The 54914-nt window shown below is 59.6% G+C and carries 57 protein-coding genes and 1 tRNA gene (1 of these 58 cut by a window edge); 27 read left to right on the forward strand and 31 right to left on the reverse strand.

Features of this window, described 5'->3' with window-relative positions:
• Positions 1-56: 56 nt before the first annotated feature.
• Positions 57-1280, reverse strand: coding sequence for an argininosuccinate synthase (locus tag ACK9YZ_RS19560; RefSeq protein ID WP_416064878.1), 1224 nt, complete (start codon positions 1278-1280; stop codon positions 57-59).
• 188 nt (positions 1281-1468) lie between these two features.
• On the opposite strand from ACK9YZ_RS19560, the gene ACK9YZ_RS19565 reads away from it, so the two are divergent.
• Both ACK9YZ_RS19565 and ACK9YZ_RS19570 read left to right on the forward strand, forming a co-directional pair.
• Positions 1469-2320, forward strand: coding sequence for an SDR family NAD(P)-dependent oxidoreductase (locus tag ACK9YZ_RS19565; protein ID WP_416064879.1), 852 nt, complete (start codon positions 1469-1471; stop codon positions 2318-2320).
• Between the two features lie 86 nt (positions 2321-2406).
• Positions 2407-3048, forward strand: coding sequence for a LysE family translocator (locus ACK9YZ_RS19570; RefSeq protein WP_416064880.1), 642 nt, complete (start codon positions 2407-2409; stop codon positions 3046-3048).
• Between the two features lie 24 nt (positions 3049-3072).
• On the opposite strand, the gene ACK9YZ_RS19575 is transcribed toward ACK9YZ_RS19570, so the two are convergent.
• The 5 genes from ACK9YZ_RS19575 to ACK9YZ_RS19595 all read right to left on the reverse strand — a co-directional run bounded on the left by ACK9YZ_RS19575 (position 3073) and on the right by ACK9YZ_RS19595 (position 8003).
• Positions 3073-3867, reverse strand: a complete 795-nt coding sequence (locus ACK9YZ_RS19575) for an ABC transporter ATP-binding protein (protein WP_216756204.1) — start codon at positions 3865-3867, stop codon at positions 3073-3075.
• Entirely contained in the window at positions 3864-4742 is an 879-nt protein-coding gene (locus tag ACK9YZ_RS19580) for an ABC transporter permease (RefSeq protein ID WP_416064881.1), read from the reverse strand. The genes ACK9YZ_RS19575 and ACK9YZ_RS19580 overlap by 4 nt, the downstream gene beginning before the upstream one ends.
• 224 nt (positions 4743-4966) lie before the next feature.
• Positions 4967-5920, reverse strand: coding sequence for an ABC transporter substrate-binding protein (locus ACK9YZ_RS19585; protein ID WP_416064882.1), 954 nt, complete (start codon positions 5918-5920; stop codon positions 4967-4969).
• A 93-nt stretch (positions 5921-6013) separates the two neighbouring features.
• Positions 6014-7249, reverse strand: a complete 1236-nt coding sequence (rlmN, locus tag ACK9YZ_RS19590) for a 23S rRNA (adenine(2503)-C(2))-methyltransferase RlmN (RefSeq protein WP_416064883.1) — start codon at positions 7247-7249, stop codon at positions 6014-6016.
• A 244-nt stretch (positions 7250-7493) separates the two neighbouring features.
• Complete coding sequence (locus ACK9YZ_RS19595; protein WP_216756208.1) at positions 7494-8003, reverse strand: invasion associated locus B family protein; 510 nt, start codon at positions 8001-8003, stop codon at positions 7494-7496.
• A 337-nt stretch (positions 8004-8340) separates the two neighbouring features.
• On the opposite strand from ACK9YZ_RS19595, the gene ACK9YZ_RS19600 reads away from it, so the two are divergent.
• On the forward strand, positions 8341-8901 hold the full coding sequence (locus ACK9YZ_RS19600; protein ID WP_216756209.1) for a sigma-70 family RNA polymerase sigma factor: 561 nt from the start codon (positions 8341-8343) through the stop codon (positions 8899-8901).
• Here ACK9YZ_RS19600 and ACK9YZ_RS19605 read toward each other — a convergent pair.
• Positions 8898-9290 carry a YkvA family protein gene (locus ACK9YZ_RS19605; protein WP_416064884.1) on the reverse strand — a complete coding sequence of 131 codons (393 nt, stop codon included), beginning with the start codon at positions 9288-9290 and terminating at the stop codon, positions 8898-8900. The two genes, ACK9YZ_RS19600 and ACK9YZ_RS19605, sit on opposite strands and share 4 nt — an antisense overlap.
• A 64-nt stretch (positions 9291-9354) precedes the next feature.
• A complete protein-coding gene (locus ACK9YZ_RS19610; protein ID WP_216756211.1) occupies positions 9355-9660 on the reverse strand; it encodes a 4a-hydroxytetrahydrobiopterin dehydratase in 306 nt (101 codons plus the stop codon).
• Between the two features lie 35 nt (positions 9661-9695).
• On the opposite strand from ACK9YZ_RS19610, the gene ACK9YZ_RS19615 reads away from it, so the two are divergent.
• Complete coding sequence (locus tag ACK9YZ_RS19615) at positions 9696-10196, forward strand: low molecular weight protein-tyrosine-phosphatase (protein WP_416064885.1); 501 nt, start codon at positions 9696-9698, stop codon at positions 10194-10196.
• Here the strand turns inward: ACK9YZ_RS19615 and thpR are convergent.
• Both thpR and ACK9YZ_RS19625 read right to left on the reverse strand, forming a co-directional pair.
• A complete protein-coding gene (gene thpR / locus ACK9YZ_RS19620; RefSeq protein WP_183734404.1) occupies positions 10103-10696 on the reverse strand; it encodes an RNA 2',3'-cyclic phosphodiesterase in 594 nt (197 codons plus the stop codon). The genes ACK9YZ_RS19615 and thpR overlap by 94 nt on opposite strands.
• Positions 10697-10764: 68 nt before the next feature.
• Positions 10765-11409, reverse strand: coding sequence for an arylesterase (locus ACK9YZ_RS19625; protein WP_416064886.1), 645 nt, complete (start codon positions 11407-11409; stop codon positions 10765-10767).
• 72 nt (positions 11410-11481) lie between these two features.
• On the opposite strand from ACK9YZ_RS19625, the gene ACK9YZ_RS19630 reads away from it, so the two are divergent.
• From ACK9YZ_RS19630 to ACK9YZ_RS19645, 4 genes are all read left to right on the forward strand, one after another.
• Positions 11482-12189 carry an ABC transporter ATP-binding protein gene (locus tag ACK9YZ_RS19630; protein WP_416064887.1) on the forward strand — a complete coding sequence of 236 codons (708 nt, stop codon included), beginning with the start codon at positions 11482-11484 and terminating at the stop codon, positions 12187-12189.
• Positions 12186-14729: an ABC transporter permease gene (locus ACK9YZ_RS19635; RefSeq protein WP_416064888.1), complete on the forward strand. Its 2544-nt coding sequence runs from the start codon at positions 12186-12188 to the stop codon at positions 14727-14729. Before ACK9YZ_RS19630 ends, ACK9YZ_RS19635 begins: the two co-directional genes overlap by 4 nt.
• Positions 14730-14907: 178 nt before the next feature.
• A complete protein-coding gene (locus tag ACK9YZ_RS19640) occupies positions 14908-15636 on the forward strand; it encodes a Bax inhibitor-1/YccA family protein (RefSeq protein ID WP_112545650.1) in 729 nt (242 codons plus the stop codon).
• Positions 15637-15746: 110 nt separating this feature from the next.
• A complete protein-coding gene (locus ACK9YZ_RS19645; RefSeq protein WP_416064889.1) occupies positions 15747-16304 on the forward strand; it encodes a GNAT family N-acetyltransferase in 558 nt (185 codons plus the stop codon).
• Positions 16305-16310: 6 nt separating this feature from the next.
• Here the strand turns inward: ACK9YZ_RS19645 and ACK9YZ_RS19650 are convergent, their stop codons facing one another.
• The 3 genes from ACK9YZ_RS19650 to acnA form a co-directional block, all read right to left on the reverse strand.
• Positions 16311-16712, reverse strand: a complete 402-nt coding sequence (locus tag ACK9YZ_RS19650) for a DUF2794 domain-containing protein (RefSeq protein ID WP_216756215.1) — start codon at positions 16710-16712, stop codon at positions 16311-16313.
• Between the two features lie 273 nt (positions 16713-16985).
• A complete protein-coding gene (locus ACK9YZ_RS19655; protein WP_216756216.1) occupies positions 16986-17726 on the reverse strand; it encodes a DUF1223 domain-containing protein in 741 nt (246 codons plus the stop codon).
• Positions 17727-17962: 236 nt separating this feature from the next.
• Entirely contained in the window at positions 17963-20653 is a 2691-nt protein-coding gene (gene acnA / locus ACK9YZ_RS19660; protein ID WP_416064890.1) for an aconitate hydratase AcnA, read from the reverse strand.
• A 261-nt stretch (positions 20654-20914) separates the two neighbouring features.
• On the opposite strand from acnA, the gene ccmA reads away from it, so the two are divergent.
• Genes ccmA through ACK9YZ_RS19685 form a run of 5 tightly spaced genes read left to right on the forward strand, consistent with a single transcriptional unit; the run spans position 20915 to position 23806 of the window.
• Entirely contained in the window at positions 20915-21559 is a 645-nt protein-coding gene (gene ccmA / locus ACK9YZ_RS19665) for a heme ABC exporter ATP-binding protein CcmA (RefSeq protein ID WP_416064891.1), read from the forward strand.
• The gene (ccmB, locus tag ACK9YZ_RS19670) at positions 21556-22215 is read left to right on the forward strand and encodes a heme exporter protein CcmB (protein WP_416064892.1); all 660 of its coding nucleotides are present in this window, start codon (positions 21556-21558) and stop codon (positions 22213-22215) included. The genes ccmA and ccmB overlap by 4 nt, the downstream gene beginning before the upstream one ends.
• Before the next feature lie 48 nt (positions 22216-22263).
• Complete coding sequence (locus tag ACK9YZ_RS19675) at positions 22264-23025, forward strand: heme ABC transporter permease (protein WP_416064893.1); 762 nt, start codon at positions 22264-22266, stop codon at positions 23023-23025.
• A gap of 2 nt (positions 23026-23027) precedes the next feature.
• Entirely contained in the window at positions 23028-23201 is a 174-nt protein-coding gene (gene ccmD / locus ACK9YZ_RS19680) for a heme exporter protein CcmD (protein WP_216756221.1), read from the forward strand.
• The gene (locus ACK9YZ_RS19685; RefSeq protein WP_216756222.1) at positions 23198-23806 is read left to right on the forward strand and encodes a DsbE family thiol:disulfide interchange protein; all 609 of its coding nucleotides are present in this window, start codon (positions 23198-23200) and stop codon (positions 23804-23806) included. The genes ccmD and ACK9YZ_RS19685 overlap by 4 nt, the downstream gene beginning before the upstream one ends.
• On the opposite strand, the gene ACK9YZ_RS19690 is transcribed toward ACK9YZ_RS19685, so the two are convergent.
• The 6 genes from ACK9YZ_RS19690 to ACK9YZ_RS19715 all read right to left on the reverse strand — a co-directional run bounded on the left by ACK9YZ_RS19690 (position 23803) and on the right by ACK9YZ_RS19715 (position 29241).
• Positions 23803-24390 (reverse strand): DUF2585 domain-containing protein, encoded by a 588-nt coding sequence (locus tag ACK9YZ_RS19690; protein ID WP_216756223.1) that lies wholly within the window; start codon positions 24388-24390, stop codon positions 23803-23805. The genes ACK9YZ_RS19685 and ACK9YZ_RS19690 overlap by 4 nt on opposite strands.
• Complete coding sequence (locus ACK9YZ_RS19695; protein ID WP_416064894.1) at positions 24387-25031, reverse strand: septation protein A; 645 nt, start codon at positions 25029-25031, stop codon at positions 24387-24389. The genes ACK9YZ_RS19690 and ACK9YZ_RS19695 overlap by 4 nt, the downstream gene beginning before the upstream one ends.
• Before the next feature lie 59 nt (positions 25032-25090).
• On the reverse strand, positions 25091-26656 hold the full coding sequence (gene ftsY, locus ACK9YZ_RS19700; protein WP_416064895.1) for a signal recognition particle-docking protein FtsY: 1566 nt from the start codon (positions 26654-26656) through the stop codon (positions 25091-25093).
• Positions 26657-26672: 16 nt separating this feature from the next.
• Positions 26673-27947, reverse strand: coding sequence for a tRNA (N(6)-L-threonylcarbamoyladenosine(37)-C(2))-methylthiotransferase MtaB (gene mtaB / locus ACK9YZ_RS19705; RefSeq protein ID WP_416064896.1), 1275 nt, complete (start codon positions 27945-27947; stop codon positions 26673-26675).
• Entirely contained in the window at positions 27944-28846 is a 903-nt protein-coding gene (gene dapF, locus ACK9YZ_RS19710; protein ID WP_416064897.1) for a diaminopimelate epimerase, read from the reverse strand. The genes mtaB and dapF overlap by 4 nt, the downstream gene beginning before the upstream one ends.
• Positions 28847-29016: 170 nt before the next feature.
• Entirely contained in the window at positions 29017-29241 is a 225-nt protein-coding gene (locus ACK9YZ_RS19715; protein ID WP_216756228.1) for a hypothetical protein, read from the reverse strand.
• 485 nt (positions 29242-29726) lie between these two features.
• Between ACK9YZ_RS19715 and ffh the strand changes: the two genes are divergently transcribed.
• The 9 genes from ffh (at position 29727) to leuC (ending at position 37636) form a co-directional block, all read left to right on the forward strand.
• Positions 29727-31310, forward strand: coding sequence for a signal recognition particle protein (gene ffh / locus ACK9YZ_RS19720; protein ID WP_416064898.1), 1584 nt, complete (start codon positions 29727-29729; stop codon positions 31308-31310).
• Between the two features lie 16 nt (positions 31311-31326).
• Positions 31327-31647, forward strand: coding sequence for a chorismate mutase (locus tag ACK9YZ_RS19725; RefSeq protein WP_216756230.1), 321 nt, complete (start codon positions 31327-31329; stop codon positions 31645-31647).
• A gap of 49 nt (positions 31648-31696) precedes the next feature.
• Positions 31697-32065 (forward strand): 30S ribosomal protein S16, encoded by a 369-nt coding sequence (gene rpsP, locus ACK9YZ_RS19730; RefSeq protein WP_416064899.1) that lies wholly within the window; start codon positions 31697-31699, stop codon positions 32063-32065.
• Positions 32066-32191: 126 nt separating this feature from the next.
• Positions 32192-32761 (forward strand): ribosome maturation factor RimM, encoded by a 570-nt coding sequence (gene rimM, locus ACK9YZ_RS19735; protein WP_216756232.1) that lies wholly within the window; start codon positions 32192-32194, stop codon positions 32759-32761.
• 5 nt (positions 32762-32766) lie between these two features.
• Positions 32767-33468 (forward strand): tRNA (guanosine(37)-N1)-methyltransferase TrmD, encoded by a 702-nt coding sequence (gene trmD / locus ACK9YZ_RS19740; RefSeq protein ID WP_416064900.1) that lies wholly within the window; start codon positions 32767-32769, stop codon positions 33466-33468.
• A gap of 198 nt (positions 33469-33666) precedes the next feature.
• Positions 33667-34203 (forward strand): 50S ribosomal protein L19, encoded by a 537-nt coding sequence (gene rplS, locus ACK9YZ_RS19745; RefSeq protein WP_037070794.1) that lies wholly within the window; start codon positions 33667-33669, stop codon positions 34201-34203.
• A gap of 147 nt (positions 34204-34350) precedes the next feature.
• A complete protein-coding gene (locus ACK9YZ_RS19750) occupies positions 34351-35148 on the forward strand; it encodes a transporter substrate-binding domain-containing protein (protein ID WP_416064901.1) in 798 nt (265 codons plus the stop codon).
• 18 nt (positions 35149-35166) lie between these two features.
• The gene (locus tag ACK9YZ_RS19755) at positions 35167-35985 is read left to right on the forward strand and encodes an amino acid ABC transporter permease (RefSeq protein ID WP_416064902.1); all 819 of its coding nucleotides are present in this window, start codon (positions 35167-35169) and stop codon (positions 35983-35985) included.
• Positions 35986-36226: 241 nt separating this feature from the next.
• Positions 36227-37636 (forward strand): 3-isopropylmalate dehydratase large subunit, encoded by a 1410-nt coding sequence (gene leuC / locus ACK9YZ_RS19760; RefSeq protein ID WP_216756236.1) that lies wholly within the window; start codon positions 36227-36229, stop codon positions 37634-37636.
• Between the two features lie 80 nt (positions 37637-37716).
• On the opposite strand, the gene ACK9YZ_RS19765 is transcribed toward leuC, so the two are convergent.
• Complete coding sequence (locus tag ACK9YZ_RS19765; RefSeq protein ID WP_216756237.1) at positions 37717-38547, reverse strand: aldo/keto reductase; 831 nt, start codon at positions 38545-38547, stop codon at positions 37717-37719.
• A gap of 146 nt (positions 38548-38693) precedes the next feature.
• Entirely contained in the window at positions 38694-39242 is a 549-nt protein-coding gene (locus ACK9YZ_RS19770; RefSeq protein ID WP_416064903.1) for a L,D-transpeptidase family protein, read from the reverse strand.
• Between the two features lie 138 nt (positions 39243-39380).
• On the opposite strand from ACK9YZ_RS19770, the gene ACK9YZ_RS19775 reads away from it, so the two are divergent.
• Together ACK9YZ_RS19775 and ACK9YZ_RS19780 are read left to right on the forward strand one after the other, a co-directional pair.
• Entirely contained in the window at positions 39381-40064 is a 684-nt protein-coding gene (locus ACK9YZ_RS19775) for a response regulator transcription factor (protein WP_112564470.1), read from the forward strand.
• Position 40065: 1 nt separating this feature from the next.
• Positions 40066-40521, forward strand: a complete 456-nt coding sequence (locus ACK9YZ_RS19780) for a cyclic nucleotide-binding domain-containing protein (protein WP_416064904.1) — start codon at positions 40066-40068, stop codon at positions 40519-40521.
• Between the two features lie 6 nt (positions 40522-40527).
• On the opposite strand, the gene ACK9YZ_RS19785 is transcribed toward ACK9YZ_RS19780, so the two are convergent.
• The 6 genes from ACK9YZ_RS19785 to tesB form a co-directional block, all read right to left on the reverse strand.
• The gene (locus ACK9YZ_RS19785) at positions 40528-41331 is read right to left on the reverse strand and encodes an exodeoxyribonuclease III (protein WP_216756240.1); all 804 of its coding nucleotides are present in this window, start codon (positions 41329-41331) and stop codon (positions 40528-40530) included.
• Positions 41332-41430: 99 nt separating this feature from the next.
• A complete protein-coding gene (locus tag ACK9YZ_RS19790; RefSeq protein ID WP_216756241.1) occupies positions 41431-42114 on the reverse strand; it encodes an outer membrane lipoprotein carrier protein LolA in 684 nt (227 codons plus the stop codon).
• A gap of 135 nt (positions 42115-42249) precedes the next feature.
• Positions 42250-44925 (reverse strand): DNA translocase FtsK 4TM domain-containing protein, encoded by a 2676-nt coding sequence (locus ACK9YZ_RS19795; protein WP_416064905.1) that lies wholly within the window; start codon positions 44923-44925, stop codon positions 42250-42252.
• 238 nt (positions 44926-45163) lie between these two features.
• Positions 45164-46597 (reverse strand): ammonium transporter, encoded by a 1434-nt coding sequence (locus ACK9YZ_RS19800; RefSeq protein WP_216756243.1) that lies wholly within the window; start codon positions 46595-46597, stop codon positions 45164-45166.
• 30 nt (positions 46598-46627) lie between these two features.
• On the reverse strand, positions 46628-46978 hold the full coding sequence (locus ACK9YZ_RS19805) for a P-II family nitrogen regulator (protein WP_007814595.1): 351 nt from the start codon (positions 46976-46978) through the stop codon (positions 46628-46630).
• Between the two features lie 212 nt (positions 46979-47190).
• On the reverse strand, positions 47191-48075 hold the full coding sequence (gene tesB / locus ACK9YZ_RS19810) for an acyl-CoA thioesterase II (protein ID WP_416064906.1): 885 nt from the start codon (positions 48073-48075) through the stop codon (positions 47191-47193).
• Positions 48076-48160: 85 nt separating this feature from the next.
• On the opposite strand from tesB, the gene ACK9YZ_RS19815 reads away from it, so the two are divergent.
• Positions 48161-49375 carry a ubiquinone biosynthesis hydroxylase gene (locus tag ACK9YZ_RS19815; RefSeq protein WP_216756245.1) on the forward strand — a complete coding sequence of 405 codons (1215 nt, stop codon included), beginning with the start codon at positions 48161-48163 and terminating at the stop codon, positions 49373-49375.
• A 9-nt stretch (positions 49376-49384) separates the two neighbouring features.
• On the opposite strand, the gene ACK9YZ_RS19820 is transcribed toward ACK9YZ_RS19815, so the two are convergent.
• The 4 genes from ACK9YZ_RS19820 to ACK9YZ_RS19835 all read right to left on the reverse strand — a co-directional run bounded on the left by ACK9YZ_RS19820 (position 49385) and on the right by ACK9YZ_RS19835 (position 51896).
• On the reverse strand, positions 49385-49573 hold the full coding sequence (locus tag ACK9YZ_RS19820; RefSeq protein WP_216756246.1) for a Trm112 family protein: 189 nt from the start codon (positions 49571-49573) through the stop codon (positions 49385-49387).
• 8 nt (positions 49574-49581) lie between these two features.
• Entirely contained in the window at positions 49582-50253 is a 672-nt protein-coding gene (locus ACK9YZ_RS19825; protein ID WP_216756247.1) for an LON peptidase substrate-binding domain-containing protein, read from the reverse strand.
• A 102-nt stretch (positions 50254-50355) separates the two neighbouring features.
• Positions 50356-51330: a thioredoxin gene (trxA, locus tag ACK9YZ_RS19830; protein ID WP_416064907.1), complete on the reverse strand. Its 975-nt coding sequence runs from the start codon at positions 51328-51330 to the stop codon at positions 50356-50358.
• Positions 51331-51386: 56 nt separating this feature from the next.
• A complete protein-coding gene (locus ACK9YZ_RS19835; RefSeq protein ID WP_416064908.1) occupies positions 51387-51896 on the reverse strand; it encodes a prolyl-tRNA synthetase associated domain-containing protein in 510 nt (169 codons plus the stop codon).
• A gap of 257 nt (positions 51897-52153) precedes the next feature.
• Here ACK9YZ_RS19835 and ACK9YZ_RS19840 point away from each other — a divergent pair.
• Positions 52154-52228 (forward strand) — tRNA-Gly (locus ACK9YZ_RS19840).
• A 558-nt stretch (positions 52229-52786) separates the two neighbouring features.
• On the forward strand, positions 52787-54914 hold the 5' portion of the coding sequence (locus ACK9YZ_RS19845; protein ID WP_416064909.1) for a phosphoketolase. Its footprint extends 335 nt past the window's final position; 2128 of the gene's 2463 nt are visible here — the first part of the coding sequence; it begins with the start codon at positions 52787-52789; the stop codon falls past the right edge of the window.

Genomic DNA, 54914 nt, shown 5'->3' on the forward strand with positions numbered 1-54914 from the left:
AAGAAAAGGCCCGCGCGACACAGCCGGCGAGCCTTTTAATATCGCTCTGAGACGACTTACTTCTTCAGGTTACGCTTGCCGAGCGTGCGCAGACGCAGCGCGTTGAGCTTGATGAAGCCTGCGGCATCCTTTTGATCGTAAGCGCCCTGGTCGTCTTCGAAAGTAACAAGCTTGTCGGAGTACAACGACTTTTCGCTCTCGCGGCCGATGACCATGACATTGCCCTTGTAGAGCTTCAGCGTCACTTCACCTTCGACGTGCTCCTGGCTCTTGTCGATCAGAGCCTGCAGCATCTCGCGCTCCGGCGAGAACCAGAAGCCATAATAGATGAGCTCGGCATAACGCGGCATCAGCTCATCCTTGAGATGTGCGGCACCGCGGTCGAGCGTGATCGACTCGATGGCGCGATGCGCTGCGAGCAGGATCGTGCCGCCAGGGGTCTCATAGACACCGCGCGACTTCATGCCAACGTAGCGGTTCTCGACGAGGTCGAGGCGACCGATGCCATTGTCGCGGCCGTAATTGTTGAGGGTCGCGAGCAGCGTGGCCGGAGACATCTCGACACCATTGATCGACACGGCGTCGCCCTTGCGGAAACCAACCTTGATGGTGGTCGCCTTGTCGGGCGCCGCTTCCGGTGAGATGGTGCGCATATGCACATATTCAGGAGCCTCCTGCGCCGGATCTTCCAGAACTTTGCCCTCGGAAGAGGAGTGCAGCAGGTTGGCGTCGACCGAGAAGGGAGCCTCGCCCTTCTTGTCCTTGGCTACCGGGATCTGGTGCTTCTCGGCAAATTCCAGCAGATCGGTGCGGCTCTTGAAGGCCCAGTCGCGCCACGGCGCGATGATCTTGATATCGGGGTTCAGCGCATAGGCCGAAAGCTCGAAACGGACCTGGTCGTTGCCCTTGCCGGTCGCGCCGTGCGCGATCGCATCTGCACCGGTCTTCCGGGCGATATCGATGAGGTGCTTGGAGATCAGCGGACGGGCAATCGACGTGCCGAGCAGGTAGACACCTTCATAGACGGCGTTCGCACGGAACATCGGGAAGACGAAATCGCGCACGAATTCCTCGCGCACGTCCTCGATGTAGATCTCCTTGATGCCCAGCATCTCGGCCTTCTTGCGTGCCGGCTCCAGCTCTTCGCCCTGGCCGAGATCGGCCGTGAAGGTGACGACTTCGGCGCCGAGTTCGGTCTGCAGCCACTTCAGGATGATCGAGGTATCGAGACCGCCGGAATAGGCGAGCACGACTTTCTTCACGTCTTTGTATGATGCCATAATGATGAGGTCCGTTGCATAAAGGCCGCGGCACACCCGCAAAGCCCGGTATCGCGGCACTTTTAGCGAGATTGGCGCGCGACGCAAGGGCAACGAGGACAGCAACCGGCCCGATAGGGTTTGACAGCGTAGAACCGGAGCCCATATTCGGCAACGTCCGAACATTGCTCTGAGGAGAGGCCAGTCCCGTGACGAATATTCAAGACATTTTCAAGCAATCCAATGTTGCCGTTGTCACCGGCGGTGCTTCCGGCATCGGCCTTGCCGCTGCAAAACACTTCGCCAGAGCTGGCATGAGCGTCGTCATCGCCGATCTCGGCGGCGAGAAGCTCGCCGACGCCCGTGCCGAACTCGAGGCGATTGCTGGCCAGGAACATGTGATGGCCACTGAGACCGACGTCTCGCAAAAGGAACAGATCGAAGCCCTCGAGCGCGCCGTCATCCAGCGCTTCGGCCGGGTGCATGTGCTGATGAACAATGCTGGCATCGGCCCCCAAACCTCGATCTTCAGCCCACAGGCCGGCTGGGACAATATCCTCGCGGTCAATCTCCTCGGCGTCATCAATGGCACAAGGACCTTCGGCCCAGGCATGGTCGCCCATGGTGAGCCTGGCCTCATCATCAACACAGGCTCCAAACAGGGCATCACCACTCCGCCGGGCAACCCGGCCTACAACGTCTCGAAAGCCGGCGTGAAAGTCTTCACCGAAGCGCTCGAACACGAGTTGCGCAACACCGAACGCTCGCAGATATCAGCACATCTGCTGATTCCAGGCTTCGTCTTTACCGGACTCACAAAGGGTGACCGCAGCGAGAAACCGACCGGAGCCTGGACGCCGGAACAGACGGTTAATTTCATGGTCGAAAGCCTGGAGCGCGGAGATTTCTATATTCTATGCCCCGACAACGACGTCGCACGCCCGGTCGACGAACGTCGTATGGCCTGGGCGATCGGCGACATCATCGAGAACCGTCCGCCGCTGTCGCGCTGGCACAAGGACTACGCCGACAGGTTCAAGGCCTTCGTCGAACAGAAGTAATCGGCGCCATAACAAGGTTTGATTGGTAATTTTCTGAAAGCCGGGTAAGAGATCCCCAGATCTTTTTCCGTCTTTCAGAGAAGACCATGGATTTCCTGCCGAGCTTTCCGACGCTTATTGCATTTGCCGCCGCCACGCTGTTGCTGGCGGCAACTCCCGGCCCTGACATGACGCTGTCGATCAGCCGTGCACTTGCGCAGGGCAAGAAGGCAGCCCTCTTCGTCGTTCTCGGCACCAGCCTCGGCATCGTCGTGCACACGATGCTGGTCGCCTTCGGCATCTCTGCGCTGATTACCGCCTCGCCGACCGCCTTCCTGATCCTCAAGACCGGGGGTGCGGCCTATCTCTTCTGGCTGGCCGTTCAGGCGATCCGCTTCGGCTCGAAGCTGACGGTCGCCAAGATTGAAGGTCCGAAGGGGACGATCCTTTCGAACGTTTCCTCAGGCTTCTGGGTCAATCTGTTGAACCCGAAGGTCATTATCTTCTTCATGACTTTCCTGCCGCAGTTCGTCAGCGCCAACGATCCCGCTGTCACACACAAGCTGCTTTTTCTCGGCTTCTGCTTCATCGTGATTGGCATGCCGGTCAATGCGACCGTCGTCATGGCAGCCGACTGGCTGGCGAGCTGGCTGCAGAAGAACAGGAAGGTGCTGCGCGGCATGGACTATACCTTCGCCGGCGTCTTCTCGGTCTTCGCCGCCAAGATCCTGCTCACCCAGGCCCGCTGATCAACCGATCAGCACGCTGCCGGCTTAGCCGATCAGCAGGGCATCGTCATCGAGCGTCTGGCCGCGCATCTTGCGGAACATGGCGATCAGGTCTTCCACCTGCAGGTTCTTCCTGTTGTCGCCGGCGACATCTAGAACAATCTCGCCGCCATGTAGCATGATCGTACGGTGACCGTAGTCCAGTGCCTGACGCATGGAGTGCGTCACCATCATCGTTGTCAGCTTGCGCTCGGAGACGATCTTCTGTGTGAGGTTCATGACGAACTCGGCCATGCCAGGGTCAAGTGCTGCCGTATGCTCGTCGAGCAACAGTACTTCCGAACCGGCAAGCGTTGCCATGACCAGCGAAACGGCCTGTCGTTGCCCACCGGACAGCAGGTCCATGCGATCCTTCAGCCGGTTTTCCAGTCCGAGATTGAGCTCGGCGATCCGCTCCTTGAAATAGTCGCGCCTGTTACCGCCGAGCGCCGAGCCAAGTCCGCGCTTTTCACCGCGCCGGGCGGCGAGCGCGAGGTTTTCCTCGATCGACAGCGCGCCGCAGCTTCCGGTCAGCGGATCCTGAAACACACGTGCAACCATGCCGGCACGCTTGGCCGTCGACTTGCGCGTCACATCGGTCTTGCCGATTAGTACCGAGCCTTCGCTCGGCATGACATCCCCGGCGAGCACGCCGAGCAGTGTCGATTTGCCAGCGCCGTTGGAGCCGATGACGGTGACGAAAGAGCCTTCCTCGATAGTCAGGCTGACGCCGTTCAACGCCTGCTTCTGCAGCGGCGTACCGCGCCCGAAAACGACCTTGATGTCCTTGACGCTGATCATGATACGGCACCTCGGCGAAGGCGGGGAAGAATGAGGGCGACGGTCACGAGCACGGCCGTCACGAAATTGAGGTCGGAGGCCTGCAGACCGACGACATCGCTCGAAAGCGCAAGCTGTATGGCGATGCGGTAGATGATCGAGCCGAGTACGCATCCAACAAGCGCAATCAGCAGCCCGCGGCGACCGAGCAGCGTCTCACCGATGATGACGGCAGCAAGGCCGACGACGATGGTGCCGACGCCAGATGTCACGTCGGCGAAACCGTTGGTCTGTGCAAAGAGTGCGCCGCCAAGTGCCACCAGTGCATTAGAAATCGCCATGCCCAGATAGATCTGCCTGCTGGTATCGACACCCTGGGCGCGGGCCATGCGGGCATTGGCGCCGGTTGCACGCATCGCAAGCCCGGCATCGCTTTCCAAAAAGCGCCAGACGACGATGACGGCGACAACAACCAGAACGCCGACGAAAAACGGGCGCACGTAAAAATCCCTCAGACCATGACCGAAGAAGGGGCTGATCATCGTATCGGCATTGATAAGCGCGACATTCGGTTTGCCCATCACTCGCAGGTTAACGGAGAAGAGCGCGATCATCGTCAGGATCGAGGCGAGAAGATTCAGGATCTTGAAGCGCACATTGAGGAGCGCCGTCACCATACCTGCTGCAGCACCTGCACTCATCGCAATCAGAGCCGCAAGCCAGGCATTGACGCCAGCAATGATCAACACTGCAGTCACCGCCGCGCCAAGCGGAAACGAACCGTCCACCGTTAGATCCGGAAAATCGAGGACACGGAACGCAAGATAGACGCCGAGAGCGACGAAGGAATAGACCAGGCCGAGCTCGACGGCCCCCCAGAATGCGATTTGGCTCAAGGCTTTCAGCCCCTTTTTGTTTCCGTTCCGCCCGTCGCGAAACCGGAGCCTTTTAGCGCATAACCCCTTAAATCGGAACCGATTTAAGGAAAGGATTACGCGCAGTTTTTACATTGTTACAGCGTCCTTTGCGCGCCGTCTGGCGCGCGGCGCTGTAATGCAACAGCCGCCCCCGTGCAAACGGGAGCGGCTGATTGTCACTAAGACCCTGGAACGACGGTCGTTTATTCAATGACCTTGTTCGCGCGTGAAATAACGCTTTCCGGCAGAGTCACGCCCATCTTGCTTGCGGCGGCCTTGTTAATGACGAGGTCGCTGCCAGCTGCGGTCTTCACCGCGATATCGCCCGGGTTTTCACCCTTCAGCACCCGCACGACGATCTCTCCCGTCTGTTTGCCGACATCATAATAGTTGAAGCCGAGCGCTGCGATCGAGCCGCGAGAAACGGAGTCCGTATCAGCAGTGAAGAGTGGCAGCTTGCTCTCTTCGGCAACGGCAACCGCACCTTCGAGCGCCGAGATAATCGTGTTATCGGTCGGGATGTAGATCGCATCGGCACGGCCGACCAGCGCGCGGGCGGCGCCCTGCACTTCGGCGGACTTCGTGGCAGCCGATTCTACGATGGTGATGCCGGCCTTGTCGGCTTCGGCCTTCAGCGCTGCCAGCAGCGAGACGGAGTTCGCCTCGCCGGAATTGTAGAGGTAACCGATCGTCTTCACGTTCGGCAGGATTTCCTTGATCAGCGCGATATGCTCGCCGACCGGCGACATGTCGGAAAGACCAGTCACGTTACCGCCGGGCTTGTCCATGTTCTTGACGAGTTGCGCGCCGAGCGGATCGGACACGGCGGTGAAGACGACAGGGATATCGCGCGTCGCGGAAACGACGGCCTGGGCGGATGGCGTGGAGATCGGCACGATGACATTGGGCTCATCACCGGCGAACTGGCGGGCGATCTGGGCTGCGGTTGCCGGATTGCCCTGCGCGGATTCGAAGACGAACTTGAGGTTCTCGCCTTCCTTGTAGCCGGCAGCGGCCAGCGCATCGCGCACGCCGTTGCGCGCTGCATCGAGTGCCGGATGTTCGACGATCGCGGTCACGGCAACCGTGACGTCATCGGCCTTCGCCGGCAGCGTCAGGGCCAAGGTTGCGGCAAAAGCCAGAAGAATTGAACGCATGAGTGTCCTCCAGGATGATTTTGAGGGCATTTTTAGGAAAAGTGCCCTCGATAATCAATCGCGGAGAATTGTAATGAAGATCAAACTTGCTGATCAGTCGTCGGCGCCGTGATTGGCGATCATCATCGCCTCGAAGGCAAGACGTTCCGTCTTTCGCATGCGCTCGGATTCCGACTTGAGCTGACCGCAGGCCGCCAGAATGTCACGGCCGCGCGGTGTGCGGATCGGCGAAGCGTAACCGGCCGAATTGATGAAATCGGCAAACTTCTCGATCTGCGCCCAGTCGGAGCACTGGTAGTTGGTGCCCGGCCACGGATTGAAGGGGATGAGGTTGATCTTCGCCGGCACGCCTTTCAGGAGCTGGATCAGTCCCTTGGCGTCTTCCAGGCTGTCATTGACGTCCTTCAGCATCACATATTCGAAGGTGATCCGCCTCGCGTTTGAAAGCCCCGGATAGTTCCGGCAGGCCTCGATAAGTTCCTTCAACGGATACTTCTTGTTGATCGGCACGAGAATATCGCGCAGGTCGTCGCGAACGGCATGCAGCGAGATCGCCAGCATGACGCCGATTTCGTCACCGGTGCGAAGAATTTCGGGTACGACGCCTGACGTGGATAGCGTCACGCGGCGTTTGGACAACGACAGGCCGTTACCATCCGTGGCGATCAACAACGCTTGCTTGACGGCATCGAAGTTATAGAGCGGCTCGCCCATACCCATCATCACGATATTGCTGACTTTGCGGCCTTCGGAAGGCACGACGGCGCCGACAGGCACGTCGCGATCCGGGAAGTCGCCCAGCCGGTCGCGGGCCAGCAGAAGCTGGGACAGGATTTCCTCGGCAGTCAGGTTACGCACCAGGCGCTGCGTGCCGGTGTGACAGAAGGAACAGGTGAGCGTGCAGCCGACCTGGCTAGAAATGCAAAGCGTACCACGGCCTTCTTCGGGAATATAGACGGCCTCGATCTCGACCGGCCGGCCGGCGCCCCGCGGCGGAAAACGCAGCAGCCACTTGCGTGTACCGTCATTGGAAATCTGTTCCTCGACGATCTCAGGCCGGGCGATAGTGAAATGCTGCTTCAGCATCTCGCGCATGTCCTTGGCGACATTCGTCATGTGGTCGAAATCGGAGACGCCGCGCACATAGATCCAGTTCCAGAGCTGCGAGACACGCATCTTGATCTGCTTGTCCGGCACGCCCTTTTCGCGCAGTGCCGCACCCATTTCCTCGCGCGTCAGACCGATCAGCGACGGCTTTGGCGAAAGCTCAACGCCGAGAGGCGCCCGCGTGGCGGGGTTGGCAACGGTCATCGCATCCATGACGGACATAATCTTCTAATCCCGAACTCAACATGGCAACCATCCCGGAAAGCCGGAAGACTTACGGGGCCGCTGACGCGTGATTGCAGAAAATGAATGGCGGAGCGGCGATAAATCGCGACCCTTCCGCAGCTGCGCGCCGCTTTAGCATCATTTTCGCCCCACGTCACTAGACATGGAAGCGTCACTATAGATGGAAACGACAGAGGCCGGCGCAAGGCCGGCCTTCGAAACATTGGCTCGAAACGCGAGCTTACTTACAGCTTTCGATCTGCTTCAGCGCAGCCGAGATGCCGGACAGAGAATAGCTGTAGGAGGTGCCGGTACCCTTGCGCGAGGTAGCGCTGACGGTCATGGAATGACCGGTCTTCATGGCTGCGACGAGCGCCGGCTCCTGAGCCGCATTCTCGACCCATCCGGCCTTGTCCTTGGTGAACATCACGAACGTTTTATTGTCGATCGTAACGTTGATCTTAGAATTTTCCTTCACCGTGTAGCCCATCATAGCCTGCGGCTCATAGGAAATATTCTGGCCAGGGCGCTGCGACACGATGAAGAAGTTATCACCATGATCGACGCTTGCCGGCTGCTTGGCGGTCGGCACCGAAAGCACGTAGCAAACGGTGGCGTTGCCGGACTTGTAGGAATAAGCGCCCCATGCCTGGAACTGCTGGATGCGGGTCGGAGCCGCCTGCTGCGCTGCCGCCACTCCGGTCATAGCAACTGTGAGGGCGAAAGCGGATACGATACTTTTTACAAACATGGAATTCCTGCCGGTTCTTGCGGTTCAAGGCCCGAAGCGATCATTGCGGGCGGCGCATAATCACGATCTGCTTTATTTTGACTTAATTCAGGTTACCAAATGGTCAACAATGGCTGCGAATTGTATCTAACTGTTTCATTTTCGCCCGACTGTTAGTTTGCGAACCGACAGCTGCGCGTAAGGGTTACCCGCTGCCTTGATGGTTGAGCCCATCGGATCGGCTGAATTTAAGACACAAAGATTCAGGCAAGAGTTTGACCTTTCTAAAATCCGTTGTAGGTCGTTAAGGTGAGGAAATTCAGATCGAAATCTTGGCTGCGGGGAGTTCGTGAGAGGGATGGATGCCGAGGAAAGACAGCGTTTCGCTGCCCTCGCAAAGGCCGTTGCCGATGAGCGCGACGAGTCGGCATTCTCCGTACTCTTCGACCATTTCGCGCCGCGCCTGAAATCGTGGCTAATGCGCCAGAAAATGACGTCAGGCGAGGCTGAGGAACTGGTGCAGGAGATTATGATCGTTGTCTGGCACAAGGCCGATCTCTACGATCCTACTCGCTCCTCGTTCTCTACCTGGCTTTTCCGCATCGCCCGCAATCGGCGCATCGATCTCCACCGCCGCGCGCTGGCGCGCGTTTTCGACGTGGAGGATCCGACGCTTCAGCCCCCGGAAGAAATGCGCGCCGACGAAATCGTCGCCAATGATGATCGTGATGCCCAGGTACGCGATGCCGTCGGCCAACTCCCGCAGGAACAGCGAGCGCTGTTGCAGGCCGCCTTCTTCCTTGGCCAGTCGCATACCGAAATAGCCGAAGCGACCGGCCTACCGCTTGGCACGGTCAAATCGCGCATCAGGCTTGCCTTCGGCAAGCTCCGGAACCTGCTGGAACGGGAAGAGACCTAGATCGTCTTCATGCCGTCTTCGGAATGGTCGGCAAGAACACGATCGGCCGCCTCATAGTGGCTTGGCCGGATATTGCCCCTGACCATGGCAAATGCCGCCGACAGAACGGCAATATCATCCGAAAAGCCGATAACGGCAAAGATATCCGGGATGACGTCGACAGGCATGACGAAATAGGCAAGGGCCGCCAGAAGCACGCCGCGCACTCTGGTGGGCGTCTGCGGATCGAGCGCGCAATAAAAGCCGGCGACTACATCGCGTGAAAACGGAATCTGCCGCACCGCACGACGAAAGGTCGGCCAGAATTTCCGCCGCACCGTCTTCTCGCGCCGGTTCTGCGTGTCCTCGTCGCCCGGCAACAGGATCTCTCCGTATTTGACCTCGTCCATCCCGATATCCCTTTTCCTCGCTCCGATCATATGGTGATGGCCCAAGCTGAATCAATCGGCCGATTCAATTGGGGCGTCTTGCCGCCGCCTTCTCCATGGCCTTTGCCAGCTTGAAGTCCAGCTCCGTCAACCCACCGGCATCATGGGTGTTGAGCTTCACCTCCACACGGGAATAGACGTTGAACCATTCCGGATGATGGTTGAGCTTCTCGGCGGCAAGCGCCGATTCCGCCATGAAACCGAAAGCCTCCACAAAGCTCGCGAATTTGAATGTCTTCGAAATCGAACTTGCAGAATCGTCGAGCACCCAGCCCTTGAGTTCGCCGAGCGATTGGTTGATTGCCGATCTTTCCAGCTTTTCCATTTTCATGCCATGCTCCTTTCATCCTTCCGTCGGATCCTCAGATGAAACGTATCAGTCTCCTCTTTGTTTGCATTGGCAATATCTGCCGCTCTCCACTCGCCGAGGGAATATTTGATCACGTTGTGGGCGAGGCAGGCCTTGGCGATGCACTCCGCATCGATTCCGCCGGCCTCGGCGGCTGGCATCAGGGGGGACTGCCCGACCCTCGCTCGATCGCCACGGCCAGCGCGCATGGCATCGACATTACCGGGCAGCGCGCCCGACAGATCTTGCCCGAGGATTTTGACGATTTCGATTTGATCCTCGCCATGGACCGCTCGAATGTCGTGGAACTGCGCCGCCATTCGCCACACGCAGACAACATTCGTCTCTTCGGCGATTTCGCGCTTGGCACCGGCGAAGATATTCCGGACCCCTATTATGGCGGCCCGGAAGATTTTGAACTCGTCTATGCGAGGCTCTTGGCCGGCTGCAACACGCTGGTCGAAAGGCTCGGCGCCATCAGCGGCTCGTGGAGCGGGAAGACTTCCTCGGTCAGGTAAGGCCCCCCGCCGACCGATTCGCGCGACGACAGAAGCACGAAACGCGGCACGGTGAAGGTCGAGGTCTGGAAGTTGCCGCGACCCGCGAGGTAGTGGACCACGTCATCGACACGGGAATATTTCAGCCGGGCAAGCGTGACATGCGGCGTGAATTTTCGCGGATCCGGCGGCAGGCCGATGCGTTGGCAGATCCGCTCGATCTCGCCTTGAAGGGCGTACATTTCCGGCGAAGGAGAAACGCCAGCCCAGATCGAATGCGGTTTCTTGGAGCCGAAAGAGCCGATGCCATCCAGCCGAAGCTGGAATTCCGGCCGGTCGATCCGGTCAAGGCGCTCGACGATTTCATCTGCGGTGCGGCCATCGACATCGCCGATGAAGCGAAGTGTGATGTGGTAATTCTCCACATCGATCCATCGTGCTCCGGGAAGACCACCACGCAACAATGACAGGCTCATCGCCGCATTGCGCGGAATTTCGAGGGCGGTAAATAGTCTCGGCATAACGAGCACTCCCCGAATCTTTTGCAGGTGCTCACACGGAATCACGCATTACAAACCTGTGCAAGCCCCTATTTCTTCACAGAAGAAATCGTGTTGACGAATTTTGTGACAGCCGGCTCCATCTTCTCCACCATCACGTTCACGCCCTTGGCATTGGGATGCATGCCATCATCGAGCTTCAGGCCCGCATCCAGCACCACACCGTCGAGGAAGAATGGATAGAGCTCAACCCCATGTTTTTCCGCAAGTTTCTGGTAGATCGGGTTGAAGCGTTCGGCATAGTCCGCACCCATGTTCGGCGGCGCCATCATGCCGGCAAGGAGCACGGCAATGCCACGCTCTTTTAACCGGCTTATCATCTGGTCGAGATTTTTTTCACTCTGTTCGGGCGGGATACCGCGAAGCGCATCATTGGCGCCAAGTTCGAGGATCACCCCGTCGGTTCCGTCAGGAACGGACCAGTCGATTCGCGCAAGCCCACCTGTGGTCGTGTCACCCGAGACGCCGGCATTGGTGATCGAAACGTCAATCCCTCTGGCCCTTAGAGCCGTCTGCAGCTTCTCTGGAAAGCCGTCGCCTGGCGGCAACTGGTAACCTGCCATCAGGCTATCGCCGAAACCGACCAGATTGATCGTACGCGCTTCGGCAACTGTCGAGAAAACCAGCGAGAAGATGATGACAGCGAAGTGAAGGGCGGCAACTTTAAATCTCATAATGCTTTCCCTAGATTGGCTAGGTGCCGTTATGCGGCCATTCGGTTAGGGAATTATATAGGGCGATTTCTGTTGGCCAAAACCATCATCGATCTGAAACACGCCGATTTGACGCTCGGCAATGCCGCTGCCTCCGTGCATGTGCTGAAGGGCATCGATCTGGAGATCAGCGCCGGCGAATCCGTCGGCATCGTCGGCCCCTCGGGCTCCGGCAAGTCGACGCTGCTGATGGTGCTTGCGGGACTGGAAAAGCTCGACAGCGGCGAGATCAACATCAATGACACACCGCTTCATGCGCTGAGCGAGGATCAGGTCGCAGATTTCCGCGGCCGCAACATCGGCATCGTCTTCCAGTCCTTTCATCTGATTGCCAACATGACGGCGCTGGAAAACGTCGCGGTGCCGCTCGAGCTCGCCAATATTCCCAACCCCTTCGAGATCGCCCAACGCGAGCTGAATACCGTCGGCCTCGGCGAACGCCTGAGCCACTATCCCGGCCAGCTCTCCGGCGGCGAACAGCAGCGTGTGGCGATCGCCCGCGCGCTGGCACCATCTCCCGCCCTGCTGATAGCCGACGAGCCGACCGGCAATCTCGACACCGATACCGGCCGGCAGATTGCCGACCTCCTGTTTTCCAAGCAGGCCGAACGCGGCACGACCCTGCTGCTGGTGACCCATGATATCGGCCTTGCCAACCGCTGCTCACGTCAGATCCGCGTCCGCTCCGGCCGCATCGAAGGTGATAGTGCCGTCCGCCAATCCGAGGCGGCGATTGCATGACGATCGTTACGCCGCGTATCTCGCTCGCCTTCCGTCTGGCCCTGCGCGAGCTGCGCGGCGGCCTGAAGGGCTTCTACATTTTCCTCGCCTGCATCGCACTCGGCACTGCGGCAATCGCCGCCGTCAATTCGGTGTCGCAGTCGATCACAGATACGATCGCTTCGCAGGGGCAGGAGCTTCTTGCTGGCGACGTTCGTTTCGAGCTCAACAACCGTGAAGCCACACCAGAGGAGATGAATTTCCTGCGCGGCCTCGGAGAAGTCTCCGTCTCCACCGGCCTTCGCTCCATGGCCCGCAAGCCCGACGGATCCGATCAAGCGTTGGTCGAGGTCAAGGCCGTCGACGAGGCCTATCCTCTCTACGGCACCTTCGAAGCGGAACCGAACTATCCGCTCGCCTCCATGCTATCAGGAGAAGGCGGTACCTACGGCGCCATTGTAGCCCCACTACTGCTGGAGCGGCTGGGGTTGCAGATCGGCGATGAATTGCTGCTCGGAAACGTCAAGCTCAGCATCACGGGTACCGTCAAGACGGAACCGGATGCGCTCTCGGAAGGCTTCGGTTTCGCCCCCCGCATGCTGGTCAGCCGGAATGCGCTTCAAGCCTCCGGGCTGATCCAGACAGGCAGCCTTGTGGAGCATGCCTACAAGATCAAGCTCGAAGACCGTGGCGCGATGGCCGGCATCCAGGCCCGCGCTACCAGAGAATTTCCTTCGGCCGGCTGGTCGATCCGCACCAGTGATCGTGCAGCACCGTCGCTGACGGAAAACATCACCCGCTTCTCACAGTTCCTGACGCTGGTCGGCCTGACCGCTCTGATCGTCGGCGGCGTCGGCGTCGCCAACGCGGTACGCGCCTTCCTCGACGCCAAACGAACCACGATCGCGACCTTCAAATGCCTCGGCGCGCCGGCGGCCGTCGTGGTGTGGATCTATCTGTTCCAGATCGCCATCATCGCGGCGGGCGGCGTCGTGATCGGCCTGGTGCTTGGCGCGCTGTCACCAATGCTGGCCGCACAGTTCCTTGCCCAATTCCTGCCAGTTTCTACCGATCCGACGCTCTATCCCGGCGCGCTGTTGCTTGCGGCCCTCTTCGGCATACTGACGACACTTGCCTTCGCCATCCTGCCGCTCGGCCATGCACGCGAGGTTCCGGCAACCGCGCTCTTCCGCGAGCAAGGTTTTGAAGCCCGCCGCCTGCCCTCCTGGCCCTATGTGCTGCTGGCCGTGCTCTTCCTGGCCGCATTGGCCAGCCTTGCCATCTTTACCGCCTATGACCGCTTCATTGCTGTGGTCTTCGTCGGAGCCATTATCTTCGCCTTCGTCATTCTGCGTCTTGTCGCGGCTCTGATCGCCTGGCTGGCGCGCAGGAGCCCGCGCGTAAATTCGCCGGCGCTCCGGCTGGCGATCGGCAATATTCATCGCCCCGGCGCTTTGACACCCTCCGTCGTCCTTTCGCTCGGCCTCGGCCTTGCGCTGCTGGTGACCCTGACGCTGATCGACGGCAACCTGCGCCAGCAATTGACCGGCCGCATGAATGAAGGCGCGCCGAATTTCTTCTTCGTTGATATCCAGGGCGCCGAACTCGATACCTTCCGCAACCTGATCCACACCCGGTCACCAAATGGCAAACTGGTGGAAGTGCCGATGCTGCGCGGCCGCATCATCGCCTTTAACGGCCAGGACGTGACCAAGATGAATGTTCCCGCTGCTGGCCGCTGGGTGCTCAACGGCGACCGCGGCATCACTTACGAGGAAAGCCCGCCGGAAAATTCGACACTTGTCGAAGGTCAGTGGTGGGCAAAGGACTACAGTGGCGAGCCGCTTGTTTCCTTTTCCGCGGAAGAGGCACATGAACTCGGCCTCAAGATCGGCGATACTGTGACTGTCAACGTCCTCGGCCGCAACATCACGGCCAAGATCGCCAATCTGCGGCGGGTCGAGTGGGAATCGCTGTCGATCAACTTCGTGATGGTCTTCTCTCCGAACACGTTCCGGGGTGCCCCACATGCGTGGCTTGCGACACTGACCGACCCTGCCTCGACCGAGGCGGATGACGCTGCAATCCTGAAATCCGTGACCAACACCTATCCGACGATCACCAGCGTGCGTGTCAAGGACGCGATCGATATCGTCAACCAGCTGGTCGGCGAGCTTGCAACCGCGATCCGCGCTGCAGCTTCCGTCGCCCTCATCGCTTCCGTCCTCGTGCTGGCTGGTGCACTTGCCGCCGGCAACCGTGCGCGAACGCATGATGCGGTGGTGTTGAAAACTCTTGGCGCGACGAGAGCCATGCTGATCCGCGCCTTCAGCTACGAATATCTGATCCTCGGCGTTGCCACCGCCATCTTCGCACTCTTTGCCGGCGGCGTGGCCGCCTGGTTCATCGTCAGCCGCATCATGCGCCTGCCCTCCAGCTTCATGCCCGATGTCGCCGGACTCACGCTCATCACCGCTCTCGTATTGACTGTCGGCATCGGCCTCATCGGCACCTGGCGCATTCTCGGGCAGAAGGCAGCACCCGTTTTGCGCGAGCTGTAGCGGTTGGGATGCTCAAATCCCTTCACCTTACGGCGATTTAACCGAGCGGCTGGTTGCAAAGGCCTTGTTTGAAATGAGCGAAAGCCTCATATTGTCTGCAGGCATGCTGGAGCTCCGCAGCGGCGCCCGGGTCGTGAACCCGACACCGTATCTTCATCGGAGCTTGTAAGAGGAAACTATGGCTGATCTTCGAAACTACCAAAGCCGTGCACAAACCGGCGAAGTGATTGATCAAGGCCTCCGCGCTTATATGCTCAAGGTCTACAACCTGATGGCGCTGGGTCTGGCGATCACTGGTTTGGCCGCCTATTTCGCATTCACCTTCGCCGTCCAGGACGGCCAGCTCACCCAGTTCGGCCAGGTCCTGTACCAGTCGCCCCTGCGCTGGGTCGTGATCCTTGCGCCTCTTGCGGCGGTCTTCTTCCTGAGCTTCCGCATTAACCGCATGAGCGTGGCTGCGGCTCAGACAACCTTCTGGATCTATGCTGCGCTGGTCGGTCTCTCGCTGTCGTCGATCTTCCTGATCTACACGCAATCGAGCATCACACAGACCTTCTTCGTGACCGCCGCCTCCTTCGGTGCGTTGTCGCTCTACGGCTACACGACCAAGCGTGACCTGTCGGCGATGGGCTCGTTCCTGATCATGGGTCTCTTCGGCCTGATCATCGCTTCGCTGGTCAACATCTTCCTGGCTTCGTCGGCCCTGCAGTTCGCAATCTCCGTGATCGGCGTGCTGATCTTCGCAGGCCTCACCGCCTACGATACCCAGCGGATCAAGGAAATGTATTATGAAGCAGACGGTTATGACGTCGCTGGCCGCAAGGCCATCATGGGCGCCCTGACGCTCTACCTCGACTTCATCAACCTCTTCATGTTCCTGCTGCAGTTCATGGGCAACCGGAAATAACCAGGCTGGACTGAAACACGAAAGGCGGCTTCGGCCGCCTTTTTTGTTGCGAGCAGTTGACCGGAGTGCTTCAACAAGAGCCTTCTCTCAACCATGCCGATCGACTCGAAATGCCCCCTATTCTACGCGACGCCCTTCCTTCCGATCTTCCCGCCATTACCGAAATCTACCGCGAGTCCGTGCTGAACGGTACGTCCAGCTACGAGATCGTACCGCCGACGCAGGCAGAAATCGCAGCCCGCTTCTCCGCCATCCGCGAGCAGAGCTATCCGTACATTGCCGCCACCGGCGAAGACGGAACCCTGCTTGGCTACGCCTATGCCTCCGCCTTCCGCACGCGGCCAGCCTATCGCTGGCTGGTCGAGGATTCGATTTATCTCAGCACGGAGGCGCGCGGAAAGGGCATCGGCAAGCTGCTGCTCGGAGAGCTGATCTTCCGCTGCACTGTGTCTGGCTTCCGACAGATGACCGCAGTCATCGGCGGCGCGAGCCCGGCTTCGATCGCGCTTCACCGCTCGCTCGGTTTCGAAGTGATCGGCCTGATGAAGGGTACTGGCTATAAGCACGGCCGCTGGCTGGACACGATGCTGATGCAGCGCGAACTCGGCGAAGGGACGGAAACCCACCCCGATCCTGATGCCTATCCCGGTACGCTGTTCAAGGGATGAGCTTGTCTACTTGTCGACGAGCTTCAACGACTTGTCGAAGACCTTCAGCACCGGTCCGAGCTCGTGCCCGCGCTTCAGGATCATGCCGTTAAAATTCACCACGGAAAATGCGCCCTGCTTTGCGGCAAGCTTCGGGTTCTTCTCGATTCGGAAGAGAGGCATTTCGCCTGAGCGCTTGAAGACAGAGAAGACTGCCTTCTCCTTGGTGTGGTCGATGGCATAGTCTTTCCACTCGCCCTCGCCCACCATACGACCGTAGATCCACAGGATCTGGTCGAGCTCCCGCCGGTGAAATGTCACCGGCATCGGCTCCTTGTTTTGTCTGTATTCCCTGAGATCAACGACGGTTGAAGAACTATTGTCGACGGAGCGGCTTTCGCCGTGTCGCAAATCCGGCGTATCTGTCATCAGACTCCCAAGACCTCCACGTGTGACAGGAGAGTGACAGTTTGCCCGAGCCACGTCAAATTGCAAGGGTACGGACTGTCACACTGTGGACGAAACCGGCTTTCTCCGGAGCGCCGCATTTCAGTCAAAACAGCGCCTCATTTCCAAGAGAACTATAGGTTCCAGTTTGGCGCCAGCGCGCCAAAGGGCCCGGCGGAGCGTATCGACCTTAACCCCAGCCCCGAATACGCTTGGCCGGGCCGCCTGATATTCATCCGCAAGCGGATGAAATTCTTAGATATTTTTTCCAGCCATGACGACGGCCGCGCCGAGGATTGCTCCCGGATCGCCGTTAGGCGTCGCAGACTGCAAGAGAATCGCCGACCCCTCCAGATCAGGTTTTTCCATCACACTCGCCGGCAGGGTGAGCGTCGTGGCCTTGCCGTCCCACATGCCGACGGTCTCCACATCGGTCACACTGTGGAGGTAAGAAATCTTCTTGCCGCTGTTTTCGCCCTTCTCGACATCGATCGTTTTTTCCTTCTCGAAATAGACGATCACGACATTGGCCTTGCCCTGTCCGGCGCCGAGCTTGATCTCCAACTCATCGCCGCTCATACGCGCACTCACAGGTATTGTCAGGCCTTTACCCTCGTTGGCATAGCCGTTTATCTTGCCGTTGATGCCGGCGAGATCCGCACCTGCAAGATGGTCACGGCCATTGACGATTGCCTGTGGGGTATAGACATTGCTGCGACCCATCATGCGGGCATAGCCGTACTGCCGCTCGGTATTTTCCTTTGAGCTCAGCGTGTCGGCCCAGCCGAGATAATTCCAGTAGTCGACATGATAGGCGAGTGCGATGACATTGCCCTGGCTGACAAGCTTGCGGAATGCGGCATCGGCCGGCGGACAGGAGGCGCAGCCCTGCGCCGTGAACAGTTCAACGACGCCTTTCGGCGTGCCGTCTTCGGCCAAGAGCGGACCTGCAAAGGCAAGCCCGGCGACCAGCGGGATCAAAAAACGCGGGGACATTCACCAGCACCTCTTTTTCAGCGCCGGCAACAGTCCTGAACCGCCGGCTCTGAGATATGAACGTACGAATAATCCTTCCAGGTCCAAACGCAAAGTCACGAACGGGTGAGACGGAGCCCCAGGCGGAGTGCAGCCGAAACACATCACCGTGAGCTGTGAAACACCCTCGTTTTCCGCAAAGAAAAACCGCCGGAAATTGCTCTCCGGCGGTCATTATCAGGCAAGTATCTTAACAATCAGGCTGCAAGGTCGCGCAGAACCGTCTGCAGGATGCCGCCATTGTTGAGGTATACGACCTCGTCCAGCGTATCGACACGCGACAGCAACGGAACGTCCTTTACCGTTCCATCGGCGTAGGTGATCTTGGCGATCTTCTTTTCGCGCGGCTTGATGTTTTCGAGGCCCTCGATGGTGACGAGTTCGTCGCCCTTCAGGTTGAGGCTCTGCCAGGTCGTGCCCTCTTCGAAGACGAAGGGGATGACACCCATGCCGACCAGATTCGAACGATGGATACGCTCGAAGCTCTGAGCGATCACGGCCTTGACGCCGAGCAGGTTGGTACCCTTTGCAGCCCAGTCACGCGAGGAGCCGTTGCCATATTCCACGCCCGCGAAGATGACGAGCGGAACGCCTTCGGCCTTGTACTGCATGGCCGCGTCGTAGATCGAGGTCTCTTCTTTGGACGGATAGTGGATGGTGTAACCACCCTCCTTGCCGTTGGCGCCGAGCATGAAGTTGCGGATGCGGATATTGGCGAAGGTGCCGCGCATCATGACTTCATGGTTGCCGCGACGCGTACCGTACTGGTTGAAGTCGGCGACTGCGACGTCATGGCCAATCAGGTAGGCCCCGGCCGGCGAAGCGGCCTTGATCGAACCGGCCGGAGAAATGTGGTCGGTCGTAATCTTGTCGCCGAAGAGGCCAAGAACGCGTGCGTCCTTGATGTCCGACGTCCCGGTACCCTTCTTGCCCATGCCGACAAAGTATGGCGGGTTCTGGACGTAGGTCGAGTCGTCGTCCCAGGCATAGGTCTGGCCTGGAGGAACCTGAACGGCCCGCCAGTTTTCGTCGCCCTTGAAGACGTCGGCATACTTGGTTTCGTAGAGCTCGCGGGTCACGTATTTCTGGATGAAGTCCTGAACCTCGTGCGAGGTCGGCCAGATGTCCTTGAGATAGACCGGGTTGCCGTTCTGGTCTTCGCCGATCGGCTCCTTGGTCAGGTCTTTCTGCACCGTGCCGGCAAGTGCGTAGGCGACGACGAGCGGCGGCGAAGCGAGATAGTTCGCCTGGACGTCCGGAGAAATACGGCCTTCGAAGTTACGGTTGCCCGAGAGCACGCCGGAAACGATCAGGCCCTTGTCGTTGATCGTCTTGGAGATCGGCGCCGGCAGCGGGCCGGAATTGCCGATGCAAGTCGTGCAGCCGAAACCGACGAGGTTGAAGCCGAGCTTGTCGAGATCGGCCTGCAGGCCGGACTTGGCAAGATATTCGCCGACCACCTGCGATCCCGGAGCAAGCGAGGTCTTAACCCACGGCTTGGTCTTTAGACCCTTGGCAACGGCGTTGCGGGCAAGAAGGCCTGCAGCGATCAGAACCGACGGGTTGGAGGTGTTGGTGCAGGACGTGATGGCGGCAATCGCGACGTCACCATGGCCGAGATCGAAATCCGTGCCTTCGACCGCATAGCGGTTGGAAAGTTGGCCGGGCTTCTTGTAGTCGGCATCCATCGAGCCGGCGAAACCGGAAGCGATGTTTTCGAGCGCGATGCGGCCTTCCGGACGCTTCGGACCGGCCATCGACGGAACGACGTCGCCGAGATCGAGTTCCAGTGTGTCGGTGAAGACGAGATCGGAACCGTCGCCTTCACGCCACATGCCCTGAGCCTTGGAATAGGCTTCGACGAGTGCGATCCGGTCATGCGTACGGCCGGACATGGTGAGGTAGTTGATGGTTTCGCCGTCGACCGGGAAGAAGCCGCAGGTGGCGCCGTATTCCGGACCCATGTTGCCGATCGTCGCGCGGTCGGCGAGCGGCATGTTGTCCATGCCCGGGCCGAAGAACTCGACGAACTTGGAAACGACACCCTTCTTGCGCAGCATCTGCACGACGGTCAGAACGAGATCGGTCGCAGTGACGCCTTCCTTCAGCTTGCCAGTCAGCTTGAAGCCGATGACTTCGGGCAGGAGCATCGAAACCGGCTGACCGAGCATGGCGGCTTCAGCTTCGATACCACCCACACCCCAGCCGAGAACGCCGAGACCGTTGATCATCGTCGTGTGCGAATCGGTGCCGACGCAGGTATCAGGATAGGCGATCGTTTCGCCATCCTCTTCCTTCGTCCAGACGGTCTGGCCGAGATATTCGAGGTTGACCTGGTGACAGATGCCGGTGCCCGGAGGAACGACGCGGAAATTCTTGAACGCCTGCTGACCCCACTTCAGAAAGCGGTAGCGCTCGCCGTTGCGCTGATATTCCAGCTCGACGTTTCTGGCGAAAGCCTGCGGCGTGCCGAATTCGTCGACGATGACGGAGTGGTCGATGACGAGGTCAACGGGAACGAGCGGATTGATCTTTTCCGGATCGCCACCGAGAGAAACCATCGCGTCGCGCATTGCGGCCAGGTCGACGACGGCGGGAACGCCGGTGAAGTCCTGCATCAGCACGCGGGCCGGACGGTAGGCGATCTCGTTCTCGACGGCACCCTTGTTATCAAGCCATTCGGCGACGGCAAGGATGTGCTCCTTGGTGACCGATTGACCATCCTCGAAGCGCAGCAGATTTTCCAGCAGCACCTTCATCGAATAGGGGAGCTTCGATACGCCCGGCAGGCCGTTTGCCTCAGCCTTCGGCAGGCTGTAGTAGACATAATCCTTTCCACCAACGGAAAGCGTGGACCGACAATTGAAACTGTCAAGAGATTTAGACACGAGAGACCCCGTTTCTGATAGCCAACACAGTCGTGCGAACGCCTATGCACTTAATGCACATCAGGATGCGGGTACGGCCATTTCCGCTGTCCGCACGTGAGGAGAAGACCTCAAGTTCGGCGCAAGGATGAAATTCACGCCGACCGCTGGCGTGGTTGCAGGTCTTATAGATAATTTCGTAAAGACTTGCCATACCGACAAAGGTCAAAATTGGACATTTTTTGAGCCTGCCCGAGGGCGCAATGAAGAAAGAGCCGATGCATGCATCTTATCGCTGAAAATCTGGCTGCCCGGCGCGGGGAAGATCTGATTTTCGTTAACGTTTCCTTTCACTTGCAGGCCGGCGAGGCGCTGATTCTAACGGGTAAAAACGGATCAGGAAAGTCCACTTTACTGCGGGTGGTGGCAGGCCTTTTAAGGCCTGAAAAAGGCTCAGTCACAACAGCCGATTTGCACGTTGGCGAAAGGCGCCCGGCAGCAGAAGCAAGCCACTACCTCGGTCATCGTAACGCAATGAAGAATGAACTTACGGTTGCAGAAAATCTGGATTTCTGGCGATCTTTTCTCGGGCCGGCTGAAGTCGTAGGCCTCAGCACTGAAGATGCCGCAGAAGCTGTCGGCCTGCCCGGCATAACCCACCTGCCCTTTGGTTACCTTTCCGCCGGCCAGCAGCGCCGCTTTGCCTTCGCCAAACTTCTGGTAGCGTATCGCCCTGTCTGGATCCTGGACGAGCCGACGGCAGCACTGGACGCGAGCGCAGACAAATTGTTCGCGGGGCTGATCGAAACGCACCGCCGGGAAGGTGGCATCGTAATCGCCGCGACCCATCAGCCGCTCGGGCTTGAGAATGCCGCGGAGTTGCGAATGACCGGTTTTGCCGGCGCCGAGGAGGGAGTCTGGGGATGATCGCCCTCTTCCTTCGCGACCTCAAGCTTTCCATACGCGCTGGCGGCGGCGCATTGATCGGCATCCTGTTTTTCCTGACGATCGTCGCCGTCATTCCTTTCGGCGTCGGACCTGATCTTGCGTTGCTCTCGCGCATCGGCCCGGCTATCGTCTGGATAGGCGCTCTGCTTGCGGCCCTTCTCGGGCTCGATCGCCTGTTCCAGGCGGAGCGCGACGATGGCTCACTCGATCTGATGCTCATGCAGGAAACGCCGCTGGTGCTGACTGTGCTCGTCAAATGCGCTGCACACTGGACGGCAACCAGCCTGCCGCTCGTCATCGCTTCCCCATTGCTCGGCCTCTTCATGAACATGAACGAGACAGCGATCGGCGCGACCATGCTTACCCTTCTCGTCGGCTCGCCGGCGATCAGCTTCATCGGCGCCGTCGGTGCAGCCGTTGCCGTTGCGCTGCCGCGCGGTGGCCTGCTGGTCTCGGTACTCATCCTGCCGTTGACGATCCCGGTGCTGATCTTCGGCGTCAGCGCCACCTATGCAGCGGTCGTGGGACCATCGCCCTTCCTGCCGCCGTTTCTGATCCTCATTGCCCTGACGCTCTTCTTCGCCGTCATCGGTCCGGCTGCGGCCGCGCTGGCACTCAGAAACACGGCGGATTGATCGCCACTTCGATTGCGGCTCCGGGCGGATCAAGGTAAGGAAGCGGATATGAGCGAAACGAGCCTTGCCATCAGCAAATTCAGCGACCTCGCCAACCCGACGCGGTTTCTGGCGCTGGTATCGCGCGTCATTCCATGGCTGGCCGGCATCACCGCCCTCTGTTTTATCATCGGCCTCTATCTGAGCTTCTCGACGGAAGGGGATTACCAGCAGGGCGAGACCGTGCGCATCATGTATGTGCATGTGCCCGCGGCCTGGCTCTCCATGATGTGCTATACGATCATGAGCATTTCGGCGATCGGCACACTCGTCTGGCGCCATCCGCTGGCTGATGTGTCGGCCAAGGCCGCCGCCCCGCTCGGAGCCGCCTTCACCCTGCTTGCACTCGTCACCGGCTCGCTCTGGGGCAAGCCCATGTGGGGCACATGGTGGGTCTGGGATGCGCGACTGACCTCGGTCTTCATTCTCTTCCTGATGTATCTCGGCCTGATCGCGCTGAACCGCGCCATGGATGAACCCTCCAAGGCTGCGCGCGTCACCGCCGTCCTCATCCTCGTCGGTTTCGTGAATATACCGATCATCAAGTTCTCGGTCGACTGGTGGAACACACTGCATCAGTCGGCAAGCGTCATGCGCCTTGAAGGCCCGGCAATCGATCCGGAATTCCTGCGCCCGCTGCTGATCATGGCGATCGCCTTCACGCTGCTGTTCTTCACCCTGCATCTGATGGCGATGAGAAACGAGATCTGGCGCCGCCGTATCGCCTCCCAGCGCCGCATGGCCGCCCGTATGGCAGGCCGGGAGGAATAGCGATGGGCGGTTCCTACGCTTTTTATGTCTATGGCTCCTATGGCTTTGCTGCCCTCGTGACGATTGCAGTGACGCTCTGGACCTGGTCTGACGGGCGGGCGCGCCAGAAGGAACTGGCAGCGCTGGAAGCCGCCGGCATTCGCCGCCGCTCCGCCAGACCGAAGGACGGCGAATGACCGAGGCTCCACAAGAGGATAGACCGAAGAGCCGCGGCCCCAGCCGCTATGCACTTGCTCTGATCCCGCTGGTCGTTTTCGGCGGCATTGCCGCGACTGCAGCAAAAATGCTCTACGATCAGGATTTCCACGGCAAGAACATCGCCGAGATTCCGTCCGCCTTGATCGGAACGGAAGCGCCGCCGCTGAATCTGCCGCCGCTCGAAGGCTCTGGACTGCCGGCGCTGACGGATGAGGCGGTCAAGGGCAAGCTCACTCTCGTCAACGTCTTCGCCTCCTGGTGCATTCCCTGCCGCGACGAACATCCTCTCCTGAAGCAGCTCGCCGAGGATGGGCGGCTGAACATCGTTGCGATCAATTATAAGGACAAGAACGAGAACGCCCTGCGCTTCCTCGGCGAACTCGGCAACCCCTACCAAGCCATTGGCATAGACCCGAACGGCAAGGCAGCGATCGACTGGGGTGTCTACGGCATTCCGGAAAGCTATCTCGTAGCACCCGACGGCACGATCATTTACAAGCGTGTCGGCCCTTTCGACGATATCAGCCTGAAGGAAGGCCTTTTTCCGGCAATGGAAAAGGCGCTGGGCAAGCCGGTTTCTTAAGCCCCGCTCTGCCAGACCTTGATCGCTTCGACAGGCCAGATCAACATCAGAACATTCAGCGTCAGATTGTCCCGGATCACGTAACCGGTGAATATCTCGAAGAAGATCGCAATGGCAACCGTCAGCGCCACGGGCGCTCTCGAGGCGAAGAAGAAGCCGACGGCCATGAAGATCGTATCCATGACCGAATTGATGATGCTGTCACCGTAATAATCGAGCGAGATCGTCGCCGTGCGGTAGCGATCGATGATCAGAGGCGAATTTTCCAGAAGCTCCCAGCCGGATTCGACGAGCATTGCCAGAAGCAGCTTCGCCGCAAGCGGCTTGCCGCGAAGCAGGAGGTGCGCAAGCCCGTAGAACAGGAAGCCGTGGATGATGTGCGACGGCGTGTACCAGTCGGACAGGTGCTGGGAATTGCCGCTGGAATTGACCGTGCCTTCCCAGAGTTTGACGTAACCACAGGTACAGATCGGCACCCGGCCCATCAGATATTCGGCGATGATCTGGACGATCAACACCGCAAGGCAGGCAGAAAACCAGAAGACCTGATGCCGCGCTCGGTCGGCGCCGTCGATGACAGTCACTTTTCGCCTTCCGCCTCGGTCTGAATGCTGTGCTTCAGAATCAACGGCATCTGGGCCATCGTGAAGATGATGGTGATCGGCATCGTGCCCCAGACCTTGAAGGCAACCCAGAAATTATCCGAGAAATTGCGCCAGACGACCTCGTTCAGCACCGCGAGGAAGAGGAAGAAGATGCTCCAGCGGATCGTCAGCTTGCGCCAACCTTCGGCATCGAGCTGGAAGGCAGCGTTGAAGACATAGCCGAGCAGCGACTTTCCAAACAGCAAACCACCGAGCAGAATGCCGCCGAAGAGCGCGTTGATGATCGTGGTCTTCATTTTGATGAAGATCTCGTTTTGCAGATAAATGCCGAGGGCTCCGAACGCCAGGACCACGATGCCGGAAATAAAGGGCATGATCGGCAGATGACCGAGCACCACCTTGGAAACCACCAGCGAGATCACCGTCGCAGTCATGAACAGCCCGGTCGCGACGAAAAGTGGACCACCGAGTTCGGCCAACGCCGGAAAACGCGCGACGAGCCATTCACCACGCAGATTGGCAAAGAAAAAGACCATAAGCGGCCCGAGTTCCAGCGCCAGTTTCAGAAGCGGATGATGCCGGTCTGCGGCGCTGGGAGTAATATCGCTTTCAGTCGTCATGCTTCTTCAAACCTGCTTTTTTGCAATGCATGCAAGCCATCGACGGCTAATCTGTGGCATCATTGGCCGATACCGGCAATGGCTTGCGCAAAATCCTCTGCCTCGAACGGTTCGAGATCGTCGACCCCTTCCCCTACGCCGATGAAATAGACCGGCAGCTTATGCTTGGCGGAGATCGCCACCAGGATGCCGCCGCGCGCCGTGCCGTCAAGCTTGGTCATGATCAGCCCGCTGACACCGGCGACATTCCGGAAGATCTCAACCTGATTGAGCGCATTCTGTCCGGTTGTCGCATCGAGTGTCTGGAGCACGGTATGCGGCGCATCGGGATCGAGCTTGCCGAGCACGCGCACGATCTTTTCCAGCTCGGCCATCAGCTCTGCCTTGTTCTGCAGACGGCCCGCCGTATCGATGATCAGCACATCGCATTTCCTGGCTTTTGCCTGTTCGAAGGCGTCATAGGCAAGGCCCGCAGCATCCGCGCCAAGCTTGGTGCCGATGAATTCGGATTTGGTGCGATCGGCCCAGATCTTCAACTGCTCGATGGCGGCAGCGCGGAACGTATCGCCGGCCGCCACCATCACCTTGAGGCCGGCGCCGGAAAGCTTGGCTGCCAGCTTGCCGATCGTTGTCGTCTTGCCGGTGCCATTGACACCGACGACGAGGATGACATGCGGCTTGTGGGAGAGATCGAGCTGCAGCGGCTTGGCAACCGGCTTCAATACCTTGGCGATTTCACTCGCCATGATGCGGCTGACATCCTCGCCGGTCACATCCTTGCCGTAACGCTCCGAAGCCAGCGTATCGGTCACCCGCATCGCCGTCTCGACGCCGAGGTCGGCCTGGATCAGCAGGTCCTCGAGATCCTGCAGCGTATCATCGTCGAGCTTGCGCTTGGTGAAAAGCGCAGCGATCTGGCCGGTAAGCTGAGAAGAGGTGCGCGCGAGACCATTGCGCAGGCGCTGGAACCAGGAAAGCCTCGGCTGCGGCGCGGCCATAGGTTCGGGTTCGGCTTCCGGTCCGGTGGCAAAGCCTCTGGGAAGGATGGGATTCGGCGCCGATTCGGCGGGGGTGACGCCCCCCTCTGTCCTGCCGGACGTCTCCCCCGCAAAGGGCGAGATTGGCAAGGATTGAGAATCCTGCACTACCTCAGCTGGAATTTCCTGGGCGTCGTGAGTCGGAATCTCTTCTGGAAATGTCTCGGTTGGCTCGACTCTGCCTTCCTCTCTCACGGCAGCGTCATCCTCCAAACGATCTCCCTCCTCGTGGGGGAGATGTTCCAAAGGGACAGAGGGGGGTGCTGCCGCAGCGTCGTCTGCGTTCGCTTCCGCCTCGGCTTCCAGCAGCGACAGAGGGACAACGCCCATGTCGCCCAGATCATCGGCAGTAGGGAGGAATTCGGACCGGGCTTCAACCGGTTCCTGCTCCGCGAGAGCTTCCTCGATATCCGCCGCCGGACCGCCGGCCGTTTCCATTTCTTCGGCAAGAACCGGATCAGCAGCAACCGGCAGATCTTCGTCGCGCGAGCGCGGCTCCAGTTCCTTCTCCACGGCTTCCGGCACGAGCTCTTCAGCCGGCTTGTCCTTGCCGAAAGTGAAGACCTTTTTGATGAAACTGAGCGCCATGAAGCTGTCCGTGAAGTCAGGCCGCCGCGGCAGCCGTCAATTGCATGTCGAGATGCTTGCCATTGTGGCCAGTGATCGTCGCTTCGACGATATCGCGCGGACGAAGACCGGGCACTGCGACAAGCGTGAAGTTTTCCGTGTGGGCAAGACCGTTATTTTCCACCAGCAGCCATTGCCGCGTTCCGACCATCTTGTCCAGATGGCGCCGGTGCAGCATCTGTCCAGTGGCGCGCAGGCGGGCGGCGCGGTCCTTGATGAGAGAACGGTCGAGCTGTGGCATGCGCGCGGCGGGCGTGCCGGGACGCGGGCTATAGGGGAAGACGTGCAGATACGCGATGTCAGCCTCTTCCGCCAGCCGCACCGCATTTTCGAACATCTCTTCGGTCTCTGTCGGGAAACCGGCGATCATGTCCGCACCAAAACTCATCTCCGGCCGCAGCCGACGCACGTCTTCGATGAAGCGCAGGGCGTCAGCCCGCAGATGGCGGCGTTTCATGCGCTTCAGGATCATGTCGTCGCCATGTTGCAGCGATAGGTGCAGATGCGGCATGAAGCGCTGCTCGTCGGCGATCAGATCCATGAGATGGCGATCGGCCTCGATGCTGTCGATGGAAGACAGCCGCAGGCGACAGATCTCCGGCACCTGCTTCAGCAGCGTTTTTGCCAGCAGCCCGAGCGTCGGATGACCGGGAAGATCGTCGCCATAACTCGTGGCGTCGACACCGGTCAGCACGATTTCGCGATAGCCGCTTTCGACGAGGTTGCGCGCCTGATCGACCACCGCCCCCATCGGCACGGAACGCGAATTGCCGCGGCCATAGGGAATGATGCAGAAAGTGCAGCGATGGTCACAGCCGTTCTGCACCTGGATGAAGGCGCGCACATGGCCGTCGATATGCCTGACCATCTGCGGCGCGGTGTGGCGCACACTCATGATGTCGTTGACACGCAGCTTCTCTTCCGCCGAAACGCCGAAATCCGGAAGCCCGCGATAAGACGCAGCCCTCAGCTTCTCTTCATTGCCGAGCACCGCATCGACCTCGGCCATTTCGGCAAAGGCCTGCTTTTCCGTCTGCGCCGCACAGCCGGTGACGATGATGCGGGCATGCGGATTGTCGCGACGCGCACGGCGGATCGCCTGGCGGGCCTGACGCACGGCCTCGCCGGTCACGGCACAGGTATTGACCAGGATGGCATTGTTGAGCCCGGCTGCTTCCGCCTGCGATCTCATCACTTCGGATTCATAAGTATTGAGACGACAGCCGAAGGTGATGACCTCGACGCCGCTCACCGCGCTTCCGCTCCGCGTTCGGCATCACGCGACCATGTGCCGGTCGATGGATCGAGCGTGCCGGACCATTCCCATTCGGCAGGACCGGTCATGACCACGTGATCGTCCCCTCGCCAGTCGATCGTCAGCGGCTGGCGGATCGGGCTGGAGGCGACATCGATCGTCACCTTGCGGCCGGTACGGCATGTGCGAGCAGCACTGACGGCGGAGGCGCAGGCGGCCGAACCGCAGGCGAGCGTCAGGCCTGCTCCGCGCTCCCAGGTGCGCGTCCGCAGCGCCGAGTCCGAAATGACCTGCGCCAGCGTGATATTGGCCTTCTCCGGGAAGATCGGATGGTTTTCGAGCAGCGGCCCGAAGCGTTCGAGATCGAAGCTCATCGGATCGCGGTCGACCCAGAAGATCGCATGCGGATTGCCCATGGACATGGCCGAGGGCGAATGCAGGACGGGATGGTCGATCGGCCCTATCTGCAGTTCGATACGGCTCGTATCGTGGAATTCTTCCGCGAGTGGGATCCGGTTCCAGTCGAAGACCGGCAGCCCCATGTCAACGGATATCGTGCCGTCATCGTGTTCGAAGGCATTCAAGATGCCGGCAACGGTCTGGAAGGTGAAAGCCTTCTTGCCGGTTTCGGCGGCTAACGCCTGCACGACACAGCGAGTTCCGTTGCCGCAGGCCTGCGCCTTGGATCCGTCGGAATTCAGGATGTCGATATAGGCATCAGTGCCTTGCGCCTTTGGATCATGAATCGCCATGATCTGGTCGAACTGCGTCTCGGCATCGGCATTGAGCGCGATGGCAGCCTGTGGCGTCACCTTGTCGCTCCGCCCGCGCATGTCAACGACCAGGATCTTGTTGCCAAGCCCGTTCATCTTCGCGAATTCGACCGTGTTGCTCATCTGATTATGTCCGCTGCGTTTCGGCTGTATATGGCGGAAATGCTCAGGGATTACCAGTGGGTGAGCGCCAAGCGAGGTTCGTCCTTTTTCTTACGCGCAAAGGCAAAGCCCCTTCGGAATCAGAATGGATACGGCACAGTCAACCTATGAAAACCAGACAAAATCTGGATCTAACGCGCCACGCCATCGGAATTGAGGGACGCCGTGTGGGCTTCAACGATAGCAGCGGTGATAACCTTTCTGAGCTCATAGACCAACAAGCGAGACCGTTTGCGATCCAGGTCCTGTGCCGCCTTCGCCAGATTCAGGCCTTCTTTCAGAACTATATTATGGGCGCGAGCCAACGCCCAGCTTTCTATATCCGGGTTTATCATTTGATATCTCCGCCGATTCATTCGGCATCAAGGATATTCACGAATCATTTTACAGAATTTACTTAAGTAGAAAGTAGAATCAGAAGCGGAATATTTTGCAACTGGCTTTTAGGGCGAATTCGGCTCACCGATCGAAATATTCTACCAGACATCAGCGAATTCTAAGGCGAATATGTTAGTATATATAGATATATACTTCCGTCGTCGCGACCGGCTGCATGATGGATTATCCCTCGCCACTCCTGCCGTTCGGCTTCAGAAAAGTCCGCAACGACGTCGCTAGACGCATTCGCCTTGACTTTCCCGCAACTTTCCTGTTTATCGCGCCAAATCCGCGACGAGTAACAGACTCCGAGCCGCCGACCGGGACTGGATTCCGGAGGTCAACACCCGACAGCGCGTCGCGCCCTCGGGTGCTTTTTGGCTTTGCGTCTTGTTTTCGTCAAGGAAAAGCACGACGTTCGGGAACATTCAAAAACTCCCCGAAACGTAGCAAGGAAGAGCCGATGTTTGAGAACCTCCAGGACCGTCTTGGTTCCATCCTGAATGGACTGACAGGCCGTGGCGCGCTTTCGGAAAGTGATGTTTCCGCAGCGCTGCGGGAGGTTCGCCGTGCGCTTCTGGAAGCCGACGTCTCGCTGGAAGTCGTCCGCTCGTTCACCGACCGCGTCCGCGACAAGGCTGTCGGCGCCGAGATCCTGAAATCGATCAAGCCCGGCCAGATGGTCGTCAAGATCGTCCATGACGAGCTGATCGAAATGCTCGGCGGCGAAGGTGTCGGCGTCGACCTTCATGCCGCCGCCCCTGTCGTCATCATGATGGTCGGCCTGCAGGGCTCGGGCAAGACGACGACCACGGCGAAGATCGCAAACCGGCTGACGACGCGCGAGAAGAAGAAGGTGCTGATGGCATCGCTCGACACGCGCCGTCCGGCCGCCCAGGAGCAGCTTCGCCAGCTTGGCGCTCAGGCCAATATCGATACGCTGCCTGTTATCGCCGGCCAATCGCCGACCGATATCGCTGCCCGCGCTGTCCAGGCAGCCAAGCTCGGCGGTCATGACGTCGTCATCCTCGACACCGCCGGCCGCACTCATATCGACGAACCCTTGATGGCCGAAATGGCCGACATCAAGAAGAAGTCGAATCCGCACGAAATCCTGCTGGTCGCCGACAGCCTGACCGGTCAGGACGCCGTGAATCTTGCCCGCAGCTTCGATGAGCGCGTCGGCATCACCGGCCTCGTCCTGACCCGTATGGACGGCGACGGCCGCGGCGGCGCGGCCCTTTCCATGCGCGCCGTCACCGGCAAGCCGATCAAGCTGATCGGCGTCGGCGAACGAATGGGCGAGCTGGAAGAATTCCATCCCCGCCGTATCGCCGACCGCATTCTCGGCATGGGCGATATCATCTCGCTCGTCGAAAAGGCGGCCGAAAACATCGACGCCGAAAAGGCGGCCGCCATGGCCGCCAAGATGGCCAAGGGTAAGTTCGACCTGAATGACCTCGCCGACCAGCTGAAGCAGATGCAGAAGATGGGCGGCATGGGCGGCATCATGGGCCTGATGCCCGGCATGAGCGGCATGAAGGACAAGATGGCCGCCGCCGGCCTCGATGACCGCCTCTTCAAGCGCCAGCTCGCCATTATCTCCTCGATGACCAAGGCCGAGCGCGCCAATCCCGACATGCTCAAGCATTCGCGCAAGAAGCGCATTGCCGCCGGCTCCGGTACCGATGCTGCTGACATCAACAAGCTTCTGAAGATGCACCGCCAGATGGCGGACATGATGAAGATGATGGGCGGCAAGGGCAAAGGCGGCATGATGAAGCAGATGATGGGCGGCCTCGCCGGCAAGATGGGGCTGGGGGGCCTCGGCGGCATGGGCGGCATGCCCGATCTCTCGAATATCGACCCGAAACAGCTGGAAGCACTGCAAAAACAGGCTGAGGCTGCGGGTCTCGGAAAGCCGGGTGGGGGTATGCCCGGTCTAGGCGGAGGTTTGCCGGGCGGATTGCCGGGTCTTGGCAGCGCAAAGCTGCCAGGCCTCGGTGGTGGTTTCCCGGGTCTGCCCGGATTGCCCAAGAAGAAGTGAAAGGATCGCCTGCCCCATGATTGATCCAGACGTCAAAGCCCAGCTTTCGAGCTACCGCCAGTCGATCGACAATATCGATGCGGCGCTCGTCCACATTCTGGCCGAACGCTTCCGCTGCACCAAAGAAGTCGGCGTGCTGAAGGCCAGGTACAAGTTGCCGCCGGCCGATCCGGCGCGCGAGGAATACCAGATCGCCCGTCTTCGTCAGCTTGCCGAAGATGCGCATCTGGACCCGGATTTCGCCGAGAAGTTCCTGAACTTCGTCATCAAGGAAGTCATCCGGCATCATGAGCAGATCGCTGCGGACCACGCTGAACAGAGCGCCGCAGCCCGATAACCATGCCGCTCAACGAAGCGGTTCAAGAAAAGCCTAAGGAGTTAAGAACATGGCACTGAAAATTCGTCTCGCACGCGGTGGTTCCAAGAAGCGCCCATATTACCACGTCGTTCTCGCCGATGCCCGCAGCCCGCGTGACGGCCGCTTCCTTGAGAATCTCGGTTCCTGGAACCCGATGCTCGCCAAGGACGACGAGAAGCGCGTTCAGCTGAACGGCGAGCGCATCAAGCACTGGCTCGACCAGGGCGCCCTGCCGACCGACCGCGTCCTGCGCTTCCTCGACGAAGCCGGCATCTCCAAGCGCGAAACCCGCAACAACCCGGTAAAGGCAAAGCCGGGCAAAAAGGCTCAGGAGCGCGCTGCCGAGAAGGCTCAGAAGGCTGCTGACGCCGCTGAAGCTGCTGCTTCCGCCGAATAATCGGTTTCGAACTCATCTGAGCGGGCGGCATGACAACATGCCGCCCGTTTTCGTTTCCATTCCCGCCCACTTCGTTTATGAGAGGCGTGATCTCAGCTTCTTGCCTGCGTTCGAATGAAGGAACCCATGACCAAGCTTGAAAACCCGGTGCTGATGGCAACCATCGGCGGCGCGCAGGGCATTCGCGGCGAGGTGCGTGTAAAGGCCTATACGGCCGATCCGACCGCGCTCGGCGATTATGGCCACCTGCACAGCATGGATGGACGCGTTTTCGAAATTCTCGAATTGCGCGAGATGAAGAACATGGTCGTGGTCCGCTTCCGCGGCATCAACGACCGCAATGCTGCCGAGGCGCTGAACGGCCTGGAGCTCTATATGGAACGCGACAGCCTGCCGGATGAGGAGCTGGAGGACGACGAGTTCTTCTACGCCGATCTGGAAGGGCTGGAAGCCTATGACGACAAGGGCATCAACTACGGCACCGTGACCGGCGTCTTCGATTTCGGCGCCGGCGATCTGCTGGAGCTCAAAGGCCCCGGCAAACGTCCCGTCCTTATCCCTTTCTCGGAAGCCTCCGTACTGGAAATCGATCTCGAAGCCGGCAAGCTGCTCATCGACCCGCTTGCAGCAGGCCTCATCGACGATCCTGACGATCTCAAGGGACTTGCTCCCGACAAGCCGAAGAAAAAGAAGTAAGCGCCATGGCGTTCCGGGCGACCGTGCTGACACTCTATCCGGAAATGTTTCCGGGCCACCTTGGCTTGTCTCTCGCCGGCAAGGCGGCCGAACGCGGGCAATGGTCGCTCGATGCCGTGCAGATCCGTGATTTTGCCACCGACAAGCACCACACCGTCGATGACACACCTGCCGGCGGCGGTGCCGGCATGGTGCTGAAGCCCGACGTGCTCGCCCGGGCAATCGACAGCGCCTCCGAAAATGACACCCGCCCACGTCTGCTGATGAGCCCGCGCGGCAAACCGCTGACACAGGAGCGCGTGCGCCGGCTGGCGACCGGTGATGGCGTCATCATCGTCTGCGGCCGTTTCGAAGGCGTCGACCAGCGGGTGGTCGAGGCGCGCGAACTCGAAGAAGTTTCGATCGGCGATTACGTACTGTCAGGCGGGGAGCCGGCCGCGCTGATCGTGCTCGACGCGATCGTGCGCATTCTGCCGGGCGTGATGGGCAATGATCTCTCGGGCCTGCACGAGAGTTTCGAAGGCGGGCTTCTGGAACATCCGCACTACACCCGCCCGCAGGAATGGGAAGGCCGCGAGATTCCGGCAATCCTGACATCGGGCAATCACGGTGCCATCGAGAAATGGCGACACGAACAAGCGGTTGCGCTGACAAAGGAACGGCGGCCGGACCTGATTGCGGCGCAAAAGGCCGGAAAAACCGGCTGATTTCACAAATTTGTCGTCCAAGGGATGACAAGCGGATGTCTTTCGTGTAATGGCCCACGCGGAAATGGGGCTAGCCCCGTCTGCCAGCAAACAAAGAATGGCGAATCCGTTCCCGCCTGGAAAGGCAAACTCCGGAGGCATCGACCGAAGGACAATGTGAGCGCTCTGGCTGTTTCAGAAGAACCAAAGGTTAAGACGATGAACATCATTCAGCAGCTTGAGGCCGAACAGGCCGCCAAGATCGAAGCCAAGCGCACCCTTCCTGAATTCTCTCCGGGCGACACCGTCCGCGTCAACGTGAAGGTCACGGAAGGCAACCGTACCCGCGTTCAGGCCTATGAAGGCGTTTGCATTGCTCGCTCCGGCGGTGGTCTGCAGGAAAACTTCACAGTCCGCAAGATCTCCTACGGCGAAGGCGTCGAGCGCGTATTCCCGGTTTACTCCCCGATGATCGAAAGCGTCGAAGTCGTTCGCCGCGGTAAGGTCCGTCGCGCCAAGCTCTACTATCTGCGCGATCGTCGCGGTAAGTCGGCTCGTATCGTCGAGAACACCGGCACCCGCGCCCGCAAGCTCAACGATGCCGAGCGTCAGGCCCTTGCCGAGGAAAAGGCACGTATCGAAGCTGAAAAGGTTGCAGCCGCACAGGCTCTCGCCGCCGAAAAGGCAGCAGCAGAAGCCGCTGAAGCAAAGGCCGCCGCAGAAGCTGCAGCCGCTGCTGAAGGTTCGGCTGAATAAGCATCTCGCGAAAGCGAAATCATTGCATGGGAAAGGCGGTCTTTGGGCCGCCTTTTCTTTTTTTGCGCCGGTGCGTAGCGCTTGCAGCCTTGCCATATCAGTATCTTCCATGACAATTCTGCCGTTCAAATATTGGGGAGCCACACCATGTTCTTTCGCCGTACTGTTCTCGCCGGTCTAACGGCCGCTATGCTTTCGCCGCTCGCAGCCTTTGCCGCCGGCCTGCCGGATCTCGGTGGCAAGACCGTCATCGTGGTGACCGAAAATGCCTATCCGCCGCTGCAGTTCGTCGACCCAAAGTCTGGCAAGGCGATCGGCTGGGAATATGACGCGATGAACGAGATCGCCAAGCGGCTGAACTTCAAGGTCGAGTACCAGAACACGAGCTGGGACGCGATGATCCAGGCCGTGTCCGACGGACAATACAATATCGGCATGACCGGCATCACCATCAAGGACGATCGCAAGCAGAAGATCGACTTCTCCGATCCCTACATGCGTTCGCAGCAGTTCATGCTGGTGCGAGGTGATGAGAAGCGCTTCACCGACGCCAAAAGCTTCGGAGCCTTCAACGACGGCCTGATCGGCGCCCAGCCCGGCACTTCGCCCTTCTATACAGCCGTCTATGAAATTCTCGACGGTAACGAGCAGAACCCGCGCATCAAGCTCTTCGAAACCTTCGGTGCAACCGCGCAAGCTCTGAAGACCGGCGACGTCGACCTCGTTCTGACAGACAGCGTCGCCGCAAAGGGTTATGTCGATTCCTCGAATGGCGGGTTGAAGGTCGTCGGCGAACCGCTCGGCACCGAGGACTTCGGCTTCATCTTCCCGAAAGGTTCCGACCTTGTCGCTCCCGTTAACGCGGCCATTGCCGACCTAAAGGCGGACGGCACCTTTGATGCGCTGAACAAGAAGTGGTTCCTCGACTACAAGATGGGCCAATAATCCTCTGAGCGATCCCAGATGGCACTACCACCATCCCCGCGACACGAGAAGGACGACCGTCCCTGGTGGCTGGTCGTCCTTGTTCTGATCGGCATCATTCTCGCCGTCGTCATCATCGCCAACGACATTTACACTCAGGTCTTCCGCACTGTCGCGAACGGCATCGGTGTTACTGTGTTCGTGACACTCGTCGCCTTCCTCCTGGCAACGGTGCTCGGTCTCGGCATCGCTCTGCTCGGCCTTTCAGACAGTCTGGTGCTGCGCCAGATCGCCCGCTTCTACATCGAGATTATCAGAGGCATTCCGATCCTCGTCCTGCTGTTCTACATAGCCTTTGTCGGCGCACCTGGCGTTGTCGCCGCTTACAATTTTTTGATCACGCCCTTCGTGAAGGCCGGTCTTGCAGAGACGATCCTGGTGCGCGACCTGTCGCTGATGTGGCGCGCCATCTTCGCGCTCATGATCGGCTATTCGTCCTTCATCGCCGAAATTTTCCGCGCCGGTTTTCAGTCGGTCGATATCGGTCAGATCGAGGCGGCCAAGTCGCTTGGCCTCTCACGCTACCGTCGCTTCCGCCTCGTCGTTTTTCCGCAGGCAATCCGAGTGATCTTTCCGCCGCTCTCCAACGACTTTGTCTCGATGGTGAAGGATTCCTCGCTCGTCTCCGTTCTCGGCGTCGCCGACATCACGCAGATGGGTAAGGTCTATGCCTCCGGCTCCTTCCGCTTCTTCGAGACCTATTCGATCGTCACCTATATCTACCTGATCCTGACGATCGGCCTGTCGCTCTTCCTGCGGCGGATCGAGAAGAAGATGAAGCAGATGCCGCGGCGCTAGGCCCTCAACGATTCGAATTGCCGTTTCGATCAAAAATCGCTATATCCGGCCCCATGGAATCCAAGTTCAGATGCATCGGTGCGCATATTTTCGTGCTGCAGGACCATTATCGCCTGCCGGCACGCTTCTTTGCGTCCGTTTCCGGTGCGCTTAACAGCCGACTTCGTTGATCGAATGACGGCCGGCGGAGCCTGTCCGCCACACCCCCAATTCCATGCTCCAGCCAAAACGGACATTAGCCATGAGCGCACCGCGTACCCTTTACGACAAGATCTGGGCCGATCACCTGGTCGACGAACAGGAAGACGGCACCTGTCTTCTCTATATCGACCGTCACCTGGTCCATGAAGTCACCTCGCCGCAGGCTTTCGAAGGCCTGCGCATGTCCGGCCGCAAGGTCCGCGCGCCCGAAAAGACGCTTGCCGTCGTCGACCATAACGTTCCAACGTCGGCTGACCGTCATCTCGGCATCAAGAACGAGGAAAGCCGCATCCAGGTCGAGCAGCTCGCCAAGAACGCCGCCGAGTTCAACGTCGAATATTATTCCGAGAACGACAAGCGCCAGGGCATCGTCCACATCATCGGACCGGAACAGGGCTTCACCCTGCCGGGCATGACGATCGTTTGCGGCGATAGCCACACCTCCACGCACGGCGCCTTCGGTTCGCTCGCCCACGGTATCGGCACGTCGGAAGTCGAGCACGTTCTCGCGACCCAGACGCTGATCCAGAAGAAGGCGAAGAACATGCTGGTGCAGGTCGACGGCCAGTTGCCGCCGGGTGTCACTGCGAAGGACATCGTTCTTGCCATCATCGGCGAGATCGGCACGGCGGGCGGCACCGGCTACGTCATCGAATATGCCGGCGAAGCCATTCGCTCGCTGTCGATGGAAGGTCGCATGACGATCTGCAACATGTCGATCGAAGGTGGCGCCCGCGCCGGCCTGATCGCCCCTGATGACATCACCTTCGAATATATCAAGGGCAAGCCGCGCGCGCCGAAGGGCGAAGCCCTGGAACAGGCGATTGCCTACTGGAAGACGCTGAAGTCCGACGAAGGTGCCCATTTCGACCGTATCGTCAACCTGAACGCGGCCGAACTGCCGCCGATCGTCTCCTGGGGTTCCTCGCCGGAAGACGTCGTCTCCGTTCAGGGCATCGTACCAAACCCGGATGAGATCCAGGACGAGACGAAGCGTGCCTCCAAGTGGCGCGCGCTCGACTATATGGGCCTGAAGCCGGGCACGAAGATGACCGACATTGCTGTCGATCGCGTCTTCATCGGCTCCTGCACCAATGGCCGCATCGAGGATCTGCGGGCCGCCGCAAAGGTCGTTGAGGGCAAGACCGTTGCCTCCTCCGTCAACGCCATGATCGTTCCGGGCTCCGGCCTCGTGAAGGAACAGGCGGAAGCCGAGGGCCTCGACAAGATCTTCAAGGCCGCGGGCTTCGACTGGCGCGAGCCGGGTTGCTCCATGTGCCTCGCCATGAACGACGACCGCCTGAAGCCGGGCGAGCGTTGCGCCTCGACCTCGAACCGCAACTTCGAAGGCCGCCAGGGCTTCAAGGGCCGCACGCATCTCGTCTCGCCCGCCATGGCCGCCGCAGCCGCGATTGCCGGCCACTTCGTCGATATCCGCGAGTGGAACTGATCTCTCTCGGACATCCGAGATGATAAAAGCCCGGCTTCGTGCCGGGCTTTTTAGTTGAGCAGCTGCAGAGGTGACAGCGCTTAGAACGTCGCCGTGTACGGATCCGGACCCATGCGGGCGCCGGCGCTGTCGAGCTTGGCGATCGCAGCCATGTCTTCACCGTCAAGCTTGAAATCGAAGACGTTGAAGTTCTCCTCGATACGCGAAGGCGTCACCGACTTCGGAATGACGACGAGGCCGGTATCGATGTGCCAGCGGATAATGATCTGCGCCGGCGTCTTCCTATGTTTGGCGGCAATCTGGCCGATGACCGGATTGGAGATGAAGCGGCCCTGACCGAGCGGGCTCCAGGATTCCGTGACGATATTCAGCTTCTTATGCGCTTCTTGCGCCGCCTTCTGCTGAAAGTCCGGATGCAACTCGATCTGGTTGATGACCGGAACCACGCCTGTATCGCCGATGATATGATCGAGATGATCGGGATAGAAGTTCGACACGCCGATGGAGCGTACGCGGCCTTCTTCCCTTAAGCGCACGAAAGCCTTCCAGGTTTCGCGATAAAGCCCGCGATGCGGCGACGGCCAGTGAATGAGATAGAGATCGATATAATCGCTGCCGAGCTTCTTCAGGCTGACCTCGAAGGCACGCAGCGCATTGTCGTAACCCTGGTCGGTATTGCGCAGCTTCGTGGTGACGAAGATGTCCTTGCGGTCGACGCCGGAGGAACGGATGCCTTCGCCGACACCCTCTTCATTGTCATAGCCGGAGGCCGTATCGATATGGCGATAGCCGGCGGCAATGGCGGTGCGCACGGTCGGAGCCGCGATATCTTGCGGCGTCTGCCAAACGCCGAGACCCAGCTGGGGAATGGAATGTCCGTCGTGGAAAGTCATAATGGGCTGAGTAGTCACAATATATCTCCGGAAGTTTGAAGGAATGGCCAAAGACACGAATTGAATGGGGCATGAATTGAAGCCGCGAAGCGGTTTTCCCTGGACGCATCGCAGCCCGCGCGTCCGGTCGAAAGTCCATATAGGTCAGAGAGCCTGCAATACAATCAGAGAACGCGGACGATTGTTCCCTTTCTGAGGTGAGGAAGAATACGGCACATGTCGCGGGCGCTGATCGCAACGCAGCCGGCGGTCGGCTCGTATCCCGGCCGGATGAGATGGAAAAAGATCGCCGAGCCGTGGTTGCGTGCCCGAGAGGTCACGTTCCAGTCGAGCACCAGGCAGATATCGTAAAGCCCGTCCTTCCGCTTCATCTCTTCATGGCTCGCTTTGAACGGCGCCCTGACCAGCCTATTGTAATTCGCATCGGCGGGCTGATCGCACCACAGCATGTCGGAGCGGATGTGCTTGATGGGCAGCGTAGTGGGGAGACGGCCGTTTCGTTCGCCGCGCCGGAAACCGTAGAGCACCCGCATGGCGGCAATCGGCGTCGCCCCGTCGCCTTCCCGCTTGATCACCGTACGACCGCTGCGACCGATCGCGGCGGGCAAGATGAGCGGGCCGAAACGGACGATGGCCCTGCTCGGTTTGCCCGGCGCGGCACGCACAACGAGCGTTGAGGGCCTCCTGTTTCGCTCTCGCCTTGCTTTTTCCATTTTTCTCGCATGTTCTTGAATTGCCTTGGGCTTCGATTGAAACCATATCAAACCCCAGGCGGCAACGTCAGACCGCCGATCCTTGCCAAATGTGGAATTTGGCGTAGGAGTATCTGACCAACGCAAGGACGCACCCGCATGACCGCACGCACCATTCTTCTGGTGGATGACGACGACGACCTTCGCCAGACACTGACGGAGCAATTGTCGTTGTATGAGGAATTCACGGTTCTCCAGGAAGCGACCGCGGGCAAGGGCGTCCAGGCTGCCCGCTCCAATCCAGTCGATCTGCTCATCATGGACGTCGGCCTGCCCGATATGGACGGCCGCGAGGCGGTGAAGCTGCTGCGCAAGGGCGGCTTCAAGGCTCCGATCATCATGCTGACCGGCCACGACACGGATTCCGACACGATCCTCGGCCTTGAGGCCGGCGCCAACGACTATGTCACCAAGCCCTTCCGTTTCGCCGTGCTCCTGGCTCGCATCCGCGTGCAGCTTCGCCAGCACGAACAGAGCGAAGACGCTACCTTCACGGTCGGCCCCTATCTCTTCAAACCGAGCCAGAAGCTGCTGACGACCGACAACGGCCAGAAGATCCGCCTGACGGAAAAGGAAGCGGCGATCATCCGCTATCTCTACCGCGCCGAACAGAAGGTCGTCACCCGCGACGTGCTGCTGGAAGAAGTCTGGGGCTACAATTCCGGCGTGACCACCCACACGCTGGAAACCCACGTTTACCGCCTGCGCCAGAAGATCGAGCGGGACCCATCCAATGCCGAGATCCTCGTGACGGAAAACGGCGGCTACAAGATCATCCCTTAGCATGTCTCTTTCTGACGATATCCATCTGCTGTCGCAGCTTCCGCTCTTCAAGGACATGAACGAAGACCAGCTGCGTCTAATTGCCTTCGGTGCCGACCGTCGCGTGATTGCCGCCGGGCAGATCCTGTTCCGTCAGGGCTCGCCCGCCGAAAGCGCCTATGTGATCACCAGCGGCAGCCTCGAGCTTAGCGTGACGGGATCCGATGGCATGGGACGGACCGAAGCGATCGCGGGCCCCGGTGCACTGATTTCGGAATTGGCACTCATAACGCTGGTGGAACGCAAGTTCACGGCGATCGCACGCGAGGATACCGGCATTATCCGCATCACACGGGCGCTGTTCCATCGCCTGATCGAGGAATATCCCTCGGCCGCGCGCATCATGGAAAACCGTATCCGCGACAGTATTGCCGATCTTGCGGCGCAAGCCGCAAGCCAGTTTCACCGTTTCAGCTGACTCATGTCAGAGATTGAGATGCACGGTCACCGGCACATGGTCGGACGGCCGGTCCCAGCCGCGCGCTTCCTTGAGCACCTCGATGCGTTGCAGGTGCGGACCAAGGTCGGGCGAGGACCAGATATGGTCGAGGCGCCGGCCCTTGTCGGCAGCTTCCCAATCCTTCGCGCGGTAGCTCCACCACGTGTAGAGCTTCTCATTAGCAGGCACATGCTGGCGCATCAGATCGTGCCAGCCGCCGCGCTTCATCACCTCGATAAGCCCATCGGTTTCGACAGGCGTATGGCTGACGATCTTCAGAAGCTGCTTATGCGACCAGACATCGTGCTCCAGCGGAGCGATATTGAGATCGCCGACAAGAATCGCTGACGTATTCGGCTCGGCACTGGCCTTCAAGTTCTTCATCTCCTCGATGAAATCAAGCTTGTGGCCGAATTTTGGATTGATCGTGCGGTCCGGCTCGTCGCCGCCGGCGGGCACATAGAAATTGTGCAGGCGGATGCGCCGGTTGCCGCGCTCGAAGACCGCCGAGATGTGGCGCGCGTCGCCGACATTGCAGTAGTCCTGCCGGTGATCCTCGGTCAGCGGCACGCGGGAGGCGATGGCAACCCCGTGGTAGCCCTTCTGGCCGTGGATGATGATGTGCTCGTAGCCCATGGCGCGTAGCGGTGCCAACGGGAAGAGGTCGTTCGGAACCTTGGTTTCCTGCAGGCAGATGATATCGGGCCGTTGCTTCAGCACAAGCTGCTCGACGATCGGCATGCGCAGCCGCACCGAATTGATGTTCCAGGTGGTGATGGAAAAACTCATGCCATGCCCTTTCAGATCCCTCTGAAAAGGCTTTAGAGCAAAGGCGTCGGCGAGAAAACCGGCCGCAGGCAAAAGCGGCCGGCGATCAACCGAAAAGCATCAGTCGCGGTTTGCCGAGGTGCCCTTGATATCCTCGTAAGGCACGCGGAAGACGCGCTGGTCGAAGGCAACGCCGGTCTTGACGTTGAAAATCATCACCGACGTGTCCTTGCCCTGGTTGTCAGTGATCGTCCACTGGCGGAGATCATAAGTCTTCGGGTCGAACATCATCGTGATGGTCGAGCTGCCGAACACCGTATTGTTGCCGAGCGAGATCGTCGTCAGATCGGACTCTTGTTTCACGCCCTTCACCATGCCGGCGGAAAGGTCGATACGTGGCGCAAGCAGCAGGCTGAGCGGCGTCTTGGAGAGCGGATAGAGATCCCAGGTCTTCAGTTTCACGTTGCCGATCGCGACATTCCTGCCGTCGGCAATGACGCGCATCGGCGACGGATCGTCATAGTTGAAGCGCAGCTTGCCGGGACGCTCGATGAAGAACTTGCCGCCGGTCTGTTCGCCACGAGGACCAAACTGCACGAACTCGCCCTGCATGGTGGCGACGCCGGAGAAATGATCGGCAATCGCCTGTGCCGTGGCGCTGTTGGCAGCGGGTGCTGCCGCCTGGGCGACCTGGGCTAGAGCGGGAAACGGAACGGCGGTTGCAACGGCAGCAACGGCGAGGACGCCAAAAACGTCACGGCGGGTTACCGGCAGGCCGGAAAAGATGGGCACGGAGTTGGTCATGTGAACCTCCTGTATGCGATCTGCATGCCGCCGAAAGGCGGCGTCTTCAAGGCGCCGCGATCGCCCGGTGAAAGGTAACGGATTACATGCCCCGAGGTTTCCACCGGATGGGCGGCGCAGCAAAATTATCCTGTATCAGCGGTCGAGAATATCCCCGTCCGTCGGCACGAGAATCTCGCGTTTGCCGGCATGGTTGGCAGGGCCGATGATGCCCTCCTGCTCCATGCGCTCGATCAGCGAGGCAGCACGATTATAACCGATACCGAGTCTACGCTGAACATAGGACGTGGATGCCTTACCGTCACGCAGCACGATGGCGACGGCCTGATCGTAGGGGTCTTCGGAATCGGCGAGATTTGCCGTGCCGGCCGGACCGCCGCCATAATCACCATCCTCGTCGTCATCGGCAGTGATGGCATCGAGATATTGCGGCGAGCCCTGCGTCTTCAGATAGGAGACGATCTCCTCGACCTCGACGTCGGACACGAAAGGACCATGGACACGCTGGATACGGCCGCCGCCGGCCATATAGAGCATGTCGCCCATGCCGAGCAGTTGTTCTGCCCCCTGCTCGCCAAGGATCGTGCGGCTGTCGATCTTCGAGGTCACCTGGAAGGAGATGCGGGTCGGGAAGTTCGCCTTGATTGTACCGGTGATGACGTCGACCGACGGACGCTGCGTTGCCATGATGACATGGATACCGGCCGCACGCGCCATCTGCGCAAGGCGCTGCACGGCCCCTTCGATATCCTTGCCGGCGACCATCATCAGGTCGGCCATTTCGTCGATGATGACGACGATATAGGGCATCGGCTGCAGATCGAATTCCTCGGTCTCGTAGACCGCTTCGCCGGTCTGCCGGTCAAAACCGGTCTGCACCGTGCGCGAAATCGTGTCCCCCTTGGCCAGCGCCTGCTCGACGCGCGTGTTGAAGCCATCGATATTGCGCACACCGATCTTCGACATCTTCTTGTAGCGCTCTTCCATCTCACGGACGGTCCACTTGAGCGCAACGACGGCCTTCTTGGGATCGGTGACGACGGGCGAGAGCAGATGCGGGATGCCGTCATAGACGGAGAGTTCGAGCATCTTCGGGTCAATCATAATGAGACGGCACTGTTCCGGCGTCATGCGGTAGAGCAGTGACAGGATCATCGTGTTGATGGCGACGGACTTACCCGAGCCGGTCGTACCGGCAACGAGCAGATGCGGCATCTTCGCAAGATCGGCGATGACGGCTTCACCGCCGATCGTCTTACCGAGCGCCATTGCGAGCTTCGCTTTGGAGCCTTCGAAGTCGCGCGACCCGATCAGCTCGCGCAGATAAACGGTTTCGCGCGTCTGGTTCGGCAGTTCGATACCAATTGCGTTGCGGCCCGGGACGACTGCGACACGAGCGGCGATCGCGCTCATCGAGCGGGCAATATCGTCGGCGAGGCCGATAACGCGGGACGACTTGATGCCGGGCGCCGGCTCCAGTTCGTAGAGCGTGACGACGGGGCCGGGGCGGACATGGATGATCTCGCCCTTGACGCCAAAATCCTCAAGCACGCCTTCCAGCATGCGGGCATTCTGCTCCAGCGCATCGGCCGAAAGCGTGGAATCGCGCACGACGTTCTTGGGCTCGGCGAGCAGATGCATGGAGGGAAGCTGGAAACCTTCCGGCCGGATGAACGAACCCTGCGCCTCGCGTTCGACGCGCGCGCCAGGCTTCGGGCGAGCCGAGGCGGGAATGACGCGCGGCTCGGGCTTGGCGGACGATTTCGCCGGTGCGCGGATCATCCAGTCATCGTCATCATCGTCGGGCAGGATATCGGCCGGACGCGGCGGCATGTCGGCATAGAACGGCGAATCGTCGTCTTCGTCCTCATCGTCGTCGAGTGAAATGGAGGGCGCTGAGACGATACGGCGGCTCGATGCGGCACGCGCCTCCATGGAGGGATCCATGCGCTCGCCCCGCGCGGCGGGCTTGGCGCGCACCGGCTCGTTCAGCGTACCGAATTCATCGTCGTTGAAATCATAAGGCGATTCGAAATCGCTCTGGCGGCGCTTGCGCGGACCCATGCCGAAAAGCCGGCGGAAACGGGCCTGGTTCATGTACCAGGCATGTGTCATGGCACCGCTAAAGGCCATCCAGCGGGACCCATCGTCGTCTTCATCCTCTTCGCCGACAACGCGCGCCTTGCTGCGCGTATCGACATAATCCTCTTCTTCGTCTTCCTCCTCGTCGCGCTCGCTGCGGCCGACGATACCGGCAGCAAAAAGCATCATCCAGGCAGTTGGGATAGCAAAGACGCAGCCGACAGCCGTGGCGAAAACGCCGGTCGGATAAGCGCCGACAAAGAGCGCCGGAAAGCGCAGGATCATGTCACCGATGACCCCGCCGATACCGTTCGGGATCGGCCAGGTGAGCGGCGGCGGGAAGCAGCCGATGACGGCGGACGACAGCACGGTTCCGGCAAGCCAGGCACCGGCACGTGCCGGAATGCGGCTGATTCGGCGGCCGGAAATCAGCGCCAGCGCCCAGGCAACGATCGGCAGCATCGAGACGACGCTTGCGAGCCCCAGGAACTGCATGGCGACGTCGGCAAAGGCAGCACCGCTATAACCGAGTACATTGGTCGGCAGGTTGCCGGTAGCGTAGGAATAGCTGGGATCGGTGACGTTCCATGTCGCAAGCGCCGCTACCGCGAGCGCCAAGAGCAGGAAGACCGCAAAGCCCATGAGGGCCTGGATCTGCCGCAGCATGAATGCCGAGAAGGAGAACCGGTCAGGACGGCCGTCCATTGCCGGAGACGTGCTTCTTGCCATGTGTCTAACCCGTCCAATGCCTGTAGGCACGCGAATCGCAAATGTTTCGCCGCGCCAAATGCGTCCGCTCCACCTAATCAAAGTAGAGTTAAAGCGATGTTAACCATGCATATGCCGGATCGCTAAAAAGAAAAAGGCCCGAACCTTGGAAGGTCCGGGCCAAGAGCGGCTTATGTTTATATAGGCCGCGACGGGCCGTTCAGCGGCGCCCTTGTACCGGACGCCGCAAACCCTTTGATTAAGCGTGATAGGCAGCTTCGCCGTGCGTTGCGAGGTCGAGACCTTCGCGCTCGGCTTCGACCGAAACGCGCAGGCCGATGATGACATCGACGATCTTGTAGAGGATCGCCGAGCCGATGCCCGACCACAGAAGCGTCGTGAGCACGCCCTTGGCCTGGGCCAAAACCTGCGTTGCCGTGCCGGCATAGGAGGCAGCGAAATCGGCCGTCGAGTAGTCGACGATACCGGCGCCACCGAGGGCCGGGTTGACGAGGATGCCGGTGCCGAGAGCGCCGACGATGCCGCCGATGCAATGGACACCGAAGACGTCGAGGCTGTCGTCATAGTTGAACTTGTTCTTCACGACGTCGACGAAGAAGTAGCAGACCGGCGAGACGATGAGACCGAGAACGATCGAACCCATCGGGCCGGCAAAACCTGCCGCCGGGGTAACGGCGACGAGGCCGGCAACTGCGCCGGAAGCGCCGCCGAGCATGGAAGCCTTGCCGCGAGCGAAGCTTTCGACGATGCACCAGGACACGGCGGCAGCGGCCGTCGCGACGAAGGTGTTGATCATGGCAAGCGATGCATAGGCATTGGCTTCGAGGTTGGAGCCTGCGTTGAAGCCGAACCAGCCGACCCAGAGCAGCGATGCGCCGACCATGGTGAGCGTCATCGAGTGCGGAGCCATGATCTCCTTCTTATAGCCGGTGCGCTTGCCGAGCATGATGGCGCCGACGAGGCCGGCGATACCGGCATTGATGTGAACGACCGTGCCGCCGGCAAAATCGATTGCGCCATAGGAGAAGATCAGGCCGGCCGGCGAGGTGTAAGAGCTCGGACCGCCCCAGAACCAGACCATGTGCGCCATCGGGAAGTAGATGAAGGTAACCCAGAGCACGACGAACAGCATGACGGCCGAGAACTTGATGCGTTCGGCGAATGCGCCGACGATCAGGCCGGGCGTGATGCAGGCGAAGGTCATCTGGAATACGATGAAGGTATATTCAGGGATGGCGACGCCCTTCGAGAAGGTTTCGGCCAGCGACGAGGTGTTGACCCCGGCGAGAAACGCCTTGGAGAAGCCGCCGACGAAGCTGTTCAGCGAGCCGCCATCGGTGAAGGCGAGCGAATAGCCGTAGGTCACCCAGATCAGCGCCACGACGGCGGTGATCATGAAGACCTGCATCAGAACGGAGAGCATGTTCTTGGCACGCACCAGGCCGCCGTAGAAAAGCGCAAGGCCGGGGATCGTCATCAGGAGGACGAGCGCCGAGGAGACGAGCATCCAGGTATTGTCACCCTTGTCCATGGTGAAGGCCGGAGCAGCAGCGGCTGCAGCATCGGCGGCTGCCGGGGCTGCTTCCTGCGCGAAAGCGACGACCGGCGCCAGGAGAGCGGCTGAAAGGGCGCCTACCCGTGCGATGTTGGAGGAAAACTTCGAAATTGACATTGGAAATAGCTCCTTGATCTGCCGTTCTTTTTACAGCGCTTCTGAATCGGTCTCGCCCGTACGGATGCGCACGGCATGGTCGATCGAGTAAACGAAGATTTTGCCGTCGCCGATCTGGCCGGTCTTGGCAGATGCTGCGATGGCCTCTACCGCCTTGTCGACGATTTCGGATGCAACCGCGATTTCGATCTTGAGCTTCGGCAGGAAGCTGACCGCATATTCAGTGCCGCGATAGATTTCGGTATGTCCCTTCTGGCGACCGTAGCCCTTCACTTCGGTCACGGTCAGGCCCTGGATGCCGATCGCCGTGAGGGCTTCGCGGACCTCATCGAGCTTGAAAGGCTTGATAATGGCCATCACAATTTTCATCTGGTTTCCCATCCTTCGTTATCCTCGGCGCGGAGCCGACTCTCCTTGCCGCTGACGGTTTCTTCAACAGCGACCGGCGATAGACATTCAAAGGGCGTGCCAGATTCGTGACAGTCTTTAAGTTATTGAAATATAAAGGATACAGGGGATGACGCTAATAAACAGGCAAATGATTGGCCAATAAGCGCACAAATAATGCGCAAATTTATAAATATGCACATTATTTATTCATTTGCCTTTTTCCGAATCAAGCCCTCCTGCGCGACCGACGCGATCAGGACACCTGACCGTGTAAACAGGCTACCACGGGTCAATCCCCGGGCACCTGAGGCCGACGGACTGTCCTGCGTATAGAGCAGCCAGTCGTCGAGTTTGTCCGGCCGGTGGAACCACATGGCATGGTCGAGACTTGCGACCTGCAAATTCTGATCGAAGATGGACGTTCCATGGGCATGCAGCGATGCATCAAGCAGCGTCATGTCCGAGAGATAGGCAAGTACCGCAGCCTGATAGAGCCGGTTGTCCGGCATGGGACCGGTGGCGCGCACCCAGACCTCCTGCCGTGGCTCGAGCTTCTCACGCGTGAAGTAATGTTTGAGCGAGACCGGTCGAATTTCGATCGGCCTCTCGCGCTCCCAGTATTTGCGCACAGCCGTCGACGCATGGGCGAGATACTGTTCCTTGATCTGCTGCTCGCCGAGCAGCGTTTCCGGCATCGGTACAGCCGGCATGGGGACCTGGTGGTCGAAGCCCGGTTCCTCGACCTGGAAGGAGGCCGACAGTGCAAAGATCGCCTTGCCGTGCTGGATCGCGACGGCGCGGCGCGTATTAAAGCTCGATCCGTCACGGATGCGCTCGACCTGATAGATGATCGGCACGGAGGGATCGCCGGGGCGCATGAAATAGGCGTGCAGAGAATGAATGAAGCGTTCGCCCTCGACCGTGCGGTGCGCCGCCATCAGTGCCTGTGCGATCACTTGCCCACCGAACACCCGCTGCCAGCCGACCTGAGGGCTGCGGCCGCGAAAGATATCGACCTCGATCGGCTCGATATCCAGCGTCGAAATCAACGTTTCCATGGCGGTGGGCTTGCCCGTCTGCTCCGTCATTTTGTTCGGCTCCCGGCGGTAGGAAGTGGTAACCTGATGATCTATATAGATCGCATCTGATCGTAGGAAGTAACAGGAGCTGATGATGCTGGACATGCTGGTTGTGGGCGGAGGTTACGTCGGCCTGTCCGTGGCCGTGGCGGTCAAGCAGGCAGCACCTCATCTCAATATCGCCGTCGTCGAGGCGGCACCCGAGCACGCCTGGAAGACGGATATGCGCGCTTCCGCCATCATTGCGGCGGCGACGAAGATGCTTGAGGTCTTCGGCATCTGGGACGAGATCGAACCGGAGGCCCAGCCGATCAGCAAAATGATCGTCACCGACTCCAAGATGTCCGATCCGGTCCGCCCGATCTTCCTGACCTTCGACGGCGAAGTGGCCGAAGGCCGGCCATTTGCCCACATGATCCCGAATGTCGTCATGGTCGGCGCGCTGCGCGGCGCATGCGAACGGCTCGGCATCGAGATCCGCCACGGCCTCAGCGCCACGGGGCTCAAGACGGGCGACGCCAATATCGAGGTCAGCCTATCCAACGGCAGTACGCTGCAATCGCGCTTGCTGGTCGCCTGCGACGGCGTGCGATCCAGACTGCGCGACCTTGCCGGCATCAAGACCGTGACCTGGGATTATGGCCAGTCCGGCATCGTCACGACGGTAGAGCATGAGCGCCCGCACCATGGCTGCGCGGAAGAGCACTTCCTGCCGTCCGGCCCCTTTGCCATCCTGCCGCTGCGCAACAACCGCTCATCGCTGGTCTGGACCGAGCGAACGAATGATGCCGCCAGACTCGTCGCCGCGGACGATCTGGTTTTCGAAGAGGAACTGGAACGCCGCTTCGGCCACAAGCTCGGCGCCCTCAAGGTCGTCGGCGATAAGCGGGCATTCCCGCTCGGCCTCACGCTCGCCCGTTCCTTCATCGCTCCACGCTTCGCGCTTGCCGGCGATGCCGCACATGGCATCCATCCGATTTCCGGCCAGGGCCTCAATCTCGGCTTCAAGGATGTGGCAGCGCTTGCCGAAACCATCGTGGATGCCGATCGACTCGGTCTCGATATCGGCGCCATCAACATTCTGGAGCGTTATCAGAGCTGGCGCCGTTTCGACACCTTCCGCATGGGCGTCACGACGGATGTGCTGAACCGGCTCTTTTCCAACGACATGGCACCAATCCGAATCGCCCGCGACTTCGGTCTCGGCATCGTCGATCGCCTGCCCGGTTTGAAGTCCTTCTTCATCAGCCAGGCGGCGGGAACGACAGCCAAGGACAATCCACGGCTGCTCTCAGGCGAAACGATCTGACATTACTCGTCAGTCTTCGAGTGTGCGCGCTTCCGAAACCAGCATGATCGGAATGCCGTCCCTGATCGGATAGGCAAGCCGCGCCTTTTCCGAGACCAGTTCATTGAGCTCGCGATCGTAGGAAAGCCGCCCCTTGGTCAGCGGGCAGACGAGAAGTTCGAGAAGTTTCGGATCAACCCGGCTCAGCTTTTCGTCCATGGCATCCTCTACTGCAGCACGGTGTCGGAATCGCCAAAAACGCGGGCGAGAACGATTTCAGTGATGGCGATCAGGGTTTCCGCCCTGGTTTTTAGGTCGGGTGCCTCAAGCAGCGCCTGCTTCTCAGCCGGGCCGAAGGGCGACATCATGGCGAGCGAATTGACGAGGGTAAGATTGCTGGCGCGCTCCACGCTCTCCCAGTCCGCCTCCAGCTTGTTGGCGTCGAGATAGGCCTTGAAGGCCGTCAGCAGGGCGCTGCGGTCGACGGCATCCTCCTCGTTTTCGGCAGAAAGATCGGAAATGAATGGCGCTATGCGGAAAGTACGGAACGGCTGACCATGTGATCGCTCCTCCAGCAGCCGGAAGCGGCACACGCCTGTCAGCGAGACGATATAACGCCCATCGCCGGTTTCGGCATAGGACGTGATCCGGCCAAGGCAGCCAACGGCCGCAAGCTCCGGCGCATGTGCCTTGTCCTCATGCTCGCCGTGCGCCGGCTGCACCATGCCGATCAGACGGTTTCCGGTGAGCGCCGCATCGAACATCGCAAGATAACGCGGCTCGAAGATATTGAGAGGTAACTGTCCGGCAGGCAGGAGAAGCGCACCTGTCAGGGGAAAAACAACAATTTCGTCCGGTAAATCACCGGGCTTCAGATATCTGGCATTGCCCACTTGCATGAAGACTGGTCCCGCACTCTTGCGGTGGGCGTGTCCAACACGCCCACCCTGACGAGAAATGTGGTGCCCTTGTCTGAAAACGCAAGGGTGAAGGCGGCAAACTCAGGAAAACAGGATCGAGGAAAGCTTGCGGCGGGCCGAAACAGTCGCCGGATCCTTGAATCCCCAGACCTCGAAGAACTGCAGGAGCTGGCGCCGCGCACCATCATCGTCAAAGGTGCGATCCTTGCGCATGATGAAGAGCAGATGTTCAGCCGCTTCCTCGCGCTTGCCCTCGACATTCAGGATCTTGGCGAGTTTCAGGCGGGCTTCGTGATGATCCGGGTTCAATGCCAGCTCGCGCTCCAGGGCAATGGGATCGCCGAGCTTGCGGGCTTCTTCTATCTGGTCAAGCTTCTTCAGCACCGCCTGGATGCCGGCATCCTTGGAAGCCTCTTCCGGCAGCTCGCTCAGCATCTGGCGGGCCTCGCCATGCTGGTCGGCTGCGATCAGGCACTCGGCCATGCCGGCAAGCGCCTTCGCATTTTCCGGATCAGCCTGAAGGATGGCACCATAAAGCTGACCCGCTTCATTGATATCTCCAGCGGCCAGCGCGTCGGAGGCCTGCGCTAGATAAGCTTCGATTTCTGCGGTCTCATCGGCACCCGCAGGACCCGCGAGGCGATCGATAAACTGGCGAACCTGGCTTTCCGGCACCGCCCCCATGAAACCATCGGCCGGGCGGCCATTGACGAAGGCGATGACGGCTGGAATGGACTGGATGCCAAGCTGACCGGCGATCGAAGGATGATCGTCAATGTTCATCTTGACCAGTCTGACGCGGCCCTGACCTTCATTGACGACCTTTTCCAGAACCGGCGTAAGCTGCTTGCACGGACCACACCAGGGCGCCCAGAAGTCGACCAGCACCGGCTGATTGCGCGATTCCTCTAGAACATCCTTCGCGAAATTCGCCGTTGTGGTGTCCTTGATATAGCCACCGGCCGCTGTCGCAGGCTGGGGTGCTGTACCGTAGCTCGCCGTTGCCGACATCTGGTTGCCGAAAGAACCGTTGTAGGGATTGTCGCTGCCGCTCATGGATATCTCCCGCCGCGCCGATCTGCCGGCGTCTCTTGTAGCGCTAAAATCGTATGTCAGCACGTCACTTTCAAGACAAGCGGCTTATGCCCCGTCGCTTCCATAAATCGTATCAGGTCGGCGCTGCCGATCGAAGTGGTCGCGTCGTTGGAGAGCGGGTGGCAGTTTATGATGTCGTCATGCATCAGATCCGCATCGAGCACGAAGGTGACATTGTTACCGGTATCGTTGATCGCACCGAGCGCAGTAACCGCGCCCGGAATGACGCCCAGATATTCCATCAACTTTTCAGGCTTGCCGAAGGACACGCGGCCGGAGGCACCGATGATGGTGTGGACCTGCTTAAGGTCGACAGCGGCATTTTCCTCGACCGTCAGCAGGAAATAACGATCTTTCTTGTCCCTCACGAAGAGGTTCTTGGTGTGGCCACCGGGAATCTCGTCCCGCAGCGCCACCGATTCGGCAACAGTGAAGACGGGAGCATGATCTTTGGTGCTGTGGGCGATGCCGATTCCGTCGAGAAAGACGAAAAGATCCTGGCGAGTCTTGGGCTTGTTTTCGTTCATCGTCATTCCATCAGACAGGAAAAGATAGATTGGATTGTCTGCTTACGTCCGCCTCATCAACTTGGCAATCTTCAGGACCGACGCATTGCCCTGCATTCGCGGCGTTTCCGAAGCCGGTTTTCCACCGCCAGAACTTTTCTTCGTTTTTCCGTCATTTCCCTGTTGCATTTGAAAATCGTTTGGGCGATATAGCGCCCGTCGCCGCAAGGTGGCGCCCACGGTCCGCTACTTACTACCCCGGACCGGCGTGGATTTGAGCGGGTGTAGCTCAGGGGTAGAGCACAACCTTGCCAAGGTTGGGGTCGAGGGTTCGAATCCCTTCGCCCGCTCCAGTTTTCCCAATATGATTTATGCATACCAAAGCTTAAAACGTCTTTATGACGTGCGCTTGGTGTTGCCATCGGCCGTGCAGCGAACGCCATGACTGGCTTCGTCAGGACAAAAGCAGGCCAAGTATCAATCGATACCCGATGCCGGAAGGCATGCGTTGTTCCTTCGGTCGCCTTTCCACAGACAAATTTGCGGCGTTCGATTGATCCAACTCAATGCAAAATGAGGTAGTATCCGATTAGGCTTCTTGCGCTTTGTTGGGAGGATTCTTCGCGCAAGCGGTTACCTATACCTACCTCTGGCATAGGCAGAGGAAGATTCCCATCGTTCAGACCTGCGGTGGATCGACATGCTCGTCAAAGATGTAATGACGACAACGGTTGTCACAGTATCACCCGACAACAGCGTTCGGCGGAGGGTGTCTGTGGTGTCCGCGGCGTGGTGGAGCATTTCTCGGAATCTCCTCCTTAATAATACCCCAGCATCGACATGAGACTGCATCGGCCTTCGTGAAATAGGCCAACGAGATTCAGCAATGTTATTTTGATTGGGAGACTCAGATGGCCTCACCTGAAACGGCAGTGATGAACAAACCAGCCTCAATCGCGTCGTCTGGAAAGACCCCGCTTTCCACTGAGGAACTCCGCCTGATGGACGCCTATTGGCGGGCATCGAACTATCTGTCGGTCGGGCAGATCTATCTGCTCGACAATCCCTTGCTCAAAAAGCCGCTCGCACGCGAACACATCAAGCCGCGGTTGCTCGGCCATTGGGGAACCTCGCCAGGCCTGAACATGCTCTATGTGCACCTTAACAGGGTGATCAAGCGAGACGACCTCAACATGATCTATGTGATCGGCCCTGGCCATGGCGGACCGTCGCTTGTCGCACATGCCTATCTGGAGGGGACGTACACCGAATTCTACCCGAATATTGGTCAGGACGAGGAAGGCATGAAGCGGCTGTTCAAGCAGTTCAGCTTTCCCGGCGGCATCCCGAGCCACGTCGCTCCCGAAACACCAGGGAGCATACATGAAGGTGGCGAGCTCGGTTATGCGCTCAGCCACGCCTATGGAGCAGCCTTCGACAATCCCGATCTGATCGTCGCCTGTGTTGTCGGTGACGGAGAAGCCGAAACCGGGCCGCTTGCGACGGGATGGCATGGCAACAAGTTCCTCAATCCAGCCCGTGACGGCTGCGTTCTGCCGATCCTGCACCTCAACGGCTACAAGATCGCCAATCCCTGCTTCCTTGCCCGTATTCCCAAGGAGGAATTGCTGAAGTTCTTTGAGGGCATGGGATATGCGCCCCTCTTCGTGGAAGGCCATGAGCCCGACAAGGTGCAGCAACAGCTTGCCGCGGCCATGGACACCGCCGTCGCCAGGATCAAGGCGATCTGGTCGGAAGCGCGGGACAAGGGAAATGTCAGCCGGCCGGCGTGGCCGATGATCATCTTCCGCACGCCGAAGGGCTGGACCTGCCCGGAGGAAATCGACGGCAAGAAATGCGAAGACTATTGGCGCTCGCACCAGGTTCCGATGGGCGACATGGACAAACCGGAACATATCAAGGTGCTTCGTCACTGGATGAAGACCTACAGGCCTGAAGAACTTTTCGACGACGATGGCAGACTGCATGCTGAACTGGCCGCGCTGGCACCGACCGGACATCGCCGGATGAGCGACAATCCGCACGCAAACGGTGGTCTGTTGTTGCGCGATTTGAAGATGCCGGATTTCCGCGATTATGCTGTCTCTATCCCCAAGCCCGGTACAGTCACAGCAGAATCCGCTCGCGTCATGGGCAAGTTCCTGCGCGATGTGATGAAATTGAATCTTGGCAGCAAGAACTTTCGGCTGTTCAGCCCCGATGAGAACAATTCCAACCGCTGGCAGGACGTGCTGGAGGTGACGGATCGCTGCTATATGGCCGAGATCTATCCCGAGGACGATCACCTGTCGCCGGACGGCCGCGTCATGGAGGTCCTGAGCGAGCATCAATGCCAGGGCTGGCTCGAAGGCTATCTGCTGACTGGCCGTCACGGCTTTTTCTCCTGCTACGAGGCGTTCATTCACATCATCGACTCGATGTTCAATCAGCACGCCAAATGGCTGAAGGTGTGCAACCACATTCCATGGCGGCGGCCGATCGCCTCGCTCAACTACTTCCTGAGTTCGCATGTGTGGAGACAGGATCACAACGGCTTTTCTCATCAGGATCCTGGCTTCATCGACCATGTGATCAACAAGAAGGCAGAGGTCATCCGGGTCTATCTTCCGCCGGATGCCAATACGCTCCTGTCCGTCACCGATCATTGCCTGCGCAGCCGCAACTATGTGAACGTGGTGGTGGCGGGCAAGCAACCTGCTCCGCAATGGCTCACGATGGATGAGGCCATCAAGCACTGCGCCGAAGGTCTCGGTATTTGGCAATGGGCCAGCAATGACCGGGATTCGGAGCCGGATGTGGTCATGGCTTGCTGCGGCGATGTGCCGACCTTGGAGACGCTCGCCGCCGTCCAGCTGATCCGCGAGCACCTTCCCCAGGTGAAGGTGCGGGTCATCAATGTCGTCAATCTGATGAAGCTTCAGCCCTCGAGCGAACATCCCCACGGGCTTTCGGATCGTGACTTCGATGCGTTCTTCACGAAGGACAAGCCGATCATCTTCGCATTCCACGGATATCCCT

This window comes from Rhizobium sp. ZK1 (genome assembly GCF_047782645.1).
Lineage (GTDB): Bacteria > Pseudomonadota > Alphaproteobacteria > Rhizobiales > Rhizobiaceae > Rhizobium.

What these genes read in the sequence shown, in the direction of transcription:
- ACK9YZ_RS19560 (WP_416064878.1), bottom strand. Translation starts at nt 1,280, where the DNA reads ATGGCATCATACAAAGACGTGAAGAAAGTCGTGCTCGCCTATTCCGGC.
- ACK9YZ_RS19570 (WP_416064880.1), top strand. Translation starts at nt 2,407, where the DNA reads ATGGATTTCCTGCCGAGCTTTCCGACGCTTATTGCATTTGCCGCCGCC.
- ACK9YZ_RS19575 (WP_216756204.1), bottom strand. Translation starts at nt 3,867, where the DNA reads ATGATCAGCGTCAAGGACATCAAGGTCGTTTTCGGGCGCGGTACGCCG.
- ACK9YZ_RS19585 (WP_416064882.1), bottom strand. Translation starts at nt 5,920, where the DNA reads ATGCGTTCAATTCTTCTGGCTTTTGCCGCAACCTTGGCCCTGACGCTG.
- rlmN (WP_416064883.1), bottom strand. Translation starts at nt 7,249, where the DNA reads ATGTCCGTCATGGATGCGATGACCGTTGCCAACCCCGCCACGCGGGCG.
- ACK9YZ_RS19595 (WP_216756208.1), bottom strand. Translation starts at nt 8,003, where the DNA reads ATGTTTGTAAAAAGTATCGTATCCGCTTTCGCCCTCACAGTTGCTATG.
- ACK9YZ_RS19600 (WP_216756209.1), top strand. Translation starts at nt 8,341, where the DNA reads ATGGATGCCGAGGAAAGACAGCGTTTCGCTGCCCTCGCAAAGGCCGTT.
- ACK9YZ_RS19605 (WP_416064884.1), bottom strand. Translation starts at nt 9,290, where the DNA reads ATGGACGAGGTCAAATACGGAGAGATCCTGTTGCCGGGCGACGAGGAC.
- ACK9YZ_RS19610 (WP_216756211.1), bottom strand. Translation starts at nt 9,660, where the DNA reads ATGAAAATGGAAAAGCTGGAAAGATCGGCAATCAACCAATCGCTCGGC.
- ACK9YZ_RS19615 (WP_416064885.1), top strand. Translation starts at nt 9,696, where the DNA reads ATGAAACGTATCAGTCTCCTCTTTGTTTGCATTGGCAATATCTGCCGC.
- thpR (WP_183734404.1), bottom strand. Translation starts at nt 10,696, where the DNA reads ATGCCGAGACTATTTACCGCCCTCGAAATTCCGCGCAATGCGGCGATG.
- ACK9YZ_RS19625 (WP_416064886.1), bottom strand. Translation starts at nt 11,409, where the DNA reads ATGAGATTTAAAGTTGCCGCCCTTCACTTCGCTGTCATCATCTTCTCG.
- ACK9YZ_RS19635 (WP_416064888.1), top strand. Translation starts at nt 12,186, where the DNA reads ATGACGATCGTTACGCCGCGTATCTCGCTCGCCTTCCGTCTGGCCCTG.
- ACK9YZ_RS19640 (WP_112545650.1), top strand. Translation starts at nt 14,908, where the DNA reads ATGGCTGATCTTCGAAACTACCAAAGCCGTGCACAAACCGGCGAAGTG.
- ACK9YZ_RS19645 (WP_416064889.1), top strand. Translation starts at nt 15,747, where the DNA reads ATGCCCCCTATTCTACGCGACGCCCTTCCTTCCGATCTTCCCGCCATT.
- ACK9YZ_RS19650 (WP_216756215.1), bottom strand. Translation starts at nt 16,712, where the DNA reads ATGACAGATACGCCGGATTTGCGACACGGCGAAAGCCGCTCCGTCGAC.
- ACK9YZ_RS19655 (WP_216756216.1), bottom strand. Translation starts at nt 17,726, where the DNA reads ATGTCCCCGCGTTTTTTGATCCCGCTGGTCGCCGGGCTTGCCTTTGCA.
- ccmA (WP_416064891.1), top strand. Translation starts at nt 20,915, where the DNA reads ATGCATCTTATCGCTGAAAATCTGGCTGCCCGGCGCGGGGAAGATCTG.
- ccmB (WP_416064892.1), top strand. Translation starts at nt 21,556, where the DNA reads ATGATCGCCCTCTTCCTTCGCGACCTCAAGCTTTCCATACGCGCTGGC.
- ACK9YZ_RS19675 (WP_416064893.1), top strand. Translation starts at nt 22,264, where the DNA reads ATGAGCGAAACGAGCCTTGCCATCAGCAAATTCAGCGACCTCGCCAAC.
- ccmD (WP_216756221.1), top strand. Translation starts at nt 23,028, where the DNA reads ATGGGCGGTTCCTACGCTTTTTATGTCTATGGCTCCTATGGCTTTGCT.
- ACK9YZ_RS19685 (WP_216756222.1), top strand. Translation starts at nt 23,198, where the DNA reads ATGACCGAGGCTCCACAAGAGGATAGACCGAAGAGCCGCGGCCCCAGC.
- ACK9YZ_RS19695 (WP_416064894.1), bottom strand. Translation starts at nt 25,031, where the DNA reads ATGACGACTGAAAGCGATATTACTCCCAGCGCCGCAGACCGGCATCAT.
- ftsY (WP_416064895.1), bottom strand. Translation starts at nt 26,656, where the DNA reads ATGGCGCTCAGTTTCATCAAAAAGGTCTTCACTTTCGGCAAGGACAAG.
- dapF (WP_416064897.1), bottom strand. Translation starts at nt 28,846, where the DNA reads ATGAGCAACACGGTCGAATTCGCGAAGATGAACGGGCTTGGCAACAAG.
- ACK9YZ_RS19715 (WP_216756228.1), bottom strand. Translation starts at nt 29,241, where the DNA reads ATGAATCGGCGGAGATATCAAATGATAAACCCGGATATAGAAAGCTGG.
- ffh (WP_416064898.1), top strand. Translation starts at nt 29,727, where the DNA reads ATGTTTGAGAACCTCCAGGACCGTCTTGGTTCCATCCTGAATGGACTG.
- ACK9YZ_RS19725 (WP_216756230.1), top strand. Translation starts at nt 31,327, where the DNA reads ATGATTGATCCAGACGTCAAAGCCCAGCTTTCGAGCTACCGCCAGTCG.
- rpsP (WP_416064899.1), top strand. Translation starts at nt 31,697, where the DNA reads ATGGCACTGAAAATTCGTCTCGCACGCGGTGGTTCCAAGAAGCGCCCA.
- rimM (WP_216756232.1), top strand. Translation starts at nt 32,192, where the DNA reads ATGACCAAGCTTGAAAACCCGGTGCTGATGGCAACCATCGGCGGCGCG.
- trmD (WP_416064900.1), top strand. Translation starts at nt 32,767, where the DNA reads ATGGCGTTCCGGGCGACCGTGCTGACACTCTATCCGGAAATGTTTCCG.
- rplS (WP_037070794.1), top strand. Translation starts at nt 33,667, where the DNA reads ATGAACATCATTCAGCAGCTTGAGGCCGAACAGGCCGCCAAGATCGAA.
- ACK9YZ_RS19750 (WP_416064901.1), top strand. Translation starts at nt 34,351, where the DNA reads ATGTTCTTTCGCCGTACTGTTCTCGCCGGTCTAACGGCCGCTATGCTT.
- ACK9YZ_RS19755 (WP_416064902.1), top strand. Translation starts at nt 35,167, where the DNA reads ATGGCACTACCACCATCCCCGCGACACGAGAAGGACGACCGTCCCTGG.
- leuC (WP_216756236.1), top strand. Translation starts at nt 36,227, where the DNA reads ATGAGCGCACCGCGTACCCTTTACGACAAGATCTGGGCCGATCACCTG.
- ACK9YZ_RS19770 (WP_416064903.1), bottom strand. Translation starts at nt 39,242, where the DNA reads ATGGAAAAAGCAAGGCGAGAGCGAAACAGGAGGCCCTCAACGCTCGTT.
- ACK9YZ_RS19775 (WP_112564470.1), top strand. Translation starts at nt 39,381, where the DNA reads ATGACCGCACGCACCATTCTTCTGGTGGATGACGACGACGACCTTCGC.
- ACK9YZ_RS19780 (WP_416064904.1), top strand. Translation starts at nt 40,066, where the DNA reads ATGTCTCTTTCTGACGATATCCATCTGCTGTCGCAGCTTCCGCTCTTC.
- ACK9YZ_RS19785 (WP_216756240.1), bottom strand. Translation starts at nt 41,331, where the DNA reads ATGAGTTTTTCCATCACCACCTGGAACATCAATTCGGTGCGGCTGCGC.
- ACK9YZ_RS19790 (WP_216756241.1), bottom strand. Translation starts at nt 42,114, where the DNA reads ATGACCAACTCCGTGCCCATCTTTTCCGGCCTGCCGGTAACCCGCCGT.
- ACK9YZ_RS19795 (WP_416064905.1), bottom strand. Translation starts at nt 44,925, where the DNA reads ATGGCAAGAAGCACGTCTCCGGCAATGGACGGCCGTCCTGACCGGTTC.
- ACK9YZ_RS19800 (WP_216756243.1), bottom strand. Translation starts at nt 46,597, where the DNA reads ATGTCAATTTCGAAGTTTTCCTCCAACATCGCACGGGTAGGCGCCCTT.
- ACK9YZ_RS19805 (WP_007814595.1), bottom strand. Translation starts at nt 46,978, where the DNA reads ATGGGAAACCAGATGAAAATTGTGATGGCCATTATCAAGCCTTTCAAG.
- tesB (WP_416064906.1), bottom strand. Translation starts at nt 48,075, where the DNA reads ATGACGGAGCAGACGGGCAAGCCCACCGCCATGGAAACGTTGATTTCG.
- ACK9YZ_RS19815 (WP_216756245.1), top strand. Translation starts at nt 48,161, where the DNA reads ATGCTGGACATGCTGGTTGTGGGCGGAGGTTACGTCGGCCTGTCCGTG.
- ACK9YZ_RS19820 (WP_216756246.1), bottom strand. Translation starts at nt 49,573, where the DNA reads ATGGACGAAAAGCTGAGCCGGGTTGATCCGAAACTTCTCGAACTTCTC.
- ACK9YZ_RS19825 (WP_216756247.1), bottom strand. Translation starts at nt 50,253, where the DNA reads ATGCAAGTGGGCAATGCCAGATATCTGAAGCCCGGTGATTTACCGGAC.
- trxA (WP_416064907.1), bottom strand. Translation starts at nt 51,330, where the DNA reads ATGAGCGGCAGCGACAATCCCTACAACGGTTCTTTCGGCAACCAGATG.
- ACK9YZ_RS19835 (WP_416064908.1), bottom strand. Translation starts at nt 51,896, where the DNA reads ATGAACGAAAACAAGCCCAAGACTCGCCAGGATCTTTTCGTCTTTCTC.